The 55,676-nt window shown below is 68.3% G+C and carries 53 protein-coding genes (1 of these 53 cut by a window edge); 35 read left to right on the forward strand and 18 right to left on the reverse strand.

The window, feature by feature from the left end:
• Positions 1-250 precede the first annotated feature (250 nt).
• Together A3AG_RS0119775 and A3AG_RS34715 are read left to right on the forward strand one after the other, a co-directional pair.
• On the forward strand, positions 251-520 hold the full coding sequence (locus A3AG_RS0119775; RefSeq protein WP_018007096.1) for a hypothetical protein: 270 nt from the start codon (positions 251-253) through the stop codon (positions 518-520).
• 33 nt (positions 521-553) lie between these two features.
• Positions 554-679 (forward strand): hypothetical protein, encoded by a 126-nt coding sequence (locus A3AG_RS34715; RefSeq protein ID WP_276307891.1) that lies wholly within the window; start codon positions 554-556, stop codon positions 677-679.
• A gap of 54 nt (positions 680-733) precedes the next feature.
• Here A3AG_RS34715 and A3AG_RS0119785 read toward each other — a convergent pair whose 3' ends face one another.
• The gene (locus A3AG_RS0119785) at positions 734-3,073 is read right to left on the reverse strand and encodes a DNA translocase FtsK (RefSeq protein WP_018007098.1); all 2,340 of its coding nucleotides are present in this window, start codon (positions 3,071-3,073) and stop codon (positions 734-736) included.
• A 234-nt stretch (positions 3,074-3,307) separates the two neighbouring features.
• On the opposite strand from A3AG_RS0119785, the gene trxB reads away from it, so the two are divergent.
• The 3 genes from trxB to A3AG_RS0119800 all read left to right on the forward strand — a co-directional run bounded on the left by trxB (position 3,308) and on the right by A3AG_RS0119800 (position 5,716).
• Positions 3,308-4,273 (forward strand): thioredoxin-disulfide reductase, encoded by a 966-nt coding sequence (trxB, locus tag A3AG_RS0119790; RefSeq protein ID WP_035849294.1) that lies wholly within the window; start codon positions 3,308-3,310, stop codon positions 4,271-4,273.
• A 114-nt stretch (positions 4,274-4,387) separates the two neighbouring features.
• Positions 4,388-5,062, forward strand: coding sequence for a Smr/MutS family protein (locus tag A3AG_RS0119795; protein ID WP_018007100.1), 675 nt, complete (start codon positions 4,388-4,390; stop codon positions 5,060-5,062).
• A gap of 12 nt (positions 5,063-5,074) precedes the next feature.
• Complete coding sequence (locus tag A3AG_RS0119800; RefSeq protein WP_018007101.1) at positions 5,075-5,716, forward strand: trimeric intracellular cation channel family protein; 642 nt, start codon at positions 5,075-5,077, stop codon at positions 5,714-5,716.
• A gap of 74 nt (positions 5,717-5,790) precedes the next feature.
• On the opposite strand, the gene glnK is transcribed toward A3AG_RS0119800, so the two are convergent.
• Together glnK and A3AG_RS0119810 are read right to left on the reverse strand one after the other, a co-directional pair.
• A complete protein-coding gene (gene glnK, locus A3AG_RS0119805) occupies positions 5,791-6,129 on the reverse strand; it encodes a P-II family nitrogen regulator (protein WP_006162803.1) in 339 nt (112 codons plus the stop codon).
• A gap of 243 nt (positions 6,130-6,372) precedes the next feature.
• Entirely contained in the window at positions 6,373-8,421 is a 2,049-nt protein-coding gene (locus A3AG_RS0119810) for an NAD(+) synthase (protein WP_018007102.1), read from the reverse strand.
• A gap of 206 nt (positions 8,422-8,627) precedes the next feature.
• On the opposite strand from A3AG_RS0119810, the gene A3AG_RS0119815 reads away from it, so the two are divergent.
• Positions 8,628-9,869 (forward strand): GNAT family N-acetyltransferase, encoded by a 1,242-nt coding sequence (locus tag A3AG_RS0119815; protein WP_018007103.1) that lies wholly within the window; start codon positions 8,628-8,630, stop codon positions 9,867-9,869.
• Between the two features lie 12 nt (positions 9,870-9,881).
• Here the strand turns inward: A3AG_RS0119815 and A3AG_RS0119820 are convergent, their stop codons facing one another.
• Both A3AG_RS0119820 and ppa read right to left on the reverse strand, forming a co-directional pair.
• Positions 9,882-10,454, reverse strand: a complete 573-nt coding sequence (locus A3AG_RS0119820) for a cytochrome b (protein WP_018007104.1) — start codon at positions 10,452-10,454, stop codon at positions 9,882-9,884.
• Between the two features lie 124 nt (positions 10,455-10,578).
• On the reverse strand, positions 10,579-11,106 hold the full coding sequence (gene ppa, locus A3AG_RS0119825) for an inorganic diphosphatase (protein WP_012352043.1): 528 nt from the start codon (positions 11,104-11,106) through the stop codon (positions 10,579-10,581).
• Positions 11,107-11,309: 203 nt separating this feature from the next.
• On the opposite strand from ppa, the gene A3AG_RS0119830 reads away from it, so the two are divergent.
• The 5 genes from A3AG_RS0119830 to A3AG_RS34840 all read left to right on the forward strand — a co-directional run bounded on the left by A3AG_RS0119830 (position 11,310) and on the right by A3AG_RS34840 (position 16,192).
• Positions 11,310-12,746 carry an aldehyde dehydrogenase family protein gene (locus A3AG_RS0119830; protein WP_018007105.1) on the forward strand — a complete coding sequence of 479 codons (1,437 nt, stop codon included), beginning with the start codon at positions 11,310-11,312 and terminating at the stop codon, positions 12,744-12,746.
• Complete coding sequence (locus tag A3AG_RS0119835) at positions 12,739-12,981, forward strand: hypothetical protein (RefSeq protein ID WP_010813008.1); 243 nt, start codon at positions 12,739-12,741, stop codon at positions 12,979-12,981. The genes A3AG_RS0119830 and A3AG_RS0119835 overlap by 8 nt, the downstream gene beginning before the upstream one ends.
• Before the next feature lie 46 nt (positions 12,982-13,027).
• Complete coding sequence (locus A3AG_RS0119840; RefSeq protein ID WP_018007106.1) at positions 13,028-13,786, forward strand: SDR family oxidoreductase; 759 nt, start codon at positions 13,028-13,030, stop codon at positions 13,784-13,786.
• 89 nt (positions 13,787-13,875) lie between these two features.
• Positions 13,876-15,183, forward strand: coding sequence for an MFS transporter (locus A3AG_RS0119845; RefSeq protein WP_018007107.1), 1,308 nt, complete (start codon positions 13,876-13,878; stop codon positions 15,181-15,183).
• A gap of 577 nt (positions 15,184-15,760) precedes the next feature.
• Positions 15,761-16,192: a hypothetical protein gene (locus tag A3AG_RS34840; RefSeq protein ID WP_370866983.1), complete on the forward strand. Its 432-nt coding sequence runs from the start codon at positions 15,761-15,763 to the stop codon at positions 16,190-16,192.
• Between the two features lie 172 nt (positions 16,193-16,364).
• Here the strand turns inward: A3AG_RS34840 and A3AG_RS0119855 are convergent, their stop codons facing one another.
• From A3AG_RS0119855 to A3AG_RS0119880, 6 genes are all read right to left on the reverse strand, one after another.
• Entirely contained in the window at positions 16,365-22,280 is a 5,916-nt protein-coding gene (locus A3AG_RS0119855; protein ID WP_018007109.1) for a hybrid sensor histidine kinase/response regulator, read from the reverse strand.
• Positions 22,281-22,407: 127 nt separating this feature from the next.
• Complete coding sequence (locus A3AG_RS0119860; protein ID WP_018007110.1) at positions 22,408-24,675, reverse strand: methyl-accepting chemotaxis protein; 2,268 nt, start codon at positions 24,673-24,675, stop codon at positions 22,408-22,410.
• A gap of 111 nt (positions 24,676-24,786) precedes the next feature.
• Complete coding sequence (locus A3AG_RS0119865) at positions 24,787-25,350, reverse strand: chemotaxis protein CheW (protein ID WP_018007111.1); 564 nt, start codon at positions 25,348-25,350, stop codon at positions 24,787-24,789.
• Positions 25,351-25,403: 53 nt separating this feature from the next.
• The gene (locus A3AG_RS0119870) at positions 25,404-25,775 is read right to left on the reverse strand and encodes a response regulator (RefSeq protein ID WP_012352035.1); all 372 of its coding nucleotides are present in this window, start codon (positions 25,773-25,775) and stop codon (positions 25,404-25,406) included.
• Between the two features lie 38 nt (positions 25,776-25,813).
• Positions 25,814-26,341: a response regulator gene (locus tag A3AG_RS0119875; protein ID WP_018007112.1), complete on the reverse strand. Its 528-nt coding sequence runs from the start codon at positions 26,339-26,341 to the stop codon at positions 25,814-25,816.
• Positions 26,342-26,693: 352 nt separating this feature from the next.
• Positions 26,694-26,864, reverse strand: coding sequence for a rubredoxin (locus A3AG_RS0119880; protein ID WP_010813017.1), 171 nt, complete (start codon positions 26,862-26,864; stop codon positions 26,694-26,696).
• Positions 26,865-27,106: 242 nt separating this feature from the next.
• On the opposite strand from A3AG_RS0119880, the gene hemL reads away from it, so the two are divergent.
• The 4 genes from hemL to A3AG_RS0119900 all read left to right on the forward strand — a co-directional run bounded on the left by hemL (position 27,107) and on the right by A3AG_RS0119900 (position 30,523).
• Positions 27,107-28,399, forward strand: a complete 1,293-nt coding sequence (hemL, locus tag A3AG_RS0119885) for a glutamate-1-semialdehyde 2,1-aminomutase (protein WP_018007113.1) — start codon at positions 27,107-27,109, stop codon at positions 28,397-28,399.
• A gap of 99 nt (positions 28,400-28,498) precedes the next feature.
• Complete coding sequence (locus tag A3AG_RS0119890; RefSeq protein WP_018007114.1) at positions 28,499-29,125, forward strand: LemA family protein; 627 nt, start codon at positions 28,499-28,501, stop codon at positions 29,123-29,125.
• Between the two features lie 13 nt (positions 29,126-29,138).
• Positions 29,139-29,999, forward strand: coding sequence for a TPM domain-containing protein (locus A3AG_RS0119895; RefSeq protein WP_018007115.1), 861 nt, complete (start codon positions 29,139-29,141; stop codon positions 29,997-29,999).
• Between the two features lie 20 nt (positions 30,000-30,019).
• Positions 30,020-30,523, forward strand: coding sequence for a TPM domain-containing protein (locus A3AG_RS0119900; RefSeq protein ID WP_018007116.1), 504 nt, complete (start codon positions 30,020-30,022; stop codon positions 30,521-30,523).
• A 19-nt stretch (positions 30,524-30,542) separates the two neighbouring features.
• Here the strand turns inward: A3AG_RS0119900 and A3AG_RS0119905 are convergent, their stop codons facing one another.
• Complete coding sequence (locus A3AG_RS0119905) at positions 30,543-31,841, reverse strand: MFS transporter (protein ID WP_051073547.1); 1,299 nt, start codon at positions 31,839-31,841, stop codon at positions 30,543-30,545.
• An 81-nt stretch (positions 31,842-31,922) separates the two neighbouring features.
• Here A3AG_RS0119905 and A3AG_RS0119910 point away from each other — a divergent pair, with 81 nt between their 5' ends.
• Positions 31,923-32,903 carry a LysR substrate-binding domain-containing protein gene (locus tag A3AG_RS0119910; protein WP_018007118.1) on the forward strand — a complete coding sequence of 327 codons (981 nt, stop codon included), beginning with the start codon at positions 31,923-31,925 and terminating at the stop codon, positions 32,901-32,903.
• A 2-nt stretch (positions 32,904-32,905) separates the two neighbouring features.
• Here A3AG_RS0119910 and A3AG_RS34055 read toward each other — a convergent pair whose 3' ends face one another.
• Entirely contained in the window at positions 32,906-33,559 is a 654-nt protein-coding gene (locus A3AG_RS34055) for a hypothetical protein (RefSeq protein ID WP_147310019.1), read from the reverse strand.
• Positions 33,560-34,038: 479 nt separating this feature from the next.
• On the opposite strand from A3AG_RS34055, the gene A3AG_RS0119915 reads away from it, so the two are divergent.
• From A3AG_RS0119915 to A3AG_RS0119925, 3 genes are read left to right on the forward strand one after another with little or no spacing between them, the layout of a single operon-like run.
• Positions 34,039-35,415, forward strand: a complete 1,377-nt coding sequence (locus A3AG_RS0119915; RefSeq protein WP_018007119.1) for a sigma-54 dependent transcriptional regulator — start codon at positions 34,039-34,041, stop codon at positions 35,413-35,415.
• A gap of 31 nt (positions 35,416-35,446) precedes the next feature.
• A complete protein-coding gene (locus A3AG_RS0119920; RefSeq protein ID WP_018007120.1) occupies positions 35,447-36,181 on the forward strand; it encodes a class I SAM-dependent methyltransferase in 735 nt (244 codons plus the stop codon).
• Complete coding sequence (locus A3AG_RS0119925) at positions 36,178-36,567, forward strand: GtrA family protein (RefSeq protein WP_018007121.1); 390 nt, start codon at positions 36,178-36,180, stop codon at positions 36,565-36,567. The genes A3AG_RS0119920 and A3AG_RS0119925 overlap by 4 nt, the downstream gene beginning before the upstream one ends.
• 30 nt (positions 36,568-36,597) lie before the next feature.
• Here the strand turns inward: A3AG_RS0119925 and A3AG_RS0119930 are convergent, their stop codons facing one another.
• Together A3AG_RS0119930 and A3AG_RS0119935 are read right to left on the reverse strand one after the other, a co-directional pair.
• Positions 36,598-37,617: a glycosyltransferase family 2 protein gene (locus A3AG_RS0119930; RefSeq protein ID WP_026164327.1), complete on the reverse strand. Its 1,020-nt coding sequence runs from the start codon at positions 37,615-37,617 to the stop codon at positions 36,598-36,600.
• A 41-nt stretch (positions 37,618-37,658) separates the two neighbouring features.
• Complete coding sequence (locus A3AG_RS0119935) at positions 37,659-38,900, reverse strand: glycosyltransferase family 87 protein (RefSeq protein WP_240619897.1); 1,242 nt, start codon at positions 38,898-38,900, stop codon at positions 37,659-37,661.
• A gap of 1,076 nt (positions 38,901-39,976) precedes the next feature.
• On the opposite strand from A3AG_RS0119935, the gene A3AG_RS31800 reads away from it, so the two are divergent.
• The 15 genes from A3AG_RS31800 (at position 39,977) to A3AG_RS0120010 (ending at position 53,763) form a co-directional block, all read left to right on the forward strand.
• Complete coding sequence (locus A3AG_RS31800) at positions 39,977-40,183, forward strand: Flp family type IVb pilin (RefSeq protein WP_018007124.1); 207 nt, start codon at positions 39,977-39,979, stop codon at positions 40,181-40,183.
• An 84-nt stretch (positions 40,184-40,267) separates the two neighbouring features.
• Positions 40,268-40,450 (forward strand): Flp family type IVb pilin, encoded by a 183-nt coding sequence (locus tag A3AG_RS0119945; RefSeq protein ID WP_035849298.1) that lies wholly within the window; start codon positions 40,268-40,270, stop codon positions 40,448-40,450.
• Positions 40,451-40,465: 15 nt separating this feature from the next.
• Positions 40,466-40,969, forward strand: coding sequence for an A24 family peptidase (locus A3AG_RS0119950; RefSeq protein ID WP_018007126.1), 504 nt, complete (start codon positions 40,466-40,468; stop codon positions 40,967-40,969).
• Positions 40,970-41,044: 75 nt separating this feature from the next.
• Positions 41,045-42,463 (forward strand): ATP-binding protein, encoded by a 1,419-nt coding sequence (locus A3AG_RS0119955; RefSeq protein ID WP_018007127.1) that lies wholly within the window; start codon positions 41,045-41,047, stop codon positions 42,461-42,463.
• Positions 42,464-42,505: 42 nt separating this feature from the next.
• On the forward strand, positions 42,506-43,351 hold the full coding sequence (gene cpaB / locus A3AG_RS0119960) for a Flp pilus assembly protein CpaB (RefSeq protein ID WP_018007128.1): 846 nt from the start codon (positions 42,506-42,508) through the stop codon (positions 43,349-43,351).
• Positions 43,352-43,421: 70 nt separating this feature from the next.
• Positions 43,422-45,305: a type II and III secretion system protein family protein gene (locus A3AG_RS0119965; protein WP_018007129.1), complete on the forward strand. Its 1,884-nt coding sequence runs from the start codon at positions 43,422-43,424 to the stop codon at positions 45,303-45,305.
• 26 nt (positions 45,306-45,331) lie between these two features.
• Positions 45,332-45,667, forward strand: a complete 336-nt coding sequence (locus tag A3AG_RS0119970; protein WP_018007130.1) for a hypothetical protein — start codon at positions 45,332-45,334, stop codon at positions 45,665-45,667.
• A 25-nt stretch (positions 45,668-45,692) separates the two neighbouring features.
• Complete coding sequence (locus A3AG_RS0119975; protein WP_026164328.1) at positions 45,693-46,994, forward strand: pilus assembly protein TadG-related protein; 1,302 nt, start codon at positions 45,693-45,695, stop codon at positions 46,992-46,994.
• Between the two features lie 9 nt (positions 46,995-47,003).
• Positions 47,004-47,537 (forward strand): TadE/TadG family type IV pilus assembly protein, encoded by a 534-nt coding sequence (locus A3AG_RS0119980; RefSeq protein ID WP_035849263.1) that lies wholly within the window; start codon positions 47,004-47,006, stop codon positions 47,535-47,537.
• Positions 47,534-48,004, forward strand: a complete 471-nt coding sequence (locus tag A3AG_RS0119985) for a TadE/TadG family type IV pilus assembly protein (protein WP_018007133.1) — start codon at positions 47,534-47,536, stop codon at positions 48,002-48,004. The genes A3AG_RS0119980 and A3AG_RS0119985 overlap by 4 nt, the downstream gene beginning before the upstream one ends.
• A 71-nt stretch (positions 48,005-48,075) precedes the next feature.
• Positions 48,076-49,269, forward strand: coding sequence for a CpaE/TadZ family protein (locus A3AG_RS0119990; protein ID WP_018007134.1), 1,194 nt, complete (start codon positions 48,076-48,078; stop codon positions 49,267-49,269).
• Positions 49,270-49,334: 65 nt separating this feature from the next.
• Positions 49,335-50,708, forward strand: coding sequence for a TadA family conjugal transfer-associated ATPase (locus tag A3AG_RS0119995; RefSeq protein ID WP_018007135.1), 1,374 nt, complete (start codon positions 49,335-49,337; stop codon positions 50,706-50,708).
• Between the two features lie 45 nt (positions 50,709-50,753).
• Positions 50,754-51,731: a type II secretion system F family protein gene (locus A3AG_RS0120000; RefSeq protein WP_018007136.1), complete on the forward strand. Its 978-nt coding sequence runs from the start codon at positions 50,754-50,756 to the stop codon at positions 51,729-51,731.
• Positions 51,732-51,804: 73 nt separating this feature from the next.
• On the forward strand, positions 51,805-52,776 hold the full coding sequence (locus A3AG_RS0120005) for a type II secretion system F family protein (RefSeq protein WP_018007137.1): 972 nt from the start codon (positions 51,805-51,807) through the stop codon (positions 52,774-52,776).
• 213 nt (positions 52,777-52,989) lie between these two features.
• On the forward strand, positions 52,990-53,763 hold the full coding sequence (locus tag A3AG_RS0120010) for a metallophosphoesterase (protein ID WP_018007138.1): 774 nt from the start codon (positions 52,990-52,992) through the stop codon (positions 53,761-53,763).
• 38 nt (positions 53,764-53,801) lie between these two features.
• Here A3AG_RS0120010 and A3AG_RS0120015 read toward each other — a convergent pair whose 3' ends face one another.
• From A3AG_RS0120015 to A3AG_RS34060, 3 genes are all read right to left on the reverse strand, one after another.
• The gene (locus A3AG_RS0120015; RefSeq protein ID WP_018007139.1) at positions 53,802-54,248 is read right to left on the reverse strand and encodes a ParB N-terminal domain-containing protein; all 447 of its coding nucleotides are present in this window, start codon (positions 54,246-54,248) and stop codon (positions 53,802-53,804) included.
• A gap of 70 nt (positions 54,249-54,318) precedes the next feature.
• Positions 54,319-55,170: an HpcH/HpaI aldolase/citrate lyase family protein gene (locus tag A3AG_RS31805; RefSeq protein WP_240619898.1), complete on the reverse strand. Its 852-nt coding sequence runs from the start codon at positions 55,168-55,170 to the stop codon at positions 54,319-54,321.
• Positions 55,167-55,430 carry a hypothetical protein gene (locus A3AG_RS34060; RefSeq protein WP_145987491.1) on the reverse strand — a complete coding sequence of 88 codons (264 nt, stop codon included), beginning with the start codon at positions 55,428-55,430 and terminating at the stop codon, positions 55,167-55,169. The genes A3AG_RS31805 and A3AG_RS34060 overlap by 4 nt, the downstream gene beginning before the upstream one ends.
• Between A3AG_RS34060 and A3AG_RS0120025 the strand changes: the two genes are divergently transcribed.
• Positions 55,429-55,676, forward strand: partial view of a TonB-dependent receptor gene (locus A3AG_RS0120025; RefSeq protein ID WP_035849266.1) — the 5' end (the start) only. The gene runs 1,996 nt beyond the window's last position; only the first 248 of its 2,244 coding nucleotides appear in the window; the start codon lies at positions 55,429-55,431; its stop codon lies beyond the right edge, outside the window. The two genes, A3AG_RS34060 and A3AG_RS0120025, sit on opposite strands and share 2 nt — an antisense overlap.

Raw genomic sequence — 55,676 nt, forward strand, 5'->3', positions numbered from 1 at the left:
GGCAGCCGGAGGATTCCACACGGCGCACGCTCTCGGGTAACGGGATATTACGGCAGATGTTTCGGGAACTGCGCCGCGTTTGCGGCGAAATCTCCGAATTGATGGAAAAAGGCAGGTTGTGGCGACATCTCGTATCCAGCCGAAACACATCCTTGCCTGACCCGAGGCACAATGCCATGTACGTAGTGCAATCTCCACGTTGCGCCACGCGTGCTTCCTGCCACGCGGCCATTCTTACTGGGTCCGCAATATGACCACGACCGCATCCAACACTTTTCACGACAAGCGCACCGAGGGCCCCCAGCCGTTCCGGCACGGCTTCAAGCGTATTGACCGCGACGAAATCGACACGATCGCGGCGCGCAGGGTCAGGATCGAACTCGAAGCTCGACAGGGAAAGACTGCCGCTGCCAGGCCCCTTGGTCCCGCCATGGTCGGCACGGGCATCCTGGCGGGCGTGGCCTTTTTCTTTTCCGTGATGACATGGCTGAATGAGACCACGCAGGACAAGGTCGGCTAGGCCACCGCGCCGCTCGCGAGCCGGATGGCCGAAATGGACCGCCGCATCACGGATCGCCTCGATGCGGTCGATGCGCGCATTGAGCGCCTGGAAGTGCGTGTCGACAAGCAATTTGAAACCATCAACACGAAGCTCGACCAGCTGCTCAAGCGCCGCTAGCACAAATCATCAGCCGGGCACAAACCAGGTCGGCCGGGATGAGCGCTGGCAAGCTCAGTCATCGTCACGCGCGGCCGCACCGCTCCCCTGCACCAGGATGTCGCGGTTGCCGTTGCCCGACATGGCCGAGACCAGCCCGGCCTTCTCCATGTCTTCGAGCAGCCGCGCGGCGCGGTTGTAGCCGATGCGCAGGTGGCGCTGCACCAGCGAGATCGACGCGCGCCGGTTCTTCAGCACCACCTCTACCGCCTGGTCGTACAGCGGATCGGCTTCGCCGCCACCACCGCCGATGCCGGCACCGCCCCCGAAACCATCGCCACCGCCGCCGTCATCGGTCAGCCCGCCTTCCAGGATGCCTTCGATGTAGTTGGCCTCGCCGGATTCCTTGAGCTTTTCCACCACCCGGTGGACTTCGTCGTCCGAGACAAAGGCGCCGTGCACGCGCACCGGCAGCCCGGTGCCGGGCGCCAGGTAGAGCATGTCGCCCATGCCCAGCAGCGTCTCGGCGCCCTGCTGGTCGAGGATGGTGCGCGAATCGATCTTGCTGCTGACCTGGAACGCGATCCGGGTCGGCACGTTGGCCTTGATCAGGCCGGTGATCACGTCCACCGACGGGCGCTGCGTGGCCAGCACCAGGTGCAGACCGGCGGCGCGCGCCTTCTGTGCGATGCGGGCGATCAGTTCTTCCACCTTCTTGCCGACCACCATCATCAGGTCGGCCAGTTCGTCGATGACGATGACGATGGTGGGCAGCTTTTCCAGCGGCTCCGGTGCGTCCGGGGTCAGGCTGAACGGGTTCGGGATCTTCTCTTCCCTGGCCGCGGCCTCGTCGATCTTCTTGTTGTAGCCGGCCAGGTTGCGCACGCCCAGCTTGCTCATCAGCTTGTAGCGGCGCTCCATCTCGCCGACGGCCCAGTTCAGCGCGTTGCCGGCCTGGCGCATGTCGGTCACCACCGGGCACAGCAGGTGCGGAATGCCCTCGTAGACGCTCATTTCGAGCATCTTCGGGTCGATCAGGATCAGGCGCACGCTTTCGGGCTTGGCCTTGTACAGCAGCGACAGGATCATCGCGTTGATGCCCACCGACTTGCCCGAGCCGGTGGTGCCCGCCACCATGCAGTGCGGCATGCGCGCCAGGTCGGCCACCATCGGCTTGCCGGCGATGTCCTTGCCCAGCGCCATGGTCAGGCTGGAGGCGCTCTCGTTGTAGACCTGCGAGCCCAGGATTTCCGACAGGCGCACGGTCTGGCGCTTCGGGTTGGGCAGCTCCAGCCCCATGTAGTTCTTGCCCGGGATGGTCTCGACCACGCGGATCGACACCAGCGACAGCGAACGGGCCAGGTCGCGCGCCAGGTTCACCACCTGGCTGCCCTTGACCCCGGTGGCGGGCTCGATCTCGTAGCGGGTGATGACCGGGCCCGGGTAGGCCGCCACCACCTTGACCTCGACGCCGAAGTCCTTGAGCTTTTTCTCGATCAGGCGCGACGTGAACTCCAGCGTCTCGGCGCTGACGGTCTCCTGGTGCGGCGGGATCGGATCCAGCAGCGACAGCGGCGGCAGGTCCGAATCCTGGATATCGGCGAACAGCGGCTGCTGCTTCTCGCGCTCGACGCGCTCGTGCTTGGGCACTGCCTGCGGGCGCACGATCTGCACCGGCGCCGCCTCTTCGATGCGCACGCGCTGCACCTCGACGGTTTCCTTGCGCTCGGTCTTGGCGGCCTCGCCGATGATGCGGTCCTGCTTGCTCTCGCGGCGGGCCTTGAAGCCCAGAAACAGGGTCTCGACAAAGCCGCCGATCTGCTCGGCCACGCTCAGCCACGAGAAATGGAAGAACAGCGACAGCCCGATCGCCAGCAGCAGCAACAGCAGCAGGGTCGCGCCGGTAAAGCCCAGCGCCACCTGCAGCCAGCCGCCGAGCAGGTCGCCCAGCACCCCGCCGGGCGCGCGCGGCAGCGCGGCGCGCAGCGGGTACATGCGGATCGCCTCCAGGCCCATGCTGGAGAACAGGGTCAGCACGAAGCCGATCCAGCTGACGGTGACGCCCTGGCGGTGCAGGCCGTGGTCGGTGCGCTCGGGCAGTTCGGCGGTCAGCGTGCGCCAGCCGCGCCAGCAGCGGCGCACCAGCAGCACCGCCAGCCAGTAGGCGGAAAAGCCGAAGATGAAGAACAGCACATCCGCGACCCAGGCGCCGACGCGGCCGCCCAGGTTATGGATGTCGGCCACCTGGTTGGCATGGGACCAGCCGGGGTCGGTCTTGCTGTAGCTGGCCAGCACGCACAGGAAACCCAGCGTGACGGCCAGCAGCAGGAACCAGCGGACCTCGCCCAGCAGTTTGCCGATGCGGGATGGCAAGGCTGAGGGATCGGTGCGGGTGGTCGTGGTAGCTCGGGCCATGCCTGGTTGAAACTCGCGTGTTAGGGGATTCCGGATCGGTTTCGGACCGATGCCGCCGGCGGCCGGGGTTCGTTCGCCGGGTGACGGACAGGCATCGTGGCGGCCATTTTAACGTGGCCCGAGACTATCGCACCCATTGGAATTTGCAACAGTGAGCAAATGCGGCTCCTCTTATAATGTCGCTTTCGAGCAATGCCGGTGGGCACCATGCCGCACCGGCCACAGGAACGCATCATGGCAAAACACGCAAAAGTGCTGATTCTCGGTTCCGGTCCCGCCGGCTATACCGCCGCGGTCTACGCGGCCCGCGCCAACCTGGAACCGGTGCTGATCACCGGGCTGGCCCAGGGCGGCCAGCTGATGACCACCACCGACGTCGAGAACTGGCCGGGCGATGCCAAGGGCGTGCAGGGCCCGGAGCTGATGCAGCGCCTGCTGGCGCACGCCGAGGAATTCAAGACCGAAATAATCTTCGATCACATCCATACCGCGAAGCTGGTCGACGAGCATGGCCATCCGGCCCGCCCCTTCACGCTGATCGGCGACGCCGGCGAGTACACCTGCGACGCGCTGATCATCGCCACCGGCGCCTCGGCCCAGTACCTGGGCCTGCCGTCGGAAGAATCGTTCATGGGCCGCGGCGTGTCGGCCTGCGCCACCTGCGACGGCTTCTTCTACAAGAACCAGGAAGTGGCCGTGGTCGGCGGCGGCAACACCGCCGTCGAAGAAGCGCTGTACCTGTCGCATATCGCCAGCAAGGTCACCGTGATCCACCGCCGCGACAGCTTCCGCGCCGAGCCGATCCTGGTCGACCGCCTGCTGCAGCGTGAAAAGGAAGGCCGCGTGGTGATCCGCTACGACAGCGTGCTGGACGAAGTGCTGGGCGACGATTCCGGCGTGACCGGCATCCGCGTGCGCGGCACCAAGACCGGCCAGACCGAAGACCTGAAGCTGGCCGGCGTGTTCATCGCCATCGGCCACAAGCCCAACACCGACCTGTTCACCGGCCAGCTGGCCATGGAAAACGGCTACCTGGTGACCAAGTCGGGGCTGCAGGGCGACGCCACCGCCACCAGCGTGCCGGGCGTGTTCGCCGCGGGCGACGTGCAGGACCACGTCTACCGCCAGGCCATCACCAGCGCCGGCACCGGCTGCATGGCCGCGCTCGACGCGCAGCGCTTCGTCGAAGCGCTGAAGTAAGCCATCCCCTCCGCCGGCAGCCGTCAGCGCCGCCGGCGCGTCACACGGGCGCGGGCCCGCCCGCGGCCCCGCCAGTCGATATAATCGGCGCCGAGCCTCCGGAGATTTTTTTCAATGACGCACGGCGCCCGCAAACCCGACCGACCGCCCCAACGCCTCGGCCTGAACGACCTTGCCAGGCTGCGCGACACCCTCAAGGCCGATACCGAGCGCCGCGAAGCCGAGCGCCTTGCCGCCGAGCAGGCGGCCGCGCGCGCGCGTGCCGAAGCCGATGTGTTCCGCACCAGCGTGGGCCAGGTCAGCCAGCTGCGCGACCGCAACCGCGCCCACCATCCCCCCAGCAAGCCCGCGCCGGTGCCGGTGCAGTCGCAGCGCAACGACCAGGCGGTGCTGCAGGCGTCGCTGTCGGACGAATTCGATGTCGAAAGCCTGCTCGAGACCGACGAGACGCTGTCGTTCCGCCGGCCCGGCATCGGCATGGACGTGGTGCGCAAGCTGCGCCGCGGCGAATGGGTGCCGCAGGACAAGGTCGACCTGCACGGCCTGCGCAGCGACGAGGCGCGCGAGGCGCTGGCCGAGTTCCTGCGCCGCTCGGTGCGCAACGGCGTGCGCTGCGTGCGCGTGATCCACGGCAAGGGCCTGGGCTCGCCCGACAAGCTGCCGGTGCTCAAGGGCAAGGTGCGCAGCTGGCTGGTGCAGAAGGAGGAAGTGCTGGCCTTCGTGCAGGCGCGCGAGGCCGAAGGCGGCGCCGGCGCGCTGATGGTGCTGCTGCGCCAGCCGCGCGCCTGACGCCCCGCCCGGATGCATCTTCCGCTCGAGTTGCTGATGGGGCGGCTGCCCCTGATCCTCCACATCATGGAGGTGATCGGCGTGCTCGCCTTCGCGGTCTCGGGGGTGGTCGACGCGCGCAAGCAGCGCCTGGACGTGGTCGGCACCTTCGTGGTGGCCTTTGCCACCGCCTTCGGCGGCGGCACCGTGCGCGACGTGCTGCTCGACCGGCGCCCGTTCTACTGGGTCGACCATGAAGGCTACGTGCTGCTGATCTTCGTGATGTCGTTCGGCGCGTCGTTCGTGCTGCGCGTGGTCAGCCGCGTAGCCTCGGACCGGGCCATGATCGTGGCCGACGCCATCGGGCTGGGGCTGTTCTCGGTGACCGGCGCCTCGCTGGCGCTGGTGGCGCAGATGACGCCGACCGTGGCGGTCATGATGGGCATCATCTCGGCCGTGTTCGGCGGCGTGGTGCGCGACGTGCTGTGCAATGAAGTGCCGATGATCCTGCGCGACCGCTCGCCCTATGCCACCTGCTCGTTCATCGGCTGCTGGATCTATATCGGCCTGAGCTGGGTCGAGGTGCAGCAGGAGGCGGCGCTGCTGACCGGCGCGCTGGCGATCATCGCCATGCGCCTGGCGTCGGTGCGGTATGGCTGGAAGCTGCCCAGCTGAGCCTCGGCCAGGGCGTACCCACCAATGAAAACGCCGCCCTGCAGGGCGGCGTGTCGCTGGAGCGGGACGATGACTCAGACCGCGGCTTCGTCCTGTTCGCCGGTGCGGATGCGGATCACGCGCTCGATCTCGGTGACGAAGATCTTGCCGTCGCCGATCTTGCCGGTGTGGGCGGCCTTGACGATGGCGTCCAGCACGGTATCCAGCTGGTTCTCGGCCACCACCACTTCGATCTTGATCTTGGGCAGGAAGTCGACCACGTACTCGGCGCCGCGGTACAGCTCGGTATGCCCTTTCTGGCGGCCAAATCCCTTTACTTCGGTCACCGTCAGCCCGGTCACGCCGACGTCAGCCAGGGCTTCGCGCACCTCGTCGAGCTTGAACGGTTTGATGATGGCGGTAATCTGCTTCATGACTGGCCCCTGTTTATCGTTTGTTCACGCCTGGCGGCGCATCGCCGCGGACGCGGCGCTCTCCGGAGGGCATTTTAACAGCCCTTGGACCCTTGCATTTCCGCCAGGGCCCCGGCCGGCGCGACCGCTACGTGGGCTGCACGCATCCGGCGCCATTCGCGCCTGTGGATAAGCCTGTGGGTAGCCGCTGGAGAACCTGTGCATAAACCGGCACTCCAACGACTCCTCAACCGGGCCTGGCGCTCAGTCCGGCACCTTCTCCAGATCCGCCAGCCACACCACCGACTCCGAGTCGCTGGGCGCGCGCCAGTCGCCGCGCGGCGACAGCGAGCCACCTGACCCGACCTTGGGCGCATTCGGCACGCACGAGCGCTTGAACTGGCTGGTGCGGAAGAAGCGGTCCAGGAAGATCGCCAGGTTGCGCTTGATGTCGGGCAGGCCATACTGGTTGCGCGCTACGTGCGGGCCGTTGGGCCAGATGCCGCGCTCGCGGTCGCCCCAGGCGTGCTGCGCCAGGAAGGCGATCTTGGACGGGGCAAAGCCGAAGCGCAGCGTGTAGTAGAGGTTGAAGTCCTGCAGCTCGTACGGGCCGATGGTGCTTTCGGTCTTCTGTTCCGGGCCGTGGTTGCTGTCGCCGGGAATCAGCTCGGGGCTGATGTCGGTGTCGAGCACGGCCAGCAGCACGTCCGAGCCGCCCTCGCCCACCTGCCCGGTCTCGGCGACCCAGCGCACCAGATGCGAGATCAGCGTCTTGGGCACGCTGGCATTGACGTTGTAGTGCGACATGTGGTCGCCCACGCCATAGGTGCACCAGCCCAGCGCCAGCTCGCTCAGGTCGCCGGTGCCGATCACGATGGCATGGTTGTAGTTGGCCAGCCGGAACAGGTGGTTGGTGCGTTCGCCCGCCTGCACGTTCTCGAAGGTCACGTCGTAGACCTTCTCGCCGGCGGCATAGGGGTGGCCCAGGTCCTTCAGCATCGCCAGGCACGACGGCCGGATATCGATCTCGGTCGCAGTGCAGCCGACCACCTGCATCAGCTGGCGTGCCTGCTGCAGTGTGCGGCCGCTGGTGGCAAAGCCCGGCATGGTGTACGCGAGGATATTGGCGCGCGGCAGGCCGAGCCGGTCCATCGCCTTGGCGCACACCAGCAGCGCGTGAGTGGAATCGAGCCCGCCCGAGACGCCGATCACTACCTTGCTGATCCTGCTCGCCGACAGCCGCTGCACCAGCGCCTGCACCTGGATGTTGTAGACCTCCATGCAGCGCTCGTCGCGCTGGCGCGGATCGGCCGGCACGTAGGGGAAACGCGCCACGTTGCGCTCCAGCGGCAGTGACTTTTCCAGCGTCAGGTCGAGCGGGAAGCGCACCACGCGGAACTGGTCCACCTCGGTCTTGTGCCGCCGCACCGAGTGGCCAAAGGTAACCTGGTGCATGCGCTCGCGCGACAGCCGCTCGACGTCGATATCGGCGAACAGCAGGTGCGAGGTATCGGCAAAGCGCTCGGACTCGGCCAGCAGCTCGCCGTTCTCGCAGATCAGCGCCTGGCCGTCCCAGGCCAGGTCGGTGGAAGACTCGCCCTTGCCGGCCGAGGTGTAGAGGTAGGCCGCCAGGCAGCGCGCCGATTGCTGCGACACCAGCTGGTGCCGGTAGCCGGACTTGCCCACCACGATATTCGATGCCGACAGGTTGACCAGGACCGTGGCCCCGGCCAGCGCCGCGAACGACGACGGCGGGATCGGCACCCATACGTCCTCGCAGATTTCGGCGTGGAAACGGAAGTCGGGAATGTCCTCGATGTCGAACAGCAGGCCGGCGCCGAACGGCACCTGCTGGCCCAGCAGCTCGATCGCATCGACCGCGGCGTTGTCGGCGGCGCTGAACTGGCGCGCCTCGTAGAACTCCCAGTAGTTGGGCAGGTAGGTCTTGGGCACCACGCCCTGGATGCGTCCGCGCGCCACCACCACGGCGCAGTTGAACAGCTGGTGCTCGACCCGCAGCGGCATGCCCACCACCAGCGCCGCCGGCAGCTTGCGCGAGGCCTCGACGATGGTGGCCAGCGCCGCCTGGCAGGCATCCAGCAGCGCGCGCTGGTGGAACAAGTCGTCGCAGGTGTAGGCCGACAGCCCCAGCTCCGGGAACGCGACCAGCACGGCGCCGCGCTGCGCCGCCTGCGTCGCCAGGGCAATGGTCTCGCTGGCGTTGAAGGCCGGGTCGGCCACGCGGCAGACCGGCACGCCCACCGCGACGCGCGCAAAGCCGTGCGAATACAGGTTGAAAAACAGGTTTTTCATATCGGGCCTTGGTGAGGGGAGTCGTGCGGCGGTCTGTTGGACCAACCGCAAGCGTGCGGGTCGCCGGGTGCATCCGTGAATGCCTGCGAGAGCACTATTGACCAGGATGCTCCATTTTACGACGCCAGCCCTGGCGTTGCCGCGCCGCGCAGCCGGGGCACAGTGTTTCCGGTAGACTCGACCGGTCCACACAGGGAACTGGTGCAATGCAGTCTGAACCATGCGTGCCCGGCCAGGGCGAGCCGGCACGGGAACCGCACGACCGAGCCGGCGCAGCCGCGGCGCAATACCGTACCGAGATCGTCTCCGACCTGGGCCAGATCGATGCCGCCGCCTGGGACGCCCTGGTGGCCCGCCACGCCGATGCCACGCCCTTCCTCAGGCATGCCTTCCTGCACGCGCTGCACGCCAGCGGCAGCGCCTGTCCGGATACCGGATGGCATCCGCGCTACCTGACCTTGTGGGCGCCGCCCGCGGCCGGCCGCCCGCAACGGCTGGCCGCCGCCATGCCGCTCTACGCCAAGGCGCATTCCTATGGCGAGTATGTCTTCGACTGGGCCTGGGCCGACGCCTATGCCCGCAACGGCATCGAGTACTACCCCAAGTGGCTGGCGGCGATCCCGTTCACGCCGGTGCGCGGCGCGCGGCTGCTGGCCGAAGACGCCGAGGCGCGCCGGCTGCTGCTGCAGGTGGCGCTGGCGCTGGCCGCCGACAGCCAGATGTCGTCGCTGCACATCCTGTTTCCGGACGAGGCCGAGGCCGCGCTGATGGCGCAGGCCGGCATGCTGATGCGGCACGGCGTGCAGTTCCACTGGACCAATGACGGCTACGGCAGCTTCGACGACTTTCTCGCCACGCTGTCGCAGAAGAAGCGCAAGAACATCCGCGCCGAGCGCCGCCAGGTGGCGCAGGCCGGCATCACCTTCCGCCGCCTGCGCGGCGCCGAAATCGACGACGAAGCGTGGAAGTTCTTCAACCGCTGCTATCGCCAGACCTACCGCGAGCACCATTCCACGCCTTACCTGAACCTGGATTTCTTCCGCCGCATCGGCGCCGCCATGCCGCAGCACCTGCTGCTGGTGATCGCCGAGCGCGCGGGCCGGCCCATCGCCAGCTCGCTGCTGGTCTATGACGCCGCGCCGGAAGTCAGCACGCTCTACGGGCGCTACTGGGGCGCGCTGGAATATCACCCGTGCCTGCATTTCGAGACCGCGTATTACCAGCCGCTCGAGTTCTGCATCGAACACGGCATCGGCACCTTCGAAGGCGGCGCGCAGGGCGAACACAAGATGGCACGCGGCTTCCTGCCGGTGGCCACGCGCTCGGCCCACTGGCTGGCGCACCCGGCCTTCTCCGATGCCGTCGAGCGCTTCCTCGCGCGCGAGCGCCAGGGCATCGACGCTTATCTGGACGAGCTCGGCGAACGCAACCCGTTCGCGCGTACCTGACGCCTGCGTCGCTCAGCGCCACATGCGCCGCAGCGTGTCGTCGCCCAGCATGTAGTGATGGAACAGCGATGCCATCGCATGCAGGCCGATGACCAGGTAGAACGCGGTGCCGAGGGTTTCGTGGAAGTCCTTGACGGTGTCCTTCAGCACCGGGTCGGGCGCGACCAGTGCCGGCACTTCGACGCCCAGCGCAGGCAGCGCCAGCAGGTGGCCGCCGGCATTCATCGCCAGCAGGCCCAGCAGCGGCTGGGTCAGGATGAACAGGTACAGCACCCAGTGCATGGCCGCGCCGGCCCGTTGCATCCAGCGCGCGCCCGGCTCCGGCGCGGGCGCGCCGCGCAGCAGCCGCCACAGCAGGCGCGGCACCGCCAGCCCCAGCACCAGCGCGCCGGCCCATTCATGCACCGCCATGGCGAGCGCGCGCGGCGGCGTGCCCCTGGCGAAGCTGCCCTTCAGCTCGATCGCGGCATAGGCCAGTGCCACCAGCACGAACACTGCCCAATGGAACGACACCGCCAGCCGGTCATAGCGGCGCGACGATGGCAGGGTCTGCGGCAAAGGCTGGATTTCGGTGATGGGATGCATGGGGACTCCTCTTGTCAGTACCCGCCTAGCGTAGCCCGGGCCACTTTTCCGGGTGCTAACGCGCATCAAGCGCTCGGCAATAAAAAACCCCGCCGGAGCGGGGTCTGTTCAGCGGGCGTTCAGCTTACTTCTTGTAGTTGGCCACGCCGTCGGTGATTTCCTTGTGGGCTTCCTCGATGCCGGCCCAGCCTTCGACCTTGACCCACTTGCCGGCTTCCAGTGCCTTGTAGTGCTCAAAGAAGTGCTTGATCTGGTCGAGCAGGTTTTGCGGCACGTCGGACAGGCCCTTCATGTAGGCGGTGGCGGGCGACAGCTTGTCCACCGGCACGGCGACCAGCTTGGCGTCGACGCCGGACTCGTCGGTCATCTTCAGCATGCCGAGTGCGCGGCAGCGCACCACGGCGCCGGCCAGGATCGGGAACGGCGACAGCACCAGCACGTCAACCGGGTCGCCATCGCCCGACAGCGTCTGCGGGATATAGCCGTAGTTGGCGGGGTAGCGCATGCCGGTGCCGATGAAGCGGTCGACGAACAGCAGGCCGGTTTCCTTGTCGGCCTCGTACTTCACCGGATCGCTCTGGGCCGAGATCTCGATGATGACGTTGAAATCGTTGGGAATGTCCTTGCCCGGGGATACGAGGTTGAAGCTCATGCGGTTCTCCAGATGCCTGCGCTGTGTTGTCGGATGGCGGGCATTATAGCGGCTCGCGCCTGACCGGTTGCTGACACGCCGCCGCCGGTTCCGACTTCGCGGGCCCGCTGCAACGCGTTGCAGCGGCGCCGGCGTGGGCGATAATGGCGCATTCTTCAGCCGACACTGAATAGCCGCAGCCTTTATGCTGCCCGGAGCCACCCATGCACGCCCAGCACTTCGTCGCCAACCGCCTGATCGCCCCCGACAACGGCCTGCGCATCAAGGTCTTCGATCCCTCCAACGGCGAGCCCTTTGCCGAGATTGCGCGCGGCAACGCCACCGATATCAACGTCGCCGTCCATGCGGCGCGCCAGGCCGCCGACGGCGCCTGGGGCCAGATGGCCCCGGCCGAGCGGGTGCGCCTGCTCAACCGCGTCGCCGTGGCCCTGATCGCCCATGAAGAAGAACTGGGCGCGCTCGAGGCCCGCGACACCGGCAAGCCGCTGCGCCAGGCGCGCGCCGATGCCCGCGCGGTGGCGCGCTACTTCGAGTTCTATGCCGGCGCCGTGGACAAGCTGCACGGCCAGACCATCCCCTACAACCCGGGCTACACCGTGCTGACGGTGCGCGAGCCGCACGGCGTGACCGGCCACATCATCCCGTGGAACTACCCGCTGCAGATCTTCGGGCGCAGCGTGGGCGCGGCGCTGGCCGCCGGCAACGCGTGCGTGGTCAAGCCGGCCGAGGATGCCTGCCTGTCGCTGCTGCGCGTGGCCGAGATCGCCGCCGAGGCCGGCCTGCCCGAAGGCGCGCTCAACCTCATCACGGGCTACGGCCACGAGGCCGGCGCCGCGCTGGCGCGCCACCCCGGCATCCAGCACATCTCGTTCACCGGCTCGCCGCAGACCGGCAAGCTGGTGTCGCAGCTGGCCGCCGAGAACCACGTGCCGGTGACGCTGGAACTGGGCGGCAAGTCGCCGCAGATCGTGTTCGCCGATGCCGACCTCGACGCAGTGGTGCCGGTGGTGGTCAACGGCATCGTGCAGAACGCCGGACAGACCTGCTCGGCCGGCAGCCGCCTGCTGGTGGAGCGCCCGGTCTACGACGTGCTGCTGGATCGGCTCGCGTCGGTGTTCGAAGCGCTGCGCGTGGGCCCGTCCGAGCTCGACCTGGAATGCGGCCCGCTGATCAGCCGCAAGCAGCAGCAGCGCGTGTGGGACTTCGTCTCCGACGCGCAGCACGCCGGCGTGGCGGTAATGGCGCAGGGCCAGATCGTGGCCGAGGCGCCCGAGGCCGGCTATTACCAGGTGCCGATGCTGTTCCGCGACGTGCCGCCCGCGCACCGGCTGGCGCAGGAAGAAGTGTTCGGCCCGCTGCTGGCCGCGATGCCGTTCGACACCGAAGCCGAAGCCGTCGCGCTGGCCAACGGCACGCCCTATGGGCTGGTCGCCGGGGTCTGGACCCGCGACGGCGGGCGCCAGCTGCGCCTGGCGCACAAGCTGCGCGCGGGCCAGGTCTTTATCAACAACTACGGCGCCGGCGGCGGCGTGGAGCTGCCCTTCGGCGGCAGCGGCCAGTCCGGCTACGGCCGCGAAAAGGGCTTCGAGGCCCTGTACGGATTCACCACCCTGAAAACCATTGCCATTCAACATGGGTAACATCAATTTCCTGTCGGTCGCCTTTGCCATCTTCTTTTTCTGGATGGCCTGGCATGTGCGGAACAAGCGCGCCACCAATCCTTCCGGCATGCCGCGACTGCAGGTGTTCAAGCGCAAGTGGGGCGACGTGGTCGGCGACCGCGTGCACTGGTGCCTGTATGTGGCGCTGCCGTTCCTGCTGGCGCTGATGATGGTGGCGAATGCCCTGAGGGGGCGCGGGCCGTTTTCGCACTAGCCCCGCCCTGCACCGGATATCACCAAGAACAACCGAGGAGACAAGCATGAGACTGGCCAACAAGGTAGCGATCGTCACCGGCGCAGGTTCCGGCTTCGGCGAAGGCATTGCCCATACCTTTGCGCGCGAGGGCGCCAACGTGGTGGTGGCCGACCTGCGCGAGGACGCCGCCGAGCGCGTCGCCGCGGCGATCCGCGACGCCGGCGGGCGCGCCCGCGCGGTACGCGCCGATGTCTCGCGCGAAGCCGATACCGAGGCCATGCGCGACGCCGCCCTGTCCGTCTTTGGCGACGTGCATATCGTCGTCAACAACGCCGGCACCACGCATCGCAACAAGCCCATCCTCGAAGTCACCGAGGACGAGTTCGACCGTGTCTACGCCGTCAACGTCAAGAGCATCTACTGGTCGGCGCGCGCGTTCGTCCCGCATTTCCGCCGGCGCGGCGGCGGCGTGTTCGTCAATATCGCTTCCACCGCCGGCATCCGGCCGCGGCCGGGGCTGGTCTGGTACAACGGCAGCAAAGGCGCGGTGATCACGGCGAGCAAGGCCATGGCCGCGGAGCTGGGCCCGGACAATATCCGCGTCAACTGCGTCAACCCGGTGATCGGCGCCACCGCGCTGCTCGAGGAATTCATGGGCATGCCCGACACGCCCGAGAACCGCGCCAGGTTCCTCGCCACCATCCCGATGGGCCGCATGTCGACGCCGCAGGACGTGGCCAACGCCTGCCTGTACCTGGCCTCGGACGAAGCTGCCTTCATCACCGGCACCTGCATCGAAGTGGACGGCGGCCGCTGCGTCTGACGCCACGCCGCTGGCGTCTTTCTGCCGGCCCAGTCGTACCGTAGCTGTAAGAACGCGTCACACAGAAACGCATTTCCTCAGGAGACAGCATGACAACGACCGCAGTGAACCCCGGCGTCAGCGACGCCGCCTTCGAAGACGCCACCTACCGCAAGGTCAGCTGGCGCCTGGTGCCCTTCCTGCTGCTGTGCTACGTGGTGGCCTACCTGGACCGCGTCAACGTGGGCTTCGCCAAGCTGCAGATGCTGAACGACCTGAAGTTCAGCGAGACCGTCTACGGCCTGGGCGCCGGCATCTTCTTCATCGGCTACTTCCTGTTCGAAGTGCCGAGCAACGTGATCCTGCACAAGGTGGGCGCGCGCATCTGGATCGCGCGCATCATGATCACCTGGGGCGCGATCTCGGCGGCGATGATGTTCGTCACCACGCCGACCATGTTCTACGTGCTGCGCTTCCTGCTCGGCATTGCCGAGGCCGGCTTCTTCCCCGGCATCATCCTGTACCTGACCTACTGGTACCCGGCCAACCGGCGCGGCCGCACCACCACCTTCTTCATGACCGCGATCGCACTGTCGGGCGTGATCGGCGGGCCGCTGTCGGGCTGGATCATGCAGTCCTTCGATGGCCACAACGGCTGGGCCGGCTGGCAGTGGATGTTCCTGCTGGAAGGCATTCCGTCGATCCTGGTGGGGCTGTGGGTGCTGGGCTACCTGGATGACCGCATCGCCCACGCCAAGTGGCTGTCGGCCGAAGAGAAGGCGCTGCTGGAGCGCAATATCGCCAGCGAGAACGCGCACAAGGAAGACCCGCCGATCCGCACCGTGTTTGCCAGCCCGCGCGTCTGGCTGATGAGCGCGATCTACTTCTGCTTCGTCATGGGCCTGTACGGCGTCAGCTTCTGGCTGCCGACCATCATCAAGCAGACGGGCGTCAAGGGCGCGCTCGATATCGGCCTGCTGACCGCCATCCCCTATGGCTGCGCGGTGGTCGGCATGGTGCTGATGGCCTACAGCGCCGACCGCAGCGGCGAGCGCCGCTGGCATATCGCGGTGCCGGCGCTGGCCGGCGCCGTCGGGCTGCTGCTGTCGGTGCAATGGCATGGCGACACCACGCTGGCGATGGTGGCGCTGACGCTGGCGACGATCGGCATCCTGACCACGCTGCCGCTGTTCTGGAGCCTGCCCACGGCGTTCCTGGCCGGCACCGGCGCGGCCGCGGGCATTGCGCTGATCAACTCGCTGGGCAACCTCGCCGGTTTTCTCAGCCCGTATGCGGTGGGCTGGCTCAAGGACCTGACCCACAGCACCGATTCCGGCATGTACCTGCTGGCCGCGTGCCTGGTGGTTGGCGCCGCGCTGACGCTGTCGGTACCGAAGCGGCTGGTGAGCCGGAAGTGATGTCGCGCGCGCGCCGCTTGCCGGCGCGAATGCGCTGTCGGCTGACGCGGATGTAGGACCACGCCCGGCAGTGTCGCCTATTCCCGGGCTCTAGCATGGAAAAGAGACACCCGGAGTGATCCCGACGGGGTCCTCCGGGGCATCGATTCCCAAGCTTGCCAAGGAGGCCACGATGCCGCAACTGCTCCCGTTTGCCCCTACCCGTTCACTGAAGGTGGTCGAAGCGCGGCTGGCCCGCCGCTCGCGCGTGAAGCGCCTGGTGCTCGCGCTCAGCGCCGGCGTGATCGCGCTGCTCGCCCTGGTGCCCGCCGCCAGCCATGCACAGGCGCCCGTGGTCGAGCCCAGTCCCGTGCCGGCAACCCCGGCCGCGCCTGCGACTGCTGCACCGGCTCCCGCGCCAGGCACCATGGCACCGACGCCGGGTGTCGCTACGCCGCCCGCCGCGACCGTGCCGCCGGCCGCGACCGTGCCCCCCTCCACCACTGTGCCGCCAGCGGCCACCATGCCGCCCGAGACCCTGCCCGCGCCTGGCATAACGGCTCCGGCCACGGCCGCGCCGCCGCCAACGGCTTCACCGATGCCCGCGCCCACCGGCACGCCGCCCGCGGTGCCCGCGCCGCCGCCGGTAGCAGCCCCGGCCCAGCCCCGGCCGCCGCTGACCGTGCCGTCCCCGCCGCCGCCACGTGACGCAATGGTGCCGCGCCAGGCCGGCCCGGTGTCATATATCTGCGGCGGCGTGGCCGAGGACGAGCAGGTCGCGCTGCAATCGCAGGCGCGCAAGTACAACATGAGCCTGCTGTTCACGCAGGGCGCGCGCGGCGAATACCTGTCGGATGTCGACGTCAGGCTGATGCGCGGCGGCAGGGAAGTCGCGAGCTTTGTCGCGGACGGGCCGCGCTGCCTGCTGAAGGCGCCGTCGGGCACGTACAACGTGCGCGCGACCTATCAGGGGCGGACCAGGACCATGAGCGTCAGCACCAACAGCAAGAATGCGCAGATGCGGTGGTAGTGGGGCTGAAGCACTGATGCGCTTTGCATGACCGCTTGGGTACTCCCTCTCCCGCGTGCGGGAGAGGGTTGGGGTGAGGGCAGGAGTATCCACGAAGTGAAGGTTCTCGCTATTGCCACCGCTCGCCCTCACCCCCGCCCCTCTCCCGCACGCGGGAGAGGGGAGCAAACCCTCAGCCTGGTGGCCCATCCCCCAGCATCTGCGCCACCGACCCCGCCGTCCCCGCCGCGCGCTCGCCCAGCAGGCGGTGCAGCGTCCCCAGCAGTTCATCCTCGTTATACGGCTTGCCCAGGTACACGTTGACGCCGATTTCCTCGGCGTAGCGGCGGTGCTTGTCGGCGGTGCGCGAGGTGATCATCACCAGCGGCAGGTGCGCGAGGCGCGCGTCGGAGCGCACGTTGCGGGTCAGGTCGAAGCCGTCCATGTGCGGCATCTCGATATCGACCAGCATCGCATCCGGCATCACGTCCTGCAGCTGCTTGAGCGCGTCGACCCCGTCGCGGGCCAGCACCACGTGGTAGCCCGCGCGCCCCAGCAGGCGCTGGGTGGCCTTGCGCACGGTCAGCGAATCGTCCACCACCATCACGGTGGGCTGCGCCGCCAGTCCCGGCACGGGCTCGGCGGTGCCGTCGCCCGCCAGTTCCGCGACCGCCCCCGGTGGCGCGGCCACGGCCTGCCCTGGCTGCGATGACGACCGCGGCGGATCCAGCGGCAGCGACCGGCCACGCTCGCGCACGAAGCGCTGCGCCAGCACCACCGGGTTGTAGATCAGCACGATCTCGCCGTCGCCGAGCGTGGTCGCGCCGGCGATGCCCTCCAGCCGCGCCAGGTGCGGGCCGATATGCTTGACCACCACTTCGCGGTTGCCGACCACGTCGTCGACATGCACGGCGACGCGCTCGGCGCCGCTGCGCACCACCACCACGGGCGAGTACTTGCGCCCCGCGGGCGCGCCCTCAACCTGTTCCAGCAGCGCGCCGAAGTAGAAGAACGGCACCTCGGCGCCGGCCACGGTCACTCGGCCGCGGTTGTACGCGTCCAGCAACGCCGGCGCGCGCAGTTGCTGCACCTGGTCGATCATGCCGCTGGGTACCGCATAGCGGCGCGCGCCCAGCGCGATCACCAGCACCTGCGTGATGGCGGTGGTCAGCGGCAGGTGCACGGTAAAGGTGGTGCCTTGCCCGGGCTGCGAGGCCAGCGTGATGCGACCGCCCAGCGCCACGGTCTCGGCGCGCACCACGTCCATGCCCACGCCGCGGCCGGCCAGCTCGGACACCGCCTCCGCGGTGGAAAAGCCGGGGGTGAAGATCATCTCGGTCAGGCGCGCCTCGCTGGCGTCATCGTCCGGCGCCAGCAGCCGGCGCTCGACCGCGCGGGCGCGGATGCGCGCCAGGTCCAGCCCGCCGCCATCGTCGATGAAATGCAGCACCACTTCGTTGCCTTCCTGCTGCACCTCCAGCGTAAGCGCGCCGGTGGCGGGCTTGCCCGCGGCACGGCGCTGCGCGGCGGGCTCGATGCCGTGCGCCACCGCGTTGCGGATCAGGTGCTCGATCGGGCCGGCCATGCGGTCAAGCACCGAGCGGTCGATCTCAACCGTGCCGCCCTTGATCAGCAGCCGCACTTCCTTGCCGGTCTCGGCCGCGGCCTGCCGCGCGACGCGGTAGAGCCGCTCGGCCAGCGCGTCGAACTGCACCATGCGCGCCTGCATCAGCCCGCGCTGCAGTCCGCGCGTCAGCCGCGCCTGCGCGGCCAGGTCGCCGGCGGCGCGGTCGAAGCCGCGCTGCAGGTTCTGCTCGACGGTGGCGACGTCGTTGACCGACTCGGCCATCATCCGCGTCAGCTCCTGGAAGCGCGTGAAGCGGTCGAACTCGAGCGGATCGAATTCCTGCTTGTGCTGTGCGTCGGCAATGCGCGATGCCATCTGCGATTCGGCCTGGATCTCGATCTCGCGCAGCTGGCCGCGCAAGCGCGCGACGTTGTCGTTCAGTTCGCCCAGATAGGCGCGCATCGCCTCGAGCTCGCTGTCCAGGCGCGCGCGCGTGGCGCCGACCTCGCCGGCCTCGTTGATCAGCGTATCGAGCGCACGCGCCTGCACGCGCACCAGCGCGCGCTGCGGCTCGGCCGATACCAGCGGTGCGAACGGGGCCAGCGGCGCGGCCGGCGGCATCGGCACCATCACGTCGGCCGGTCCCGGCACCGCGGGCAGTTCAGGCACAACCACCTCTGCGGCGGATACGCCGGAAGCTTCGGCGTCTTCAGGCCGCACGGCGGCGTCGGCCGGCTGCGGCGGATCGGCCAGGCCGTTGACCACATCGGCATCGTCGGCCGGCAGCAGGCGGCCGGCCTGCAAGGCCTCGGCATGCGCCAGGATGCGGTCGTACCAGGCGTAGAGCCGCTCGAACACCTTCGGCGCAACCGGCTGCTGCGCCTGCCCGCGCAGCGTGCCGTCGAGCAGCGTCTCCATCTCGTGCGCGGCCTGTCCCAGCGCCATCGCGCCGGCCATGCGCGCGCTGCCCTTGAGCGTATGCAGTGCGCGCAGCACCAGGCCGCCGTGGCGCGCGTCGGCGGGCGCGGCTTCCCAGCCGCGCAACAGCTTGCCCAGTTCGGGCAGCGAGCCCTGCGCCTCTTCCAGGAAGATCTGCACCAGTGCCGGGTCGGGTGCGGTGCCAGGGTCAGCGGCGGGCGCCTCGGGCGCGCGCGGCGCCGTCGGCAGCGCGATCACCACCGCATCCTGCGCGCAGACAGGCGGCACGGCAGGGGCGGCAGCGGCTGCCTGGGTTGCGTCGGCCGGCGGCACGGCGGGTGCGGCCTGTGCCGCCGGCGGCTGGCGGCCAAACACTTGCGCCATGGCGTCATCGGCCTCGGCCGGCGGCGGCGCGGGCACTGCCACGCGCGGGCGCAGCAGCGCGCGCTCGCCGAACTCGACCAGGCTGCGGCGCAACGCGGCATCGGACTGCGGCCAGATGCCCGCGGCAAACTGGTGCAGCATGCCGCGCATGCGTTCGGCGGCCTGCTCCAGCAGGCGGAAATCGCCCGCATGCATCGCCACCGGATGCGAGCCCAGCTGCAGCAGCAATGCTTCCAGCGCCTCGGCGATCTCGCGCACCGGCTCCAGGCCGACAGTCGACGCGCTGCCCTGCAGCGTGTGGGCCACGCGCAGCGCCAGCTCGCTCGGGCACGGATGGGCTTCATGCCGCCATTCGGAGATATCGATGGCGAACTGGCGCAGCAGGCCATCGGCCTCCTGCAGGTAGACGTTGTACAGCGCCAGGCCGATTCGCACCGGACCGACGACCTTGTAGTGATCGTCCTCGTCCGACAGGGCGCCGGCCAGGCGGAAGGGGATCACGTTGTGGTCGGGCGTGCCGGTGTCGGCAGGGGCGCCGGTATCGGTGTCCGCGATGGCGGCCGCCTCCGGATGTCCGTCCGGCGCGTCGTCGCCAGCCACCTCAGGGGCAGCGGGCGCCGCGTCCGCGGCAGTGCCGGCATGGCGCACCGCTTCGGCGGCCGCGACCAGCGGCGCGATGTCGTGCCACGCCGCGGCATCGCCGTGCAGCCGCGCCACCCATGCCGACAGCTCGGCATGCGCGCGCCGCAACAGCGCCAGCAGCGCCGGCGCGGGCTCGCGCGCTTCGGCCAGCCACAGGTTCATCACCTGCTCCACCGCCCATGCCGCCTCGCCGTAGCGATGCAGGCCGACCATGCGGCTGGAGCCCTTGAGCGTGTGGAACGCGCGCCGCAACCGGCTGAGCAAGTCGGCATCGCGCAGCGCCTCGACGCCGGCGCCGAGGTCGCCGGCAATGCCGCCCAGCACCTCGTCGGCCTCGTTCAGGAAGATGTCGAGCAGCTCGGCATCGATGGCGGCGTGGTCGCCGGCCGCGGGCATGGCCGGTGTCATCGCGCCGGCCGGCACCGGCGCGGGCTCCGCCGGGATCGCGGCGAGCGCCATCACCATGCGCGCGCCGGCGTCGTCGCTGCCGGCAAGCCAGGCGTTGCACTGCGTGACGGCGTCGGCAGCCTGGCGGCGCAACGCCGCATCGTCGTCGATGGCGGCCTGGTCGGCCAGCGCCTGCAGCGCGGCGCGCAGCCGCTGCACCGCCGGCGCGTCGGCGACGGCGCCGGCACGCAGGGCTTCGTCGGCGGCACTGCGCGCCGCGTCGAGCGGGTCCTGCGGCGCATGCCCGTCGCCCGCGGCTGGCACCTCCGGCAAGTCCTCGGCGTGGCGGGCACGGCCGAATTCGAGCGCGTCGGCGAACGCATGGACCACGCCCAGTTCCGCCGCCACCGCGCGCAGCAGCGCCGCGCGCGCGCCGGCGTCGGCAAGCTCGCCCGCATCGGCAAGCAGCGTCTTGACGGCCGCCACGGCCGCGCTGGCCTGCGCGGCCTCGCCGGCCAGCGCGCCCGGCAGCGCCGGCGACGCCTGCAGCTGCGCCAGCGTTCCGGCCAGCGCGGCGAAGGCCTGGCGCGCGTCGCGCAGGTGCGCGGCGCCGTCGGGGCGCGCCGCATTGCGGTCATAGCTGTCGAGCCAGGATTCGCCGCTGTCGAGTTGCGCGCGCAGTTGCGCCACGGCTTCGTTGCGCAGCGCCTGGGCGCGCGACTCGTCGACCATGCGCGCCAGCCAGGCCGGCGCGGCGGCACCGGGGTCCGCCACGCAGGCGGCCAGCGCGTCGCACTGCGCGGCAAAGTGCGCGGCCGCCGGATGGGCGGACTGTCCGTGCACGCGCCACGGCAGCGCCAGCGCACGCGACAGGAACAGCGCGATGCCGGCGGCGCCGAGCGCATCGCCGGCCCCGCGCGCGCGCCCCGGCATGGCGGCCTGCGCCAGGCAACGCTGCAGCGACGGCTGTGCCAGCGGGTGCGCGGCCTCGGCCAGCGCCGCCAGCGCGAGCTCCCACGCGGCCTGGTCGGCGGCGGCGGCGCGTTCCAGCCCGGCCGCGGCCTGCTGCAGGTTGCGTGTGTCGATCGGGTCGAGCCAGCCGTAGTAGCGCAGCCGGAAATCGGCATTGGCCTGCGCGTGAGCGGCATCGAGGCGGAACGCCGCCAGCGTGCGCGCGATGTCGGCGCGCAGTGCCGCCACGTCGTCGTTGCCGTTGCCGCCATTGCCGCCGTTGCCGCCGTCGGCCAGCCCGGTGCAGACCAGCAGGAACACCGCGTCGTTCAGCAACGCCTGCGGCACGCGCACATGGCCCTGCTGGTACTGGCGCAGCAGCAAATTGGCGCGGCCGGCAAAGCGCTTGGCCAGCAGGTCCGACGGCAGCTGGCCCAGCGCCAGCGCGCGGCACACCAGCCCGAGCACGTGCCAGACGCCGCGGTCGGGATGATCGGCGGCGCGGCGGGCTTCCTGCTCGTTGGCACGCAGGTCTTGCAGCGCCGCGTGCAGCGGCAGCCAGGCTTCGCGCAGCAGCGCCGCGTCGGCGCATGGCGTCGGCAGGCGCAGCGCCTTGAGCAGCGCTGATTCGAACTGCTGGCGCGCGCGCGTGACCGCGGCGGGTCCCTTCGGCGGCAGCAGCATGCCGGGCAGCATCTGCAGATCGTCGAGCCACAGGTCGGCGGGATGCACGCGTTCCTCGCCCAGCCTGGCGAGCACCGCGGCATAGGGCTGGAACAGGCGCAGCGGGGCCTCGTCGTCGCCCGCCATCAAATCGTCGACATAGTCGGCCAGCGCCTGCACACCGGCGCGGAATACCGCCAGCGCCTCGGGGCCGGCGGCAATGCTGCCGGCGTCGATGGCGTCGAGCAGGCGGCGCAGCGCCTGGCAATACGGGTCGGTCCCGCGCAGCCCGACGATATGCACCGCGCCGGCGGCCTGGTGCAGATGCTGGCCGGCCAGCCGCAGCGAGGTGGTGTCGCGCGCGCCCAGCGCCTCGGGCGCCTGGCGCACTTCGTCGACATAGTGGCCAAGCTCCGCAGCGGCGTCTTCGAGCGCGCTGCGCAGGCTGGGCGCCAGCCATGCCAGGCCGGACAGGTCGCGCGCGGCGCCGCCGTCGGGCAACGGCGCGGGTTCGGGTTCAGGCAGGGCGGCGGGGCCGGCCGGCAAACCGGCTGCGGCTGCGGCCGCGTCGCGCGGGGCGGGGAAATTCAGGGACATGACGGCTTCCAGTGCGGCGCCGGCACGGCAGCCGCAGGCCGCCCGCCGCAACGGGCGGCGGGCGCGGAGTTGGCATAAGGCGCGGGGCCGCGGTGCGCGGAAGCGGTCGCAGGCGTCATCCGGCCACTCAGGCGATCTTGAAGCGCGACACCGAGTTGCGCAGCTCCTCGCTCAGCAGCGTCAGCTGGCGCACCGACTGCGCGGTCTGGCGCGTGCCGGTGGTGGTCTGCTCGGTGACCTGCAGGATGCGCTCGATATGGCGCGCCACGGTGGTGGCCAGGTCGGCCTCGTGCGAGGTGGACTGCGAGATCTGCTCGATCAGCTCGGCGAGCTGGCGCGACACGCGCCCGATCTCGACCAGCGCGGCACCGGCGTGGTCCGACAGGCGCGCGCCTTCGACCACGCCCTGGGTGCTGCGCTCCATCGCGTGCACCGCGTCCTGGGTATCGGTCTGGATGGTGCGGATCAGCGCGCCGATCTGCTTGGTGGCCTCGCCGGAGCGTTCGGCCAGCCGCTGCACTTCTTCCGCCACCACCGAGAAGCCGCGCCCGGCCTCGCCCGCCGACGCCGCCTGGATGGCGGCGTTCAGCGCCAGCACGTTGGTCTGCTCGGTAATGTCCGAGATCAGCTCGACGATTTCGCCGATCTCCTGCGACGACTCGCCCAGCCGCTTGATCCGCTTGGAGGTTTCCTGGATCTGCTCGCGGATGTCGTTCATGCCGGCAATGGCGTTCTGCACCGCCTGCTGGCCCTGTTCCGCGGCCGACAGCGAGGCGCGCGCCACGTTGGCGGATTCGGCCGCGCCGCGCGACACCTGCGTGATGCGGTCGGCCATTTCCACCACCGACTCGCCGGTCTGGCGGATCTGGCGCGACTGCTCTTCGGTGGTCGACACCAGCTGGGTCGAGGTGGCCTGCACCTGCCCCGAGGCCTGCGTCACCTCGCCCGCGGTCTGCTGCACCCGGCCAACCAGCTCGCGCAGTTCTTCCACGGTGTAGTTGACCGAGTCGGCGATGGCGCCGGTGATGTCCTCGGTGACGGTGGCCTGGCGCGTCAGGTCGCCGTCGGCGATGTCCTGCAGCTCGTTCATCAGCTGCAGAATCGCCTTCTGGGTGTTGTCGTTGTTGCGCTTTTCGTCGAGCCGGCGGGCCTCGGCCTCGCGCTCGCGCGCCTCGGCTTCGAGCGCGCGCATGCGCGAATCGCGCAGGTAGAGCGCGGCCAGCCCGACCAGGCACAGCAGCGTCAGCGCCGCCGACACCACGGTCGCGCCCAGCGTCAACGGGCGGCTCCGCGCCGACTCCGCATACGCGCGCTGAAGCGCCGACAGTTCGGCGCGCAGCGCCTCGTTGTCGTTGAAGATCTGCTGCTGCGCGCGCTTGGCGGCGATCAGCCCGGGCAGGTTCTGCAGGATGGTCTGGGTGGTCTTCTGCACGGCTTCGAAGCGCTGCGACAGCTGCTGCAGGTAGCCGCGCGTCTCCTCGTCGGTGGCGGCGGACAGCCGCAGCGCCTCGCTGCCGTTGAGCAGCCCGTCCAGGGTCTCGCGGAAGGTGTTGGTGTCCTTGCCCAGCAGGAACGCGGTCTCGGGGTTGACGCCTTCGCCGGCCAGGAACTCGTTCAGGTTCTTGCCCAGGCGCTGGGTCAGCATCACCAGCTGCGCCGAGGCCGCCACCTCGCGCGCATTGGCGCCGGACTGCAGCTTGATCGCCGCCACCTGTTCGGCGGATTCGAGCAGCTCGGGGTTGGAGGCGTTGAAGATCTGCAGGGTCTGGCCGATGGTGGTCAGCACCGGCTGCTGCGCCAGCACGTCGGCGGCGCTTTTCTCGGAACGCTGCCAGGACTGCAGCGCGGCCTGCAGCAGCGGCTCGGCCGCGCCGGTGGTGGCGCGCACGCGCTTTTCGTCGCTGCCCTGCTGCAGCGCCTTCAGGTCGCCCGAGAGCGCGTCCCTGGACTGGCGCAGCTGGGTAAAGGCCTGCGCATTGCCCAGCAGCGCGACCGGCACCGCCTTGCCCAGGCGCTGCGAGTGCATCAGCATGTCGCCGGCCACTTCGATCTGCGCGGCGGCATTGTTGGCGATGCGGTTATCCAGGTACACCGAGCCCAGCAGCGCCACCAGCGACACCACCACGCCCACGGTCAGCAGCCGCTGCTGCGAGGCGAACGGCATGCGGCCGAGCCAGCGGCCGAGGTGCTCCAGCGGGGTTGCGCCCAGCCCCGCGGCGGCGGGCGGCACGGGCGCCGGCTCCGGGCGCCCGGCATGGGCCATGCCGGGCCCGTCCGCAACGTCCGGACCGTCCGGACCGTCCGGACCGTCCGGACCGTCCGGACCACCGGCGAGGCCGGCGGCAGCGTCGGCTGCCGGCGTGCGCCGGCCCAGGCTGAAGTTCTTGAAACCCATGGCACCCTCTTCCGTTTTTTCGTTGTCATCCCCGGCGGCTTGCGCCGGGTGCGGCAGGCGCTGGCCTGCGCGCCGTCATTGTTTGTGCCTGGCGTGCCCGGCCCGCGCGCGTCAGGCGGTGGCCCGGCCCGCCTGCAGGAAGGCGGGCGCGTCCAGCAGCGCGCGCACGTCCAGCACCTGCCACGCGCGCCCCTCGCGGTCGGCATAGCGCTGCCCTTCCCACGCCGGTGCCGGATCGGGGCCGGAGGCGGCAGCGTCGCCATGCGGCAAACCCAGGTCGGCGGCATGGCGCAGCCCGGCCACGCGCGTGGCCAGGATCGCGCAGGCGCGCTCGGCGTCGCGCGACAGCACCACGATCTTGCTGCCCGGCTGCAGCGGCGTTGGCGCGCCGCCGCAGAACAGGCTGAAGTCGATGACCCCCAGCAGGCTGCCGCGCGCGTTGACCAGGCCGCTGTACCAGGGCTGCGTCAGCGGCACCGGGCTGGGCTGGCGCATATCCAGCACCTCGCCGGCATCGGCCAGCGGCAGCAGCCAGTGGCGCGCGCCCACCTGCAGCGCCAGGTAGCTGTCGGCGGCCGGCAGGCTGCGCGCCTCGCGCAGGCGCCGGGCCAGCATGGCCTGGTAGTCCTGCAGGCGGGTGTGGCGGGCGCGGAGGTCTTGGCGTGGCGCGTTCATGGCGGTCCCCGGAACTGGTGGCAGTGGTATGCCGTGCGGCCGGCGCGGCCGGCTCAGTGCGCCAGCGCGGCGATCTTGCCCAGCAGCTCTTCGCCGTCGACGGGCTTGACGATGTAGTCCGACGCACCCTGGCGCATGCCCCAGATGCGATCGGTGTCCAGGCCCTTGCTGGTGCACATGATCACGGGGATGTCCTTGAAGCGGTCGTCGCGCTTGATCGCGCGGGTGGCCTGGTAGCCGTTCTGGCCGGGCATCACCACGTCCATCAGGATCAGGTCGAAGGCTTCGGCCTGCAGGCGGGCGAAGGCCTGTTCGCTGTTGCTGGCAACCGCGACCTTGAAGCCGCGCTTGCCGAGCAGGTCAGACATGAACAGGGCTTCGGTCGGGGAGTCGTCGACGATCAGGATCTTGTGAATGGCGGTCATGAGGTTTTCCTTCGATTCGTACACGGCGCGCCTGCGGTTCAGGCGGGCAACGCCTCGCCCGCGGGCTGGCATGGCAGGCAGGTCTGCACGGCCTGCAGCAGCGCGTCGCGGGTAAATGGCTTGGCCAGGTGGTCATGCGCGCCGACCAGGCGGCCGCGCGAGCGGTCGAACACGCCGTCGCGCGACGACAGCATGATCACGGGGATGGCGTGGAAACGCGGACTCTTCTTGATCAGCGAACAGGTCTGGTAGCCGTCGAGCCGGGGCATCAGGATGTCGCAGAAGACCAGGTCGGGATGCAGCTCGCCCACCTTGGCCAGCGCCTCGAAGCCGTCCTCGGCCAGCATCACCTGGTACCCGGCCTGCGCCAGGAAGATCTCCGCGGTACGGCGGATGGTGCTGGAATCGTCGATGACCAGCACCTTGCGGCGCGGCGGCGCAGCGATCGCGGACGTGAAATCCGGCTTGATGTCCGGCGCGGTACCCGGAACCGGAACGCCAGGCGCCAGACCCTGGGCGCCGGCGGTATTGACCCGCTGGTTTTCTTCTAGATGAGCGACCCGCATGTTGTTCCCGCGACCGGCAGCTCCTGGCGGAGCGCCGGCAAGCACCAGAGAACACCCGTGCGGAGCAGCGCGACCCATGCGCGCCCCGACGGACCCCCGAAATTCTTCTTATTTCCCTTCCAAGGCCGGGCTGAGCCCGGCAGCGGCGATGCGTGATGCCCGCATCTGCCTGCCGTGCTCCCCGCCGCGGGCGGAGGGACGGCCAGTCATTTTTGCAACAGAGTGTGACAAGACGGCGGGGGGCCGTCAATCCGGTGCGGCCAGCCCCCGGCGGCGTTCTGTCGCATCGGCGCGACGGGCGCGCCTGCCGTGTCGTTGTTCTTCTATTAGTGGCCGCTCAGATCATGGCCGCTCAGATCGCGACCATCTCGAAATCTTCCTTGCGCGCGCCGCATTCCGGGCAGGTCCAGTTGATCGGCACGTCTTCCCAGCGGGTGCCGGGGGCGATGCCGTCTTCCGGCGCGCCTGCGGCTTCGTCATAGATCCAGCCGCAGATCAGGCACATCCAAGTCTTGTATTCCATAACAGGCTCTGGCCACTCTCCATTAAAATCCAGCGCAGATGGTACCGAAACCGTGCCGCCGGCGCCAGCCGCGCGAGGGCCGGAATCGGGCCAGTTCCGCCGTGTTCGCCCCCGTTAGCGCCTCGTTAGCGCAGGATTGACGGGCAATTGCAGCGAACTTCCGCTGTTTTTGCCGCATGTCAATGCCAGCCCCGGAGGCCCGCCGAGCACGATTCCTGCAGTCCTGTCCTCACCTCAACGCCATGTCCCGTAATCAGCAGCTTTTCGACCGCGCCCAGCAGACCATTCCCGGAGGCGTCAATTCGCCCGTGCGCGCCTTTCGTTCGGTGGGTGGCACGCCGCGCTTCATCACGCGCGCCGAAGGGCCGTACATGTGGGACGCGGACGGCCAGCGCTATATCGACTACATCGGTTCGTGGGGTCCGATGATCGTCGGCCACGCCCATCCGGAGGTGGTGCGCGCGGTCCAGGAAACCGCCGCGCACAGCTTCTCGTTCGGCGCCCCGACCGAGGCCGAGATCACCATGGCCGAGGAAATCTGCAAGCTGGTGCCGTCGATCGAGCAGGTGCGCCTGGTCTCTTCCGGCACCGAAGCCACCATGAGCGCGCTGCGCCTGGCGCGCGGCTTCACCGGCCGCGACCTGATCATCAAGTTCGAAGGCTGCTACCACGGCCATGCCGACAGCCTGCTGGTCAAGGCCGGTTCGGGCCTGCTGACCTTTGCCGACACTACCCGCAACGCGCCGTCGTCGGCCGGCGTGCCGGCCGACGTGACACGCCACACCATGGTGCTGGAGTACAACAACGTCGAGCAGCTCGAACAGGCCTTCGCCAAACATGCGGGCGAGATCGCCGCGGTGATCGTCGAGCCGGTGGCCGGCAACATGAACCTGGTGCGCGCCAGCGCTGCCTTCCTGCAGGCCATGCGCGAACTGTGCAGCCGCGACGGCGCGGTGCTGATCTTCGACGAAGTCATGACCGGCTTCCGCGTGGCGCTGGGCGGCGCGCAGGCGCACTACGGCATCCGCCCCGACATGACCTGCCTGGGCAAGGTCATCGGCGGCGGCATGCCGGCGGCGGCCTTCGGCGGGCGGCGCGACATCATGGCCAGCCTGGCGCCGCTGGGCGGCGTATACCAGGCCGGCACGCTGTCGGGCAACCCGCTGGCGGTGGCGGCAGGCCTGACCACGCTCAAGCTGATCCAGGCGCCCGGCTTCTATGACCGCCTGGCCGCGCAGACGCGAAAGCTGGCCGACGGCCTGGCCGACGCCGCCCGGGCCGCGGGCGTGCCGTTCGCCGCGGATGCGGTCGGCGGCATGTTCGGGCTGTATTTCCGCGACGGCGTGCCCGGCAGCTTCGCCGAAGTCACGCAGAGCGACACCGCGCGCTTCAATCGCTTCTTCCACGCCATGCTGGACCACGGCGTCTACCTGGCGCCGTCGGCGTTCGAAGCCGGCTTTGTCTCCGCGCAGCACGACGACGCCATCCTGGACGCCACCTTCGACGCCGCGCGCAAGGCTTTCGCGGCAGCCTGAGGTTCGCGGGCCGGCGGCGCCAGGTGGCGCCGCCGGCCCGCGCGTGACGACAAGGGCGGTGCGCTACACTTGGAGTTCGTCCAATCGCCGGAGCCTCCGATGCGCGCATCCTCGTCCCCTTCGCTATCCACCCGCTCGCCGCTGTCCGTGTTGCGCTGGCTGGTGCTGGCGGTCCTGGCCAGCCTGCTGTCGGCCTGCGGCTACAACGACTTCCAGGCCAAGGACGAGGCGGTCAAGGCGGCCTGGGGCGAAGTCATCAACCAGTACCAGCGCCGCGCCGACCTGATCCCCAACCTGGTCAACACCGTCAAGGGCTACGCCTCGCACGAGCGCGAGACGCTGGAAGCCGTGACCAGGGCGCGCGCCGCCGCCACCAGCATCCAGGTCTCGCCCGAGACCCTGAACGACCCGGAAGCCTTCAAGCGCTTCCAGCAGGCGCAGGGCGAACTGTCCGGCGCGCTGTCGCGCCTGCTGGCGGTGTCCGAGAATTATCCGCAGCTCAAGGCCGATGCCTCGTTCCGCGACCTGCAATCGCAGCTCGAAGGCACCGAGAACCGCATCACCGTGGCACGCCAGCGCTATATCGCCGCCGTGCAGCAGTACAACGTGCTGGCGCGCAGCTTCCCGACCAACCTGACGGCGATGATCTTCAAGTACCCGGTCAAGCCTTCGTTCACCGTGGAAAACGAGAAGGCCATCTCCACGCCGCCCGCGGTCAAGTTCTGACGGGATGGCAGCGATGCGCCACCCAAGGCGATGCCTGGCCGGCCACGGCTGGCTGGCCGCCGCCCTGCTGTGGCTGGCGGCCCTGCTGGGCGGCCCGGCGCTGGCGGCCGACGGCTTCGTCGCGGTGCCGCCGCTGACCCAGCGCGTCACCGACCTGACCAACACGCTGACGCCGCAGCAGCGCGGTGCGCTGGAGAACGTGCTGGCGGAATACGAGCAGCAGCGCGGCAGCCAGATCTTCGTGCTGATGGTGCCGACCACCGATCCGGAGCCGATCGACGCCTACAGCATCCGCGTCGCCGATGCCTGGCGCGCCGGGCGCCAGGGCATCGACGACGGCGTGATCGTGCTGATCGCCAAGGACAACCCGCCCGGCCTGCGCAAGATGCGGCTGGAGGTGGGCCGGGGCGTGCAGGGCTCGCTGACCGACGCCATGTCCAAGCGCATCCTGCAGGACGTGATGGCGCCCCACTTCCGCCAGAACGACTTCTACGGCGGGCTGGCGGCGGGCATCTCGGCAATCCAGGCCACCATCGACAAGGAAGGCCTGGCCGCGCCGCAGCGCAAGGCGCAGCAGGCGTCCTCGGCGCTGGCCGAATGGCTGCCGGCGCTGCTGCCGCTGGCGATCATCGTGTTCTTTTTCCTGAGCGCCATCCTGCGCCGGCGCGGGCCGCAGATCGTCACCACCCGGCGCGGCCGCGACGTCATCGCCGGCGGCCTCGGCGGCCTGGGCGGCTATACCATGGGGCAGGACTGGGGCCGGCGCAGCGGCGGCTGGGGCGGTGGCTTTGGCGGCGGCGGTGACAGCGGCGGAGGCTTTGGTGGTGGTGGCGGCGGCGGCTTCGACGGCGGCGGCGCGTCCGGCAACTGGTGACAGCACGAGGAACGACGACCATGCCGCATCTCAAACGCGCCCTGCACCATATCGCCACCACGTCCGGCACCGCGCGCAAGCACTTTCCGCCGCAAGCGCAGCAGCAGCTGCACCACGCCGTGCATGCCGGCGAATCCCGCCACCGCGGCGAGATCCGCGTGGTGATCGAGGCCAGCCTGCCGGTCGGCGACGCCTGGGCCGGCGTCACGCCGCGCGAGCGCGCGCGCTTCCTGTTCGGCGCGCTCGAAGTCTGGAACACCGCGGACAAGACCGGCGTGCTGCTCTACATCAACCTGGCCGACCACGCCGTCGAACTGCTGGCCGACCGCGGCATCGACGCCAGCGTGGGGCCCGCCACCTGGCGCGAACTGTGCGATGAACTGGCGCAGGGACTCAGGCAGGACCTGTCGGTGCGGCCGGTGCTGGTCACGGTGGCGCGCATCCATGAATTGCTGGCCACGCACTTTCCGTCGGACGGCGGGCACAATCCGAACGAGCTGGACGATCGTCCGGTGTTTTTGTAGCGCGCCTGCCCCGGCCGGCTCAGCGGGCGGCAGCCGCCTCGCGGCGCGCGCGGCGCCCGCCCAGCGCGTACCACACCGCCGCCAGCGCCTGCAGCGCCACCAGCCCCGACCATGCCGCCAGGTGCGCCGCCTTCGGGTAATGGCCGCCGGTGGCGGGCCACAGATCCAGCACGAAGCCCACCCCGACCTGGCAGGCAAAGGTCGACAGGAACACGGTCAACGTCAGCGCCGTGGTGGCGCGGCCGATCAGTGCATCGGGAAAGCTGCGCGCCAGCACCGCATAGGTCAGGATGCCGCTCGAGCCGAACCCGCCATAGGCGGCCCACAGCAGCGCCGCCGGCAGCGGCACCTGCGCCATCAGCAGCAGCTGGATCACGATAAAGCCGGTCATGCCGGCGCCGGCAAAGGCATAGAGGCTCACCCCCAGGCGCTCCAGGTGACGCGCGGCCCAGCCTGAGCCGACGCAGCCGGCCATCATGGCAAAGCCGATCACCGACACCAGCCGCGCGCTGGTGCCAGCGTCGTAGCCGGACACATCGCGCAGAAAGGCACCTACCCACAGCGTCTGCACCGCCAGAAACACGCCCTGGTTTAGCAGCGTCAGCGGCACCACGCGCCAGAAGCGCTCGCTGCCCAGGATCTGGAGCGTGCCACGCAGCTGCTCGCGCAGGCTTTCCTTGCCGGCGCGCGGCTGGTCGGGCGCGCCGAACCACAGCAGCGCCGCCATCGCCAGCGACACGCCGGCCAGGCCGATGCTGACGGTGCGCCAGTCGGTCAGCGACAGCAGCCACGTCAGCGGCGTGCCGACCAGCACCGCGCCCAGCCCGCCGATGGCCATCACCACGCCATTGAGCAAAGGCATGCGCGACAGCGGGAACCACATCGACAGCGCCTGGATGGCGGCGCCCAGGCACACCGACACGCCCACGCCGATCAACAGCCGGCCAGCGGCCAGCCCGGCCATGCCAGGCGCGAGCGCGAACACCAGCGAGCCGGCCACGGCCACCAGCAGCATCGCCGCCTCGTTGCGGCGCGGGCCGTAGCGGTCCAGCAGGATACCCGCCGGCAACTGGGCGCAGGCAAAGCCAAGGAAATAGAAACTCGTGAGCAGGCCCAGGTCGCCGGCATTGAGGCCGAGCTCGCGCGTCAGGTGCGGCGCGAAGCCCAGGTTGACGCCGCGGAACACATAGGACACCAGGAAGCCCAGCGAAAACACCGCGAGCACGCGCCAGCGCGCACGCGCCGCCGCACCGGCGGCCGGTTGCGGACGCGAGGGCTGCGAGGGCACGGAAGACAGGTTGGAAGTCGAAGTCGTCATGATGGCATGCATTGTCTTCCCCATCCCGGTGCAAAGCCAACGAAAGATACCCGCGGCAATTGTGAGTAAAATTTGACGGCCATGGCCAAAGCTCCCGCCAGACCCGCCCAACGTCCCGCCCAGAACCCCGTGCACCTGCCGCCGCTGCAAGCGCTGCGTGCACTGGAGGCTGCCGCGCGCCACCGCAGCTTCTCGCGCGCGGCCGAGGAACTGGCCCTGACCCACAGCGCCATCAGCCACCATGTCCGCGCGCTGGAAACCAACCTTGGCACCAAGCTGTTCCAGCGCAGCGGCAGCCAGATGGTGCCCACCAGCGTGGGTGCGCGGCTGGCCGAACAGGTGCGCGGCGCGCTCGATGACATCGAAAGCGCCCTGCGCGAGGCCGGCAACAGCGCCGCACCGCCGGTGATCCGGCTGCAGGTCAGCGTCATGGCCGACCTGGCCAATGCCTGGCTGATCCGCCGCCTGCCCAGCCTGCACGCCCAGGTGCCGTCGCTGGACCTGCACTTGCGGCTGCATGCCGAGATCACGCCGCCAGACCCGTACAGCGTCGATGTCGGCATCTGGCACCAGCGCATCGACCTGCCCGGCTTCGAGTGCCACAACCTGATCGAAGACCACGTGATCGCGGTGGCCAGCCCGGCGCTGCTGGCGCGCTACCCCGGCTTTACGCTGGCCGACGTGCCGCGCCTGCCGATGCTGCGCTTTGCCCTGCGCCCCTGGCGCGACTGGCTCGAGGCCGCCGGCCTGCCCGGCGACGAACCGGAGCGCGGCCCGATCTTCCAGGACGCCGGCCTGATGCTGCAGTCCGCCGTGGCCGGCCTGGGCGTGGCGACCGCACGCGCGCAGCTGGCGCACGACTACCTGGCCAGCGGCGAGCTGGTGCAGATCGGCCCCACCCGGATCCCGTCGAGCCTGCATTACTGGGTGACCTGGCGCGAAGGCAACCCACGCGAAAAGGCCATCCAGCAGTTCCATGCGTGGCTGCAGGAGCAGGTGCGGCTGGAAGGCGCGCAGGCCACAGCGGGCGCCGCCGGCCATGCCGGGCAGTTTCATCCGTGAAATCATTTGGCGCCGTTAAGTTGGCAATACGAATCATTTTCGTCTAGGCCCGCGAAATCAAAGGCTTGGCGCGAGCCTGTACCCTTCCCTTCGCATTCATTCCACGGCGCCGCCACCTGGTCGCCACGGCGTCCGAGTTTCACGGATGCAACCATTCCGAAGCGCGTGCCAGCGGCACTGAAAAATCTGCGCGCACCATCCAAACAGATGAGAAGCGGCTGAGACGCCCGAACGCAATTCGTGCGAAGGCTTGTCAACGCGCCGCTCGCCTCCATCCCGCCGCCGCTGCCGGCATGGGTGCGGCACCAAAAGGCTGAGGCCGCAGGCGGCGCGCAATGTCGGCGGAAGATGTATGCAGTTCCAATCCTTGTAACGGAAATGAAACTGTTTCGACAGGCGACGACGTGCAGTATCGGAGCCCTCCATGGCGAGCGTTTCAAATTTTGGCTTCCCTCCTTTAGATGGGCGCGCCAGCTCAAAAAAGCCTGGTCATGCACCTGGCGCGCGGCTGCAGTGCCCGATGCGAACCATTTCGCACCGCTATTTTTTTGCGATGCAGCAAAAACTTGCCGCGCGACGTAACAAGAGCGGAACGTTTTGGCTCTGGCGTCTCCGGCAAGGCAGCCGTCCAAATCACGCTTTTCTTTTGTTTTCAAAGACTTATCCCGCTCTGGCATATTCGTCGCAGATATGTCTGCGCGAACAGAAGCCCGGCACAGAGGGGAAGTCTGAAACGAGAGCGGCAAACACACTGGCACGCGTTCGCCGAAGAGGATCAGTTTCAGGACGACCCCCGCAACCCAGGGCGGGAATTGGACTGGCGCTGTAAGCGGGGGCCACGCGGCAGGAACTGGCCCGCATCGGCACCCGCCATGACATGGGCGTCGACAAGAAAAAGCGGAGGTCATTCAGGCGCACGGGCCGCGAGCGCAAGCAAGCGGTCCGTGCCACCTGAATCCCGCGGCACGCCGGCTTGCCGGTGCGCCCGGATAAGAACGGGGTTAACAACAGAAATTGGGGAGCGCGCCGCGCCGCATCGCCACGATGCACCGGCGCAAGCCTTAGAGCCAACGGAGCGAGCGGCCGGCCCTGCCGGCCGCCAGTTCCGCAAAGAACAAGAATCCGGGGAAATCTCATGAGCGCGTACGCCAACCGCCCGCTGCTGTACCTGTCGCAGCACCATGACGCCACGCTGTGCCGGCTGTTCGCCCAGCGCGGCTGGAAAATCAGCTTTGCGTCCAGCCTGCAGGACCTGCAGGGCCTGCCTCCCGGCAGCCAGCCGCTGGCCGCGCTGCTGGACCTGCAAGGCGGCTTCGGCGATGCCGAACTGGAAGCCTTCGAGCCCTGGCTGGCGCAACGGCATATCGGCTGGATCGGCATCGTCGCTGGCCAGCACGCACTGAGCGAAACCGCGCGCCGGCTGCTCGGCCTGTATTTCGTCGACTACCACACCGCCCCGCTCGAGCACCCGCGCCTGGCCGAGGCGCTGGGCCATGCGATCGGCATGGCCAGCCTGCGGCCCGGCGTGCGGCATGACAGCCCGCGCACGGCGCGCCCCGACGGCATGATCGGCAGCTGCCCGGCGATGCAGTCGCTGTTCCGCGGCATCGAGAAGGTGTCGCGCTGGGACACGCCGGTGCTGATCTCGGGCGAGTCCGGCACCGGCAAGGAACTCGCCGCGCAGGCCATCCACCGCGCCTCGGCGCGGGCCTCGCGCCCCTTCATCGCGGTCAACTGCGCGGCGATCCCGCCCACGCTGCTGATGTCGGAACTGTTCGGCTATGAGCGCGGCGCCTTTACCGGCGCCACCAAGCGCAAACCCGGCCGCATCGAGATGGCGCAGGGCGGCACGCTGTTCCTCGATGAAATCGGCGACATGCCGATCGAAAGCCAGACCAGCCTGCTGCGCTTCCTGGAGACCGGGCGCATCGAGCGCCTCGGCGGCACCGAATCGATCGAGGTCGATGTGCGCATCATCTCCGCCACCCACGTCGACCTGGAAGCCGCGATCGCGGCCGAACGCTTCCGCGGCGACCTGTACCACCGGCTATGCGTGCTGCGCGTGCGCCAGCCCCCGTTGCGCGAGCGCGGCAGCGACATCCTGCTGATCGCCGAACATGTGCTGGACACCGTGCGCAAGCAGTCGCCGGCGCGCATCCGCGGCTTCTCGCCGCTGGCGCTGCGCGCGATCCAGCTGCACAACTGGCCCGGCAATGTGCGCGAGCTGATCAACCGGATCCGTCACGCCGCGGCGATGTGCGAGGACGGCGTGATCCAGCCCGACGACCTGGAACTGGCCACGCCCGCCGACGACCGCCCGCTGACGCTGGCCGCGATCCGCGAGGCCGCCGAGCAGGGCGCCATCGTCGAGGCGCTGCAGCGGCACCATGAACGGCTGATCGACGTGGCGGCGGAGCTCGGGATCTCGCGGGTAACGCTGTTCCGGCTGATGCGCGACTACAAGCTGCAGGTGAAGAAGGGCGACCTGGGGTTGATCTGCGTGCAGGGCTAGCCCCGCGACGCTGCCACTGAAGGATCGCCCCATGTCCCCTGACGCCTACCTCGAGATGGCCGACACCGAAGCCAGCCACTGGTGGTTCCGTGGCCGCCGCGAGATCGTCGCCGCCATTCTTTGCGGCCTGGCCTTGCCGCGCCACGCGGCTATCCTCGAGATCGGCGCGGGCACCGGCGGCAACCTGGCGATGCTGTCGCAATTCGGCAGGGTCAGCGCGGTGGAAATGGACGACACCGCGCTGCGCCTGGCGCGCGCAAAGACCGGTGATGCCTACGACCTGCGTCATGGCAGGTGTCCCGACCAGATGCCGTTCGTCGAGCGCAGCTTCGACCTGGTCTGCCTGCTCGATTGCCTCGAGCACATCGCCGACGATGCCGGCTCGCTCGACTGCGCGGCCAGGCTGCTGAAGGCTGGCGGCGCGGTCTTCGTCACCGTGCCCGCCTACCAGTGGCTATGGAGCGCGCACGACGTCTTCCTGCATCACCAGCGTCGCTACAGCAAGTGCTCGCTGCATGCGCTGGCGAGCCGCTGCGGCCTGCACGTGGAACGGATGTCGTACTTCAACACGATGCTGTTCCCGCTGGCCGTTGCCGCTCGCATGGGCGACCGCCTGCGTGGCAGCCGCCACGCGACCGGCGCACGCCTGCCGGCCGCCCCGGTCAACCACGTGCTGCACCGTGTGTTCCGCGCGGAGCGCCACTGGCTCGCGCGCGGCTCGCTGCCGTTCGGCATTTCGCTGATGGCCGTGCTGCGCGCATCGTGAACCCCGGCGGCATCGCGCCCGGGCTGCGCCGCTTCACGCGGTTCGCGGTTTCCGGCGCCACTTCGACCGGCGTGCATGTCGCCATCACCGCCACGCTGGTGAGCATGTTCGATGCCACGCCGGTCGCCGCCAACGGCGTCGCCTTCGTTTCCGCCACGCTGTGCTCGTACTTGCTCAATACCCTGTGGAGCTTCTCGTCGCGCCTGCACCACCACACCCTGCGGCGTTTTGCCGGCGTCTCGCTGCTGGGGCTGGCGCTGACGGTGGCTATTGCATGGATCGCGCAGTGGCTCGGGGCCAGCTACTGGGCAGGGCTTGCTGGCGTGGTGCTGACCGTGCCGGTGTTCACCTACCTGCTGCACCGGACCTGGACGTACCGCGACTGATCCGCCGCGGGGCCTCCGCGGCGGCGAACTTCAGCGGCCATTGCTGACGTGGCCGCGATCGATGCGGATCACGCGCCGTCCCGACGCCACGCTCCGATCCTGCCCCGTCTCCTGGTAGCGGCGCCGCACCAGGTAGATCGGCCGGCCCTTGGCCTCGTCGTAGATGCGGCCGACATATTCGCCCACCACGCCCAGGCCGATCAGCTGGATGCCGCCGAGAAACAGCAGCACCGACAGCAGCGACGCATAGCCCGGCACATCGATGCCCAGCACCAGCGTGCGCGCCACGATGAAGGCACCGTAGCCGAACGCGCCCAGCGCGATCGCCACGCCGATGTAAGTCCAGCTGCGCAGCGGCATGGTGCTGAAGCTGGTGATGCCCTCGAGCGCGAAGTTCCACAGGCGCCAGCCGGAGAACTTGGAATGCCCGGCGCTGCGGGGCTCGCGCTCGTACGGCACGATCACAGTGCGGTAGCCGACCCAGGCGAACAGGCCTTTCATGAAGCGATGGCGCTCCGGCAATTGCTTGAGGGCGTTGACTACGGTGCGGTCCATCAGGCGGAAATCGCCGACGTTCTCGGGAATCTTGAGGTCCGACAGGCAATTGTGCACGCGATAGTAGGCCGCCGCCGTGATCCGCTTCAGGAATGAGTCAGTGGTCCGGCTCACGCGCTGTGCCAGCACCACCTCGGCGCCTTGCCGCCAGCACTGGACCAGCGTGGGGATAAGCTCGGGCGGATCCTGCAGATCAGCGTCGATCGGAATCACTGCATCCCCCGACGCTTCATCGATACCCGCGGTCAGCGCCGCTTCCTTGCCGAAGTTGCGGGTGAGATCGATCACGCGGATGCGTGCGTCGCCCTGCGCGTGCACCAGCAGCATGGCAAGCGTATCGTCGGTGCTGCCGTCATTGACGCAGACGATCTCGAACTGCGTCGCTGGAATCGATTCGAGGATTGGCAGCACGCGTGCAAAGAAGGCGGACAGCGCGGCTTCCTCATTGTGGAACGGCACCACCAGCGACAGCAGCCGGGATTCAAAGTTGGCCATGATCCATTCCTCCATGGCGCGCAACGGAGCACGCCTCGCCCTTAGGCATCCCGCGCCGCGTTGCCGCTCCGCTCCTGCCGGATCCGGCAGACACCAAGACCAAGCGCCAGCACCAAGCCCAGGGCCATCGGCTGGAAGCCGAGCCGCTCGCCCATTGTCATGCCGCATAGCGGCAACAGCCACAGCGCCACCAACAACTCGCGCTCCCCACGCAGCCAGCCGTTCCGGTGGCCATGCATGCCCAGCCAGGCAATAGCCAGGCCGAGAAGTGCCAGGTCGTAGTCCCAAAGATAAGCTGGCACCAGCAGCACTGCGCAGCACAGCACCGCCGCGCGCAGCGCGAAACTGCATGGCCGTGCCCAGGCATAGATCACCGCAGCCAGCGCCGCCGTGGCAACCGTGCCGTGCAGCGCATAGGCCAACATCCCGCCGCCATGAAGCATTTGGACCGCCGCGAACACAGTCGGCATGCGTGCGATCAACGCGGCACCACTCTGCACCTGAACGGCGGCGCGGCTGGCATTGCCGATGAACGCGACAAAGGGCTCGGCGCCAAACGCCAGCAGCGCAAGCAAGGCGAGTCCGAGCGCAGTGGCTGTCATTGCCCCCAGCGCACGCCAGCTGCGCGCGCACAGCAGCGCCACCGGAAACATCAGAGCGAGATGCGGCTTGACCGTGAGCAGGCCAAGAAGGAAGCCGGCTAGCAGCGGGCGCGAGCGCAGGCAGGCCAAGCCCAGCGCCGCACAACCGGCGAGCCAAAGCGCATTCTGGCCGGCGGCCAGCACTACGGCGATCCCCGGGAACGCCAGCCCGGCAAGCCAGGCCCCGCGCGGCAGCATGCGGCACAGCGCCCATCCGTACCAGGCCGCGCCGCCCGCGAGAAACAGGAACGTGGACAATCCGTATGGCAGCAGCCCGAAGGGCATCACGAAGATCAGGAAGGTCGGCGGATACAGCCACGGCAGCGGCTCATACCCCAGCGCCATCTCCGGCACGGCGGCGAACTCGACCCTGCCCAGCAGGGCGTTGTCATAGGGAGCAGCGGCGCCACTGGCCAGCGCGAGCTTGGCCGCACTCCAGAACACCACGAAGTCGCCGCCAGGGTCGAACACCCCCGGCACGTCGAGCACCATGGCGCGGAACGTCCAGATGCCGAAAAACAGCACATAGCAAACCAGCGCCACATACGAGTACAGGCGCAGGCGGACGTACCCGAGCCAATGTGTGCCGCTTGCGCGGGCTATGCGCGCGCGCGTGACCGGCGGCATGGATATCGGCGTCATGGCCCCCCCGTTATTGTGTGTACGGGCGTCCGTGCACGCATTGCGCGATCGATGCCTGCGGCAATGGGGATTCCCGTCCTTGCGTAGTCTTGTAGAGCCCCGCCTTTAACGCAAGGCGCGGCAAGGGGCGGCCGGTGTCGCGAGGTGCGCGTGAATCGCGCACGGCCGGCCGACGTTTCGTTTTTGCATCACGCGTAAGCCACCGGGTCCAAGTGACGGTACACAAGGGCTTGCGGGCAGGATGCCGGCCCGACCGGCAGCATCACGGCACCGTATGCGCAAAGCGCATGTTTCTCCGCGGAAACGCCGTGCCGGCAAGCGCGCGCCTCGTCCATCTGTCGGTCGTCGGGCCTGGCCACGCCTTCGCGCAGGCCGCAAGCTCGGCCAGGCGCGGTAGCCACCGCACCGGCACTCATGCTTATGGCTGAGCCGCGCATCCGGTCCATGAAGACGTACGCCGTCGCCCCATCGCGCGACCCTCATCCAAAAGTCGCGTCATCCGAAATCGCTTGCCCCGCCACCGTTTCCAGGCGGCAACGAGGACGCCCCGAAACCCCGCCATTTGCCGTCATGCCCGGGGCAGTCAGATCGTGCCACGACCCGCAAAGCCTTGTGCCGCAACGGCCCGGGTGAGGCTGGCCCACGCCTTGCCTTATGGCTGGCATGCGGAGAACCGCCAAGCGTTCCGCAACTGCCAGCACAGCGATTGCCGGTGGACCAGTACATAAGGGGAGCTTTGCCATGCCAGTTGACCGCCTGCCCGCCATACCGCGCCGCCACGCACACGAGCCTCTCTGTGCGCGCCGCGGCAGCAGCGTGCCGCTGCGTAGCCTGGCACGCACCGGTCACAGCCATCACGCGACACGTTGCATGCACGCCTCGGCCGAACGGCGGTTGCTGGCGCGCAGCCCGCGCGGCGCACGGGCAGGCGCCGGGCGCTGGCCGTTCCACGCCTGCGCAACGTGTGCCCCGCCGGGCGTCCGCCCGAGCAGCCGATTCATTCGACGCTGAACCGTAGTTGTGTTGCAGAGAAGTCCTGAAGCCCGCGAGGGCACCTTTCCATCAAGGAGATTGTCATGCATTCCATCACGCAAGCCCTGAAGCAGTTCGTCCGCGACGAAGACGGCGTTACCGCCATCGAGTATGGACTGATCGCCGCGCTGATCGCCGTCGTGATCATTGCGTCCGTCACGCTCGTTGGCACGCAGCTGAGCGCCATCTTTAACTACATCCAAGGGCGGCTCACGGTGCCGGCAGCGCCCGCCGGCGGCGGCGGCGCCTAAACAGCGGCGTCAGCGGAATGCGTGGACCGCAAAGCGGTCCACGCCAATAGCGGACCTGGGGATAGCCCGATTGCGGAGGCCACCGTGCAACGACCCGATGTGCTGCGCAAGGATTTTCAACACGACGAGCGCGGCGTGACTTCGATGGAGTACGCGCTGTTAGGCGCCCTGATCGCCATGGTGATCTTGAGCGCGGTCACCCTGTTGGGCACCCAGGTACGCACGCTTTATGACCTGGTGGTGTCGGTCATGCCATTGATGCCATAGGTCACGGAGATTGCCATGTCTGCCACGTCGACGCTCTCGCCCTACATCGGCCCGCTCACCATCGTGATCGTGCTGACGGCCGCAGCCATCGATCTGCAGCGCCGCCGGATCCCGAACTGGCTGACCTTCGGCGCCTGGATGCTGGCATTGCCCGTGCAAATTGCGATTCACGGAATCGGGCATGGACTGCTGACCTGGTCGCTCGGCTGGCTCACCGGCCTGGCCATCTTCCTGCCGCTGTATTGGCTGCGCGGCATGGCTGCAGGCGATGTGAAGCTCATGGCTGCCGTGGGCGCCTGGCTTGGTGCAGCCATGGCATTCGAGATCGCGCTGGCGGCATGCCTCGCAGGTGGCCTCTGGGCGTTGACTCTGGTGTTCTGGTTCCGCAGCGGCAGCCTCGTGATGCGCAACATCTGGGGCATCGTGCGCGCAAGATCCGATGTCGGATCGGTTGGCTCGTTGCCGTACGGCGTGGCAATTGCCGCTGGCACGCTGGCCATGCTGTTCGCCAGCACATGACGCAAACAACATAAGCGCGCCCGTCAACGGTTGAGCCATTGACGAACGTACACACCAGCGAACGGGGAAACGGCAATGATCGAGCATCACGAAACAACAGTCCAGGCGGCGCGGCATCTCGAGCCGGTGCCGCCAGTCCGCAACGGGAACGCCGACCGCGGCCCAGTCCCGGTGCCGCCCTGGCATGTGCTGCCCCGGAGCATCGCCGAAACCGGGCTGGACATTTCGCTGCTGCTTGGCCTGCTGCTGAAGGCAGCCTACCTGCATCGCACCGTCACGCTGGCGGTGTTGACCGACACGCTGAAGCTGCCAGCTACCGCAGTCAACGAAGTGGCCGCCGTGGCGGTGCGCGAGAGGCTGCTCGAGATCGCGCATCGCGGCAGCAGCGACCTCGACGTACGCTTCCGCCTCACCGACGCGGGCTATACCCGCGCGGCCGAAGCCACGGCGCGCTGCAGCTACACCGGAGCGGCGCCGGTCACGCTGGCCGCCTACCTGGATGCCGTGCAGCGGCATTCAGTGACCCAGGCATCGGTGACCAAGGCTGATGTCACGGCGGCGTTCCATGACCTGGTCGTCCCGCTGCAACTGCTCGACGCGATCGGCATGGCCCTCAATACCTGCCGCGCGCTGATGATCTACGGCCCGCCAGGCAGCGGCAAGACCTTTCTGGCGCAGCGCCTGGGCGTGCTGCTCCCCGGCGCGGTACCCGTGCCGCATGCGATCACGGTGGCCGGCGAAATCATCCAGGTATTCGATCCGCTGGTGCACAAGCCGTTCGACGACAACGAGGCATCGCTGGCGCACCGGTCACTGGACCGCCGCTGGGTCCTGTGCCATCGCCCGGTGGTGCTGTCCGGCGGCGAACTGACGCTGTCGATGCTCGACCTGCGCTACGACAGCACCTCCGGCTTCTACCAGGCCCCGCCACACATGAAGGCCAACAACGGCATCTATATCGTCGACGACCTGGGCCGCCAGCTGGTAGGCGTGGCCGAACTGCTCAACCGCTGGATCGTGCCGTTGGACCGCAACGTCGACATGTTCACCCTGCGCACGGGCGTGCGTTTCTCGGTGCCGTTCGACGTCTGGCCGGTGTTCTCGACCAACCTGGAACCGTCCGAGCTGGCCGACGACGCGTTCCTGCGCCGGCTCGGCAGCAAGCTCTACGTGGGTCCGCTGTCCCAGGATGACTATCGCGAGGTGTACCAGCGCACCGCCGCCGATTTTGGCCTGACCAGCAGCGATGCCGTCCTCGATTTCCTGGTGCAGGTGCTGCACTTCTCCGCGGACACCCCGCTGCTCGCGTGCATCCCGCGTGACCTGCTTCGGCTGGTGGCATCGGACGTGCGCTACCGCGGCGCCGCTCCGCACATCACTGAAGAAGCACTGCTCAACGCCTGGCAGAGCTATTACGGACTGCGACCGGCACTCGAGAACCCGCCGCCCGGCCTGGCCCATCGCTGGCCGGACGGGAACCGCGCCGCCGGCTGATACGGCAACCACCCGAAACGGACCATTGCAGGGAGAGTCATCATGAAGAACACACGTGCAATCCTGATGCTGCTGATCGCGCTGGTCGCCGGCGTAGCGGCAGTGGTATCGGCGTCGCGCTGGCTGGTGCAGCAGTCTTCGAGCGCGGTGAAGCAGGTGGTCGTCGCCACCGTCGACCTGAACCTGGGCCAGCCGCTCAACGGCAGTCAGTTGCGGCTGGTCAGCTGGCCATCGGGCAGCGTGCCGCCCGGCGCATTCGAAGACGTCAAAGCGCTGGAAGGCCGCGTGGTACGCACCAGCCTGCAGCGCGGCGAACCCGTCCTCGACGCCAAGCTCGCGCCGGTCGGCACCAAGGGCGGCCTGTCCGCCGTGATCAACGACGGCAAGCGTGCCATCACGGTGCGCGTGAACGATGTCGTCGGCGTGGCCGGCTTCGCGTTGCCTGGCAACTACGTCGACGTGATCGTCAACACCAATGAAGAAGCCAAGACCACGCAGGCCGGCAGCATCTCCAAGATCGTGCTGGAGAAGATCCTGGTGCTCGCGGTGGCGCAGCAGGTCAGCCGCGATGACACCCAGCCCAAGGTGGTCAACGCCGTGACGCTGGAAGTCACGCCGGAGCAGGCAGAAAAGCTCGACGTGGCGCGCAGCGTGGGCACGCTGTCGCTGGTGCTGCGCAACCAGATGGACGTCGCCGACATCAACACCGGCGGCGCCACCAAGGGCACGTTGCTGGGCAAGGCCCCAGAACCGGCACCGGTCAAGGTGGTGACTCAGACCGCCACCCGCACCGTGGTCAAGACCCGCACGGTGGCGGCACAGCCGGCGCGGTCCGGCAACTGCATCGGCGTGCTGGCAGGCATGCAGGGCGGCATCGAATGCTTCTGAGCGTTCGTGCCACGAACCGGCCAATTTTCGTCAAACCAGCCAAGCAACACGCTCCGGGGGGAGATCCAAAATGAACCGCAACCGAACCAACGCCACCGGCGGCACCCGCATGCTCGTGCTGGCCGCCATTCTCTGCACACCGCTCGCGGCGGCCGCGCAGGCCGCCATGGAGGCGGGCAACCTGGCCAAGACGACCACGCCGGCAGCCGCCAAGGCGCCTGCAGGTCCCATGCAGATGACGATCAGCATGACTCCTGGAGGCCCCGCGACGGTCGCGCAAAACAACGCGCCGGCTCCAGTGCCGGCTGCCGAGGCGCGAGGGCCGAACTGCACGGGAGCGATTCGCAATGAATCCAGCGTGGTAGTGCCGGTCGGCAAGTCCCAACTGATCCCGCTGCCCGAAGCCGTGCGCAACCGCACGCTGGGCAATCCGAACGTGGTACAGGCCACCATGGTGTCCCCGCAGACACTTTATGTGCTGGGCCGCAGCGTCGGCACCACCAACATGATCGTGCAGGGCCGCAGCGGCTCGTGCAGCATCATCAATGTGGTGGTGAACGCCGATGCCGGTGGCCTGCAGACCTCGCTCGGGCACTTGCTGCCAGGCGAACCGGGCATCCGCGTCACCACCGCCGCCGATAACCTGGTGCTGACGGGCAGCGTCACCAACGCGCAGGCCGCACAGCAAGCGATGGAAATTGCCCAGGCCTACGCCAACGCGGCGCACAGCGGCGACGGCAACGGCAACGGCAACAAGAAGGGCAATGTGCTGAACATGCTGTCGGTCGACACACCGCAGCAGGTGATGCTTGAAGTCAAGGTGGCGGAGGTATCCAAGACACTGCTGAACCAGCTTGGCTCGACGGTCAACCTGCAGGGCGGCTTCGGTTCCTGGAGCGGCGGACTGGTGACATCCTTGCTGACCGGCGCGTCGACCGCGATCTTCGCCAGCAAGGCCAACAACCGACCGTTCGACATCGCACTGGATGCGCAGAAGAACGACAGCCTGGTCAAGATCCTGGCCGAGCCGAACCTGGTCACGATCAGCGGCCAGGAGGCGAGCTTCCTGGCGGGCGGCAAGATCTATATTCCCGTGGCGCAGTCCAACGTGTTGAACGGGGCCGGCACCGTCACGCTGCAGGAAGAAGAGTTCGGTGTAGGCCTGAAGTTCACGCCCACCGTGCTGGCCAACGGCCGCATCCATCTGAAGGTCGCGCCGGAAGTGTCCGAACTGTCGCCCACGGGCGCCACCATCCGTGGCGGCACCCTCGCAGGCCAGACCATCCTCCCTGTGATCACCACCCGCCGCGCCTCCACGACGGTCCAAATGCGCGACGGCGAGAGCTTTGCCATCGGCGGTCTGCTGACCGACAGTGCGCGCGGCTCGCTCAAGGCGCTGCCAGGTGCCGGCGAAGTGCCCGTGCTAGGCACGCTGTTCCGCAGCACGCAGTACCAGCAAGACCTGACCGAGCTGGTGTTCATCATCACGCCGCGCCTGGTCAAGCCGATGCAAACGAACAACTACCCGCTGCCGACCGACAGCTTCTCCACGCCCAACCCGCTGTCGCTGTACTTCATGGGCAATATGGAAGGCAGCGGCAAGCAGCCGGCGCCAGCACCCACGCCGTCGCAGCCGGCAGTCCCCGCTGCCGCACCTGCCAACGCACCATCGGCACCGCGCAGCGAAGCCGCCCCGACGTCCGTGTCGATGGGCCCCGTGCCCACCGGGCGTCCGCTCAATGAGCCGGTCGCGCCAGCGACAACGCCATTGGCCGCCGTCGAGGCAGCCAGGCCTGGCAAGGCGGCGCCAGCGGCAGCGATTGCGGCCGCGCCGCCGGCCGAAGACACCGCCGCGCGCATCGCCCGCATCGAAGCCACCGCAGCACGCCTTGCGCTGGCCCGGTCGGCCGCTACTGAGAGCACCGCCGGGCGCAACGGCGCGGGCGGCAACTGAGCTGCCGCGCCCACAGGAGAACGATCATGAGCAAGAACTTCAAGCTTTCACGCGGCGCCGCCGCCCTGGTGATTGGCACCCTCGCCTGCCTGACGCTGTCCGCATGCATGACTTCCACGCCGGTATGGGACCGCCAGCGCGGCGTGGCGCTGGCTACCGTTACGCAGATGCAAATCATCAATCCCGACGCGCCGGCAGGGCTCCCCACCGTCACGGGCACCGATGGCAAGACCGCGGTGGCGGCGATGCGCAACTTTGACCGCTCGCTGTCCAGACCACAGCAAGGCGGCACGCCGTCCATGACCATCGACTTCGGCGCCGGTGGCTATGGCGGCATCGGCATGGGCGGCAGCGCGCGTTGATCACCACGAAACCGGGAGCACCATCATGACCAGACCCAGGCTTCACGGCACCACGTTGGCGACTCGCCGCGCGCGCGAGCGCGGCGCGGTGGCCATCATCATGGGCATCGTGATCGTGGTGCTGGTCGGCCTGGTCGGCCTGGCGCTCGATCTGGGCAAGCTCTACGTGGCCAAGAGCGAACTGCAGAATAGTGCCGATGCATGCGCGCTGGCGGCGGCCCGGGATCTCACCGGCGCCACGCCGCTGGTCGTGTCCGAGGCGGCCGGCATCACCGCCGGCTCGCGCAACCAGGCCCTGTTCCAGCAGGAACAGGTGCAACTGGTTGCCAGCAGCAGCGTGACCTATACCGATTCCCTCGACAACCCCTTCCTCGACAAGGACTCGGTCAGCTATCCCCTCGATACGATCAAGTACGTCCGCTGCGATGTTTCTCGCGTGGGCATCGCGCACTGGTTCGCGCAGGTCCTCAACGCCATGCCGGGCGTCGATATCGGCCCCAGTACGGTAGCGGCGTTCGCGGTGGCAACCACCACGTCCGCGCAGACCGCATGCGCGATCCCGGTGTTCGTTTGCAGGCCCGACACCGCCACCCCGCCCGTGCCTGGCGGCTACACCATCGGCCAGTGGCTGACCACCAAGTCCGGCACGGCGGACAAGGACAGCGTGGCCTACGGCGGCGGCAATTTTGGCTGGGCCGACCTGACCGGCGGCAGCAGTGCCAAGGATCTGGCCAATCAGCTCAAGGGCGCGGGCCAGTGCAACCTGCCTTCGGTCGGCACCGAGATCGGCACCACCGGTGACAAGGCGTCGCTGGCCGACGAATGGAACAGCCGCTTCGGCATCGTCAAGGCCGGCAAGACTGTGGGCGTGACCGACTTCACCGGCTTTGCCTTTACCAATGTCACCTGGACGGCCAAGTTCAACGCCTACAACGGCAGTTCCAGCGACAGCCTCGGCAATGCCCAGCCAAACTTCCTCGCCGCTCGCAGCGCTTACCGCGCCTACCAGGGCGATGCCACCACCGGCCTCGACACGCAGGGCAATCCATCGGCCAAGGCCACGCATGAGGCGGGCGCCGACCGCAGACTGGTGCTTGCGCCGATCGTCGACTGCTCCACGTTCGGCACCGGAGGCGTGCACAAGGTGCCGGTCACCGGCTGGGCTTGCCTGCTCATGGTGGAACCCATGCAGAAGGGCGGCCGCAATGACACCGTGCGGCTCGAATACCGCGGCACCTCGACCATGCCGGGGAGCCCTTGCGCCACGCAGGGCATGCCCGGGGCCGGTGGCGGCGCGGGCCCGCTGGTACCGGTTCTGGTGCAATAGGAGATGGCCATGAAACGTCTTTTGATGTTGCGCAAGCGAGTGCGCCAGCCAACATCGAAGCGCCAGCGCGGTGTAGCCGCAGTCGAATTCGGCATCCTGCTGGCGCCGATGTTGCTGATGGCGTGCGGCGTGGCTGAATTCGGGCGCGCGATCTACCAGTACGACACGCTGACCAAGGCGACCCGCACCGCGGCACGTTACCTCTCGCAGTTCTCTCCGGACGACGTCAGCTATCCGGCAGCCGCCGCCAAATGCCTGGCGGTATACGGCAACAGCACATGCAGCGGCGCGACGCTCGCGCCCGGCCTGACGACGTCCATGGTGGTGATCTGCGATCGCGTAGATGCCAGCGGATGTCCCGGCCAGTCATTCAATAACGTCAATACCTACGACAACCCTGGCGGCGCCGGCGCGCCGGCTGGCACGGTGAACCTGGTCGCGGTCCGTATTACCGGCTTTGCCTACACCCCGCTGCAGTCCTTTATCGATGTGTCCGGAATGACTTTCGGCGACATCACCACCGTCATGAGGCAAGTGCTATGAAACCGCTCGCCCTGTCCAGCCTTGGGACACGCACGCACTCGCGCCAGCGAGGTGCCACCATGGTCGAGTTCGGCCTGATCGCGGGGGTGTTCTTCACGCTGCTGGTCGGCATCGCCGAGTTCTCGCGCGTACTGTTCTACTGGAACACTGCCGCCGAGGCGACAAGGCTGGGCGCACGGATGGCGGTGGTATGCGACGCCGGCGACGCCGTCATCAAGACGCGTATGCGCGACATGCTGCCGCTGCTCCAGAACTCGAACATCAACCTGGCCTATGAACCCGCGGGCTGCGCTTCGGATGCGGCCGCCGCGCGTGCAAGCTGCCAGAGCGTGACCGTCAGCGTTACCGGCGTCACGGTGAACACCGTGATCCCGTTGGTCCCGCTTAGCCTGGGCATGCCGCCGTTCACCACCACCATGACGCGCGAGAGCCTGCGCACGGCCACCGGCGGCACGGTTTGCAGCTGATGCGCGGCTCAACCACCCCGATCCGAACCTCGACCTCATACCCGTACCGACCAGCGCACCGCGAGGACATCATGCTGAAGATCCTGATCGCATCCGAAGACGCCGAACGGCTGGCCGAAATCAACCGGCTCAGCACCATGGTCGGCAACTTCCAGGCCATATTGCTGCACGAAAGCCTGGCCCGCTTTCCGTTCCACGCCAGCCGCCTGCGCATGGCTGACCTGCTGATCCTGGAAGTGTCAGCCGTCGGCCCCGGACAGATGCTGGCAATCGAGACACTGCGCCAGCAGCACCCCGACCTGCCGTGCATCCTCGTCACGCATGCGCCGGACTCCGAGGTGCTGATCAAGGCCATGCGTGCAGGCATCCGCGACGTGCTCTCCTGGCCGCTGGACAAGGCCCAGTTCGCCGAGGCACTCAAGCGCGTCGAAGCCACGCACGTGCCGCGCGAGCAAGACTCGGCGCAGGTTATCTCGGTGATCTCATGCAAGGGCGGCGCCGGCACCAGCTTCGTCTGCGCCAACCTGGGCGACGCGCTGGCTCGCCATCTGGGCAAGCGCGTGCTGGTGGTGGACCTGAACCGGCACTTCGGCGACCTGACTCACCTGGTCAGCGACAAGACGCCCCCTTCCACCCTTCCCGACATCTGCGACCAGATTGAGCGCGCCGATGCCGCCTTCCTGGAAGCCTGCCTGGTGCATGTAGAGAACGGCTTTGACGTGCTCGCCGGTGCCCGCGATCCGGTCAAGGCGAGCCAGCTGCAGAAGGACAAGCTCGAGTGGATCCTTTCGGTGCTCCAACCGAAGTACGACTTCGTCATCTTCGATATCGGCCAGAGCATCGATCCGGTGTCTCTCAGCATGCTCGACCACAGCGACCGCATCTGCGTCGTCGCCGAACCTGCCATCGCCTACGGTCCGCCGGGACGCCGTCTGATCGAGATCCTGCGCGCCTTGCGCTATCCCGCCGACAAGATCCGCCTGGTGCTGAACCGGACCGGGCGCAAGAACGAAGTGCCGCGCGCGTCGATCGAAGACATCTTCGGGATGAAGGTCGCGTTCGCACTGCCCGACGATCCGTCCGTGGTCGAGGAATCCGTGAGCCACGGCGAGCCCGTGGCCAAGCTAAGCCGGCGCAGCGGCGTTGCACGGGCACTGCAGGCGATGGCCACGCAGCTTGCCGCCAGCCCCGAGGCCGAACGGCGCGTGCGGTCCGAGGCGGTATCGCCCTTGCGTCGGCTGATGCTGCGCGCCAAGAGCACGTGAGCGCCGGGCTGCGATTCCACAGCACGCACGGCAACGCCCAAGAACACAATACAAGGGGAACCATCATGTCAATTCGCGAACAGCTGGCCACCGCCGCACCCGCCTTCCACGCCAATGGCAGCGCATCGATTCAGTTCGGCGGGCAGTCCAGGACGTCGACCTCGCCCGGCTACCACGCACTCAAGCGCGATGTGCACGAAACCGTGCTCGACCGGGTCGAGCTGGAGCGCCTCGCGCGCTTTCCGCAGGAGCAGGTGCGGCAGGAAATTGCTGCGCTGGTCAATCTGATTATCGACGAACAGAAGGTGCTGCTCAACGACACCGAGCGCCGCCAGCTTACCGTTGAAATCTATGACGAGATGTTTGGCTTTGGCCCGCTCGAGCCGCTGCTCAAGGATCCCACCGTCTCCGACATCCTGGTCAACACGTCGCGCCAGACCTACGTCGAGCGGCGCGGCAAGCTCGAGCTTACCGACGTGGTGTTCTACGACGACGCTCATCTGATGAAGGTGATCGAGAAGATCGTCTCGCGCATGGGCCGCCGCATCGACGAAACCAGCCCGATGGTGGATGCGCGCATGCCCGACGGCTCGCGCGTCAATGCAATCATTCCGCCCTCGGCGATCGATGGCCCGTTGCTGTCGATCCGCCGCTTTGCCGTCAATCCGCTGCAGGTCACCGACCTGGTCGACCTGCGTAGCCTGACCCCGCCGATGGCGCAACTGTTGCAAGCGCTGTCGACCGCCAAGGTCAACGTGCTGGTCTCGGGCGGCACCGGCAGCGGCAAGACCACGCTGCTCAACATCCTGTCTGGCTTCATCCCTGAAGACGAGCGCGTCATCACCATCGAGGACGCGGCCGAGTTGCAGATGCGCCAACCCCACGTGCTGCGGCTGGAAACGCGCCCGCCCAATATCGAAGGCAAGGGTGAGATCAACCAGCGCGCACTGGTGCGCAACGCGCTGCGGATGCGTCCTGACCGCATCATCCTGGGCGAAGTGCGCGGCGGCGAAGCGCTCGACATGCTCAATGCGATGAACACCGGCCACGAAGGCTCGCTCACCACGATCCACGCCAACACGCCGCGCGACGCGCTGACGCGCCTGGAGAACATGGTCAGCATGGCGGGCTTGACCATGCCCGCCAAGGCCATGCGCCAGCAGATCGCCTCGGCCATCACCGTGATCGTGCAGGCGGCACGCCTGACCGACGGACGCCGCAAGATCATCAGCATCTCGGAAATCACCGGCATGGAGGGCGACATCATCAACATGCAGGAGATCTTCACCTTCCAGCGCACCGGGGTGGACAAGGATGGCACGGTGCGCGGGCATTTCCGTGCCACCGGCGTCTATCCCAAGTTTGCCGAGCGGCTGCGCGTATTCGGCGTCGGCCTGCCAGATGAGACCTATGACCCAGCCAAGCGATACGACGTCTGACCCGCATGGCCCGAAACCAAGTCAAGCATTCCGGGGGAGATACACATGAGTACGATCTTCTATGCCTTCGGCATCCTGCTGTTCGTTGCCGTAGTGCTGTGCGTCGAGGGCATCTATCTGTGGTGGAACAACGTACACGGCCCCGCTGCCAGGCGCATCGAGGCTCGGCTGCGAGCGCTGTCCGCGGGCGGGCAGGTCAGTGCCGAGCGCCTGTCGATACTGAAAAAGCGCATGCTCAGCGAATCGCCACGCATGGAGAGGCTGCTGATGAGCGTGCCCCGCATCGGCATGCTCGACCGCTGGCTGGAGCAATCCGGCAGCACGTGGTCCGTGGCCCAGTTGCTGGGCTACTGCGGGCTGGTGGTGCTGTGCACGGTGGCACTGGTGCCGCTGTTGCCGGTACCGTTGCCGCTGATGCTTGCCGGCGCCGCGCTGGCCGGGATACTGCCCGTGCTGCACGTGATCCGCTTGCGCCAGAAGCGGTTGAAGAAACTGGAAGCGCAGCTGCCGGACGCGGTCGACATGATTAGCCGCGCGCTGCGCGCCGGCCATGCCTTCAGCGGCGCGCTCGGCATGGTCGGAGAGGAGATGAAGGCGCCGATCGGGCCGGAATTCCGCACCACCTTCGAGGAAATCAACTACGGCGTGGCGCTGGACGAAGCCATGACCAACCTTGCCATGCGTGTGCCGGTCAATGACCTGCGCTACTTCGTCATCGCGGTGCTGATCCAGCGCGAGAGCGGCGGCAACCTGGCCGAGATTCTCGACACCATCGGCAACCTGGTGCGAGAACGCCTCAAATTGTTCGACAAGATCCGCGTCCTGTCCGCCGAAGGCCGGCTGTCCGCGTGGATCCTCGGTTTGCTGCCCTTCTGCACCGCCGGGCTTGTCATGGTGGTCAACCCCGGCTTCATGCGGGTCCTGTGGCAAGACCCGATCGGCCTGCAGATGGTGGGCGGCGCGCTGTTCTCGATGTCCATGGGCGTGCTGTGGATGCGCAAGATTATCCGCATCCGCGTGTGAGACCCGCCTCCGGCAAACCAAGGGCCAGACAGAACCATAACAGGCAAGGACAGCCACCTGACGGGAGTCCATCATGCAAGGCATTATCCAGGGGTTGCAGGCCGACCAACTGATCATACTGGGCCTGATCTTTGTTGCCGCGTTCGGCGCTGTGTTCGGCGTGCTGCACGTGCTCTCGCCAAATCGCCTGCGCGGCCGCATGGAGCAGCTCGCCGGCCAAGGCGGGCTGGTACCGGACGCAGGCAGGCAGCACGCATGGATCGACAAGCTGGTTCAGTGGTCCAGGCCCGTGTCACGCCTGTCGCTGCCCAAGGAAGGCTGGGAGAACTCGCAGCTGCGCGTGCGTTTCATGAACGCCGGCTGGCGCGGCGCGCAAGCCGCACCGCTGTATTTTGGCGCAAAGACCGTGCTGGCGGTGGCGCTGCCGATGATCGGGCTGATCGCCCTCAGTGGCCAGCCAGCGCTCCAGGAGCGCAACCTGATGTTCGCAGTCCTCGCGCTGCTGGGCGCCATCGGCTACTACCTGCCGAACTTCGTCCTCGCCCGCAAAGTCTCCCAGCGCCAGCGCACCGTCTTCGAAGAATTCCCCGACGTGATCGACCTGCTGACGGTCTGCGTCGAAGCCGGGCTCGGCCTGGACGCGGCGCTGATGCGCGTGGCCGACGAACTGGCGCTGCGCTGCCCGGTGCTGGCCGATGAACTGCAGCTGATGCTGCTGGAACTGCGCTCGGGCTTCTCGAAGGAAAAGGCGCTGACCAACCTGTCGCTGCGCACCGGCGTCGAAGACGTCGACAAGTTTGCGTCGATGCTGGTCCAGGCCGACCGCTTCGGCACCAGCCTGGGCGAGTCGCTGCGCGTGCTGTCCGACATGCTGCGCACCAAGCGCCGCATGCGTGCCGAGGAGCAGGCGGCCAAGATTGCGCTGAAGCTGCTGTTCCCGCTGATCTTCACCATCTTCCCGTCATTGCTGCTGGTGCTGCTGGGGCCGGCCTTCATCCAGATCTACCGCGTGCTGCTGCCGACCATGGCGGGACAAGGAGGATAAGACTTCCGGGAAACCGTGACCGTTTCCCCCGGCTGTCTCCCGGTGCAATGCCGGCAAGACAGTCAGTTGCCCGGAACCCAGGTTCCGGGCTTTTTTGCTTTGCCGGGCGAATCCCGGGTCTTGACCTGGCGGGCGGGCTTCTGAAGAATGCAGGCAGTCCCCCCGCCCGCCGCCGAGGTCACGCAGCGCGCGCCCTACCCGCCTGGAGTCCCGATGAAGCTACGCATCCTGAGCGACCTCCACATCGAACACCACCTGCCGCAATCCGTGCCCGCGTGCGACGCCGATCTCGTGATACTTGCAGGCGACATCGCCAACGGCCGCGACGGCATCGACTGGGCGGCCAGCACCTTCAGCCAGCCGGTGGTCTATGTGCCGGGCAACCACGAGTACTACGAGAGCGATTTCGACACCGTGGACCGGCAGATGGCCGAGGCCGCGGCAGCGCATCCGCGGGTGCGCCTGCTCGATGGCAAGGTGGCTGAATTCGACGGCGTGCGCATCATCGGCACGACCTGGTGGACCGACTACACGCTGTTCGGCACCGAGCGGCGCGACGAGGCGATGCAGGCGTGCGCGAAAGCGATGTTCGACCACCGGCTGATCGAAATCCGCGGTGACGACGGCCACATGCGCCAGTTCACGCCGCAGGACGCACTGGCACGCCACCTGGCCGCCTCTGACTGGCTGCAGGTGCAGCTGGCGCTGCCCTACGCCGGCAAGACCGTCGTGGTCACGCACCACGGCCCGGACCTCGGCAGCCTCGATCCGCGCTTCTCCCACGACCTGGTCTCCGGCGGCTTCCTGTCCCGCCGCCCCGACCTGGTCGCGCAAGCGGACCTGTGGATCCACGGTCATACCCACACCAGCTTCGACTACTGTGTCGACAACTCGCGCGTGGTGTGCAACCCGCGCGGCTATGTCAGCCGCCGTACCGGCGAGCTGGAGAACAAGGCCTTCGACTGGTGCTGCGTGGTCGAGGTCTGACGCGCCCACGCCTTTGCGCCGTCATGGGGACGCGCGGCTCACGCGGCCCCCCTTAGCCGCGCCAGCGGCACCGACGTGTCCGGCAGCCGCGGCTCGAAGAAGTGCCGCGTGGTCTTGTACGGGAACAGCGCGCCAGCGGCAATGGTGCGAAAGATGTGCCCGATCTCGAATGGCTCGCCGGTGTTCCAGTCGCGAACGCGCACGCGCGCGTCGTCGTAGCGCAGCAGGATGCACGGCACCGCGCGCAGCCCGAGCCGCATCGCCGCGCGCAGCCGATGGTTGCCATCCATGATGATGCCCTGCGTGGTTTCCACCACGATGGGCTTGCGCCAGCAGCCCTCGCCGGCGATCAGGTCCGTCAGCAGCCAGACGCCTTCAAAGTCCACTTGTTCAGACTGGCGCAACGAGGACAGTGGCCGCAAGGCAATGCCGTAGGCGGCGCTGGCACGTGCAAGCGCGTCGGGTTCCTTTTCAGTCGGGTACATCTGCTGCTCCTGGACTGGCCCCGGCCGGGGCCGAAGATGAGACGCGAAAAATGGCGGCGATGCCGGGCGCTCAGGTGGCTGCAGGCTTGCGATCCGTGCTCTGCGCAAGCAGCACGCGCTGGGCCTGCTCGATCAGCGGCAGGTCCACCATCTTGCCGTCGACCTGGACCGCGTGGTTGTCCTGCGCCGCGACCAGCACGCGCTGCGCCCAGTCGAGCCTGAGCGCATCGGGCGCGAAGATCTCGCGCACCGGCGAGACCTGTACCGGGTGGATGCACAGCTTGGCGCCGAAGCCCAGGCGGCGCGCATGCGCGGCATCGGCACGCACGGCGTCCAGCCTGGCAAAGTCAGGCGTAATCCCGTCGACCGGGGCTGGCAGGGAGGCCAGGCGTGATGCCAGCACAATGCGGCTGCGCGCATGCAGGAAGGCTTCAGGGGCTTCCTCGCAGCCGAGATCCAGCGAGAAGTCGAGCGAGCCGGAGGCCAGCCGTGACACGGCCGGGCACCGCCGCAATTGCCTCGACATGGGCCAGCCCGCGAGCGGTCTCGATGATCGCCACAAGTTCGGCATGGGGCTGCCAGCGGTGCAGCCATTGCGCCAGTTGAGCGACCTGCTGCGGCGCTTCCGCCTTGGGCAGCACGATGGCGTCGCAGCGCCGGGACGACGGCAGCGCCAGCAGCCACGCCAGGTCGCTTCGAACTCCGCGGTGGACGCGGCGTTGATGCGGATATGGCGGCGCGCGCCGCCGGCCGGCGTGGCGGCATGCCAGCGTGCCACGGCCGCGCGCGCTGCCTCCTTGGCGGCCGGGTGCACCGCATCCTCCAGGTCGAGGATGACCGCGTCGGGCATGGCCCGCACGGCTTTGTCGAAGCGTTCCGGCCGGTTGCCGGGCACGAACAGGTAGGTCACGGGTGGCTTCATATGGCACGTGGCTCCCAGCTTGCGTGGTCTGCGGCAACTGTCGTAACCGCGATTTCTCGCTGCAATTGCGGAAATTTCCGATTTCGCTCCGGCGATCGCGTAGTTAGTGCTTTGACGGTTTCGGCAGATCGCATCGAATTCCAATCAATTTCGTTGATAACGATTCGCATTTGCAATACCATTTTTTTGCGGCGCACACAGAAGGCGCGCTCGTCGCCCCCTCCCTGAGTTCCAGCCTTAGCAAAAAGAGGTTTTGTCATGTCGGTCACTAACCACCGGGGGCGCGTGCGCGCTCCCCTTGCCCGTCTTGCTGCGCCGCGCTGCCCACGCAGCTGCCCGCCGCTCGCGCCGTTGCGCTTGCTGATGGGTGTGCTGGTCACCTTCCAGCTACAAACGGCCAGCGCGCAGGAGGCTGGCACAGCGGACGGTGTCACCGCGCCGCGGCTGGCAGCGCCGACCCTGCCGCAGGTGACCGTCAGCGCCAGCGCCGAGCCAGACCAGCCCCC

The sequence above is a fragment of the Cupriavidus neocaledonicus genome, from assembly GCF_000372525.1.
Classification (GTDB): domain Bacteria; phylum Pseudomonadota; class Gammaproteobacteria; order Burkholderiales; family Burkholderiaceae; genus Cupriavidus; species Cupriavidus neocaledonicus.

Excerpts from the sequence above, each read along its gene's own strand:
- glnK (WP_006162803.1), bottom strand. The coding sequence starts at position 6,129 with ATGAAGCAGATTACCGCCATCATCAAACCGTTCAAGCTCGACGAGGTG.
- A3AG_RS0119775 (WP_018007096.1), top strand. The coding sequence starts at position 251 with ATGACCACGACCGCATCCAACACTTTTCACGACAAGCGCACCGAGGGC.
- A3AG_RS0120000 (WP_018007136.1), top strand. The coding sequence starts at position 50,754 with ATGAGTACGATCTTCTATGCCTTCGGCATCCTGCTGTTCGTTGCCGTA.
- A3AG_RS0119865 (WP_018007111.1), bottom strand. The coding sequence starts at position 25,350 with ATGAACGCGCCACGCCAAGACCTCCGCGCCCGCCACACCCGCCTGCAG.
- A3AG_RS0119980 (WP_035849263.1), top strand. The coding sequence starts at position 47,004 with ATGAAACGTCTTTTGATGTTGCGCAAGCGAGTGCGCCAGCCAACATCG.
- A3AG_RS0119920 (WP_018007120.1), top strand. The coding sequence starts at position 35,447 with ATGTCCCCTGACGCCTACCTCGAGATGGCCGACACCGAAGCCAGCCAC.
- A3AG_RS0119905 (WP_051073547.1), bottom strand. The coding sequence starts at position 31,841 with ATGACGACTTCGACTTCCAACCTGTCTTCCGTGCCCTCGCAGCCCTCG.
- A3AG_RS31805 (WP_240619898.1), bottom strand. The coding sequence starts at position 55,170 with ATGAAGCCACCCGTGACCTACCTGTTCGTGCCCGGCAACCGGCCGGAA.
- A3AG_RS0119975 (WP_026164328.1), top strand. The coding sequence starts at position 45,693 with ATGACCAGACCCAGGCTTCACGGCACCACGTTGGCGACTCGCCGCGCG.
- A3AG_RS0119860 (WP_018007110.1), bottom strand. The coding sequence starts at position 24,675 with ATGGGTTTCAAGAACTTCAGCCTGGGCCGGCGCACGCCGGCAGCCGAC.
- A3AG_RS0119810 (WP_018007102.1), bottom strand. The coding sequence starts at position 8,421 with ATGAAAAACCTGTTTTTCAACCTGTATTCGCACGGCTTTGCGCGCGTC.
- ppa (WP_012352043.1), bottom strand. The coding sequence starts at position 11,106 with ATGAGCTTCAACCTCGTATCCCCGGGCAAGGACATTCCCAACGATTTC.
- A3AG_RS0119875 (WP_018007112.1), bottom strand. The coding sequence starts at position 26,341 with ATGCGGGTCGCTCATCTAGAAGAAAACCAGCGGGTCAATACCGCCGGC.
- A3AG_RS0119915 (WP_018007119.1), top strand. The coding sequence starts at position 34,039 with ATGAGCGCGTACGCCAACCGCCCGCTGCTGTACCTGTCGCAGCACCAT.
- A3AG_RS0120015 (WP_018007139.1), bottom strand. The coding sequence starts at position 54,248 with ATGTACCCGACTGAAAAGGAACCCGACGCGCTTGCACGTGCCAGCGCC.
- A3AG_RS0120010 (WP_018007138.1), top strand. The coding sequence starts at position 52,990 with ATGAAGCTACGCATCCTGAGCGACCTCCACATCGAACACCACCTGCCG.
- A3AG_RS34840 (WP_370866983.1), top strand. The coding sequence starts at position 15,761 with ATGCCCGCGCCCACCGGCACGCCGCCCGCGGTGCCCGCGCCGCCGCCG.
- A3AG_RS0119785 (WP_018007098.1), bottom strand. The coding sequence starts at position 3,073 with ATGGCCCGAGCTACCACGACCACCCGCACCGATCCCTCAGCCTTGCCA.
- A3AG_RS31800 (WP_018007124.1), top strand. The coding sequence starts at position 39,977 with ATGCATTCCATCACGCAAGCCCTGAAGCAGTTCGTCCGCGACGAAGAC.
- A3AG_RS0119815 (WP_018007103.1), top strand. The coding sequence starts at position 8,628 with ATGCAGTCTGAACCATGCGTGCCCGGCCAGGGCGAGCCGGCACGGGAA.
- A3AG_RS0119955 (WP_018007127.1), top strand. The coding sequence starts at position 41,045 with ATGATCGAGCATCACGAAACAACAGTCCAGGCGGCGCGGCATCTCGAG.
- A3AG_RS0119830 (WP_018007105.1), top strand. The coding sequence starts at position 11,310 with ATGCACGCCCAGCACTTCGTCGCCAACCGCCTGATCGCCCCCGACAAC.
- A3AG_RS0119950 (WP_018007126.1), top strand. The coding sequence starts at position 40,466 with ATGTCTGCCACGTCGACGCTCTCGCCCTACATCGGCCCGCTCACCATC.
- A3AG_RS0119970 (WP_018007130.1), top strand. The coding sequence starts at position 45,332 with ATGAGCAAGAACTTCAAGCTTTCACGCGGCGCCGCCGCCCTGGTGATT.
- A3AG_RS0119795 (WP_018007100.1), top strand. The coding sequence starts at position 4,388 with ATGACGCACGGCGCCCGCAAACCCGACCGACCGCCCCAACGCCTCGGC.
- A3AG_RS0119930 (WP_026164327.1), bottom strand. The coding sequence starts at position 37,617 with ATGGCCAACTTTGAATCCCGGCTGCTGTCGCTGGTGGTGCCGTTCCAC.
- A3AG_RS0119895 (WP_018007115.1), top strand. The coding sequence starts at position 29,139 with ATGCGCCACCCAAGGCGATGCCTGGCCGGCCACGGCTGGCTGGCCGCC.
- A3AG_RS0119840 (WP_018007106.1), top strand. The coding sequence starts at position 13,028 with ATGAGACTGGCCAACAAGGTAGCGATCGTCACCGGCGCAGGTTCCGGC.
- A3AG_RS0120005 (WP_018007137.1), top strand. The coding sequence starts at position 51,805 with ATGCAAGGCATTATCCAGGGGTTGCAGGCCGACCAACTGATCATACTG.
- A3AG_RS0119995 (WP_018007135.1), top strand. The coding sequence starts at position 49,335 with ATGTCAATTCGCGAACAGCTGGCCACCGCCGCACCCGCCTTCCACGCC.
- A3AG_RS0119910 (WP_018007118.1), top strand. The coding sequence starts at position 31,923 with ATGGCCAAAGCTCCCGCCAGACCCGCCCAACGTCCCGCCCAGAACCCC.
- trxB (WP_035849294.1), top strand. The coding sequence starts at position 3,308 with ATGGCAAAACACGCAAAAGTGCTGATTCTCGGTTCCGGTCCCGCCGGC.
- A3AG_RS0119880 (WP_010813017.1), bottom strand. The coding sequence starts at position 26,864 with ATGGAATACAAGACTTGGATGTGCCTGATCTGCGGCTGGATCTATGAC.
- A3AG_RS34060 (WP_145987491.1), bottom strand. The coding sequence starts at position 55,430 with ATGACAAAACCTCTTTTTGCTAAGGCTGGAACTCAGGGAGGGGGCGAC.
- A3AG_RS0119890 (WP_018007114.1), top strand. The coding sequence starts at position 28,499 with ATGCGCGCATCCTCGTCCCCTTCGCTATCCACCCGCTCGCCGCTGTCC.
- A3AG_RS0119935 (WP_240619897.1), bottom strand. The coding sequence starts at position 38,900 with ATGACGCCGATATCCATGCCGCCGGTCACGCGCGCGCGCATAGCCCGC.
- A3AG_RS34715 (WP_276307891.1), top strand. The coding sequence starts at position 554 with ATGGACCGCCGCATCACGGATCGCCTCGATGCGGTCGATGCGCGCATT.
- A3AG_RS0119835 (WP_010813008.1), top strand. The coding sequence starts at position 12,739 with ATGGGTAACATCAATTTCCTGTCGGTCGCCTTTGCCATCTTCTTTTTC.
- A3AG_RS0119990 (WP_018007134.1), top strand. The coding sequence starts at position 48,076 with ATGCTGAAGATCCTGATCGCATCCGAAGACGCCGAACGGCTGGCCGAA.
- A3AG_RS0119985 (WP_018007133.1), top strand. The coding sequence starts at position 47,534 with ATGAAACCGCTCGCCCTGTCCAGCCTTGGGACACGCACGCACTCGCGC.
- A3AG_RS0119870 (WP_012352035.1), bottom strand. The coding sequence starts at position 25,775 with ATGACCGCCATTCACAAGATCCTGATCGTCGACGACTCCCCGACCGAA.
- cpaB (WP_018007128.1), top strand. The coding sequence starts at position 42,506 with ATGAAGAACACACGTGCAATCCTGATGCTGCTGATCGCGCTGGTCGCC.
- A3AG_RS0119845 (WP_018007107.1), top strand. The coding sequence starts at position 13,876 with ATGACAACGACCGCAGTGAACCCCGGCGTCAGCGACGCCGCCTTCGAA.
- A3AG_RS0119820 (WP_018007104.1), bottom strand. The coding sequence starts at position 10,454 with ATGCATCCCATCACCGAAATCCAGCCTTTGCCGCAGACCCTGCCATCG.
- hemL (WP_018007113.1), top strand. The coding sequence starts at position 27,107 with ATGTCCCGTAATCAGCAGCTTTTCGACCGCGCCCAGCAGACCATTCCC.
- A3AG_RS0119800 (WP_018007101.1), top strand. The coding sequence starts at position 5,075 with ATGCATCTTCCGCTCGAGTTGCTGATGGGGCGGCTGCCCCTGATCCTC.
- A3AG_RS0119855 (WP_018007109.1), bottom strand. The coding sequence starts at position 22,280 with ATGTCCCTGAATTTCCCCGCCCCGCGCGACGCGGCCGCAGCCGCAGCC.
- A3AG_RS0119900 (WP_018007116.1), top strand. The coding sequence starts at position 30,020 with ATGCCGCATCTCAAACGCGCCCTGCACCATATCGCCACCACGTCCGGC.
- A3AG_RS0119965 (WP_018007129.1), top strand. The coding sequence starts at position 43,422 with ATGAACCGCAACCGAACCAACGCCACCGGCGGCACCCGCATGCTCGTG.